We start from the raw sequence: 57,671 nt of genomic DNA on the forward strand, positions 1-57,671 counted from the left end.
CTCGAATTGACCTTCGCGCGGAACGTGTCCGAGATCCGGATCGAAGACCAGGAAGCTATCATCGCCGAAGGAGCGGGCCGTCTGGGTCAGGACCCTGGTAGAGAACAGATCGCCGTGATAGAGACGGATGGCGACTTCCAGCGCCAGGAGAGTCACGAATACAGACAGAAGCAGGGCGACCAGCGCAAACACGAATTTTCGGCCTGGGTTCGAGGCTGCGGCTTGCATCTTGCCGTTGGGTAGCGGTCCGGAAACCCGCGGTCAACTCGTGTTTCTTGGCACGGGATTACAGGCAGTGTTATCACCGTATGCGGCGATGCCTGAGTTCGGAGAGCAATCGGTGGCAAGAGATCCCGTCCGGAGTCGAGAGATCCTGTTCATCTTCGGTGTTGCCTTGCTCCTCCGCTTGATCCGCCTGGATCACACACCCCAGTGGGACGAGCTCTACCACGCCCTGGCCGCCTCGAGCTTGCTCTCGGACGGTACGTTTTCGATAGGTGACGGCGCCTACTACCGAAGCGCCGGATATACCGCAATCGTCGCGGCCTTCATGGCCATAGGCGGCGAGAGTCTGGTGGTCGCACGTCTTCCCGCCGTCCTTTCAGGCGCACTTCTGGTGGCCCTGATCTATGCCTGGGTCACCCGGGAGGCAGGCCGTCGATCGGGCCTTTTTGCGGCCGGACTGCTCTGCACGCTTCCACTGGCGGTCCAACAGTCGCAGTTTGTACGTTTCTACGCGCTACACGCTCTGCTCCTGTCAGCTTGCGCCTGGCTGCTATTCGACAACAGCCTCCGAGCGGCGGAAACGCGCGCCCGGGTTTTCGCCGGCCTGGGCTTCGCACTCATGCTTCTTTTCGCACTCCACCTGCAGATCGCGGCGGTGATCGGTGTGATCGGAATAGGCCTGTGGGTCGTCCTCCAAAACGGCGCGGACTTTTGGGAACGGCTCAAGGCTTCGCGGCATCGCAACCTGCTCGTTTCCGGGGCGGGCGCAGCGCTGGTGGCGGGGCTGGCAGCCGCCTGGGCTTTGGGGATCGTGGAGTGGGGAGTGTTCAACTACCGCTTCGCGCCGGCCTGGGCTCAAAACACGCTCGACGACTACCTGTTCTACCACCGCTGGCTCTTTGACGAGTACCCCATGCTCTGGGTCGGATTTCCAATCGCCGCGCTCGTGGCCCGGCGCAGAGCTCGAGAGCTGACTCTGTTCTGTAGCCTGGTTTTCTGCGTGGCCTTCGTCCTTCACTCATTCGCAGGGCCCAAGTCCAAGCGCTTTCTGCTCTACGCGATGCCCTTCTTCTTCGCGATCTGGGGTGTTGCCATCTCGCACGGGATCGAGCTCGTATTGCACGCAGTTCGCGCGCGCGCCCCATCCGCACGAAAGACCTTCGCGACGGCGATGGCCTGGATCGCCATAAGCGCCACAGCGCTGATCGTCGCGTACGTTAATCCCGCATTCCGCGTGAGTTTCGACATGCTACGCCTATCCGATGCACAGTGGTACGCGCCGCAGTGGTACCGCGGTTATGCGGACTGGGAATCCACCGCCAAAGCGATCGCTCCACTCCAGGACAGCGCATCTGTACTCGTCTCGGGTTCCGCCATCAAGGCGCTGTACTTCATGGGGCGCGCAGACTACGAGATCAGTGCGACCAACCGGGAAGAGACGAAGAACCGCGCGGAATTCGGCCGCGATCTCCGCTCGGGAACGCCCGTGATCAGCACGCCGGAATCCTTGCGCTTGATCATGACGCGACACGAGACTGGCGTGGTCATCATAGAGACGGCGCGCTGGCGCAGGGCCGTCAACGTCTCGGATGAGATCGCCGATACGCTCGAAGCCGAGACCAAACGGGTCGGACTGCCCGAGGAGTGGCGCCTGATGCTATTCAAGTGGGGACCGCTGGAGCCCTTTGAAACCATGCGATAGGCTGGAACTCTTGCCTTCCGCAGAATCACCAACAGCCTCCGCTTCGCCTCCAGGCGACCTGCGCGCGTGGGTACCCACGTCGATCAGTGTCGTCGTGCCCGTTTTCAATGAACAGGGCAACGCGGCGGCTCTGGTCGAGCGCATCACGGCCGCCGTGCGGCCACTCGCCCTGCCCTTTGAAGTCATCGTCGTCGACGACGGCTCCAGCGATGCAACCATCGAGATACTGCGTGGGTTGATTCCCGCGAATCCCGAACTCGTAGTTCTCGCATTGCGGCGCAACTTCGGTCAGACGCTGGCCCTTCAGGCGGGCCTGGATCGGGCCCGCGGCGAAGCCATCGTGACCATGGATGGCGATCTCCAGAACGACCCCGCCGATATTCCGAAGCTGATCGACAGTCTTCGAAACGGTGCCGATGTCGTCAGTGGCTGGCGTCGCGATCGTCAAGACACCCTGGTGCTGCGAAAGATCCCCTCGTGGATCGCAAATCGGCTGATTCGGCTCATCACCGGCGTAAAGGTCCACGACCAGGGATGTGCCCTGAAGGCCTACCGCGGAGAAGTCATTCGAGGTCTCGACCTGTACGCCGACATGCACCGCTTCATCGCGATACTCACCCTTCCGCTGGGCGCTTCGCTCGCCGAGGTCGAAGTACGGCATCACGCGCGCACGGCGGGCGATTCGAAATACGGTATCTCACGCACATTCAAAGTGATTGCCGACCTGTTCACCATCCAGATGATCACTCGTTTTCGCGAGAGCCCTCTTCGCTTTTTTGCCATGCTCGGATTGCCGTTTCTCCTGGCAACTCTGATCGCCGCCACAGTCACGATTCTGGCTGGCAAGGGAAGTGTGATTCTGGCCGGTGTAACGCTCACCGCCGCGATGACTTTCGTGACCTGCCTCTTGCTCGGCCTGCTCGGCGAATCGCTACTCGATGGCCGGGATACCCGAAAATTCCGAACGATCACGGTCCATCGCGAGTGGAGACATTCCAGTTGAACGCCACTTCACCCAAGCAGACGCTTTCCGTGCTGATCGTCGTGCAACACGAAATCGACATGAATCAACTGCACCAGGCGGTCACGAACCGACTGGAAGAGTCCGGCGCGAGCTACGAGCTGGTTTATCTGCTCTCTGCTCCCGAAGACCTGTTGGAAAAGGCGAAAGCGATCTTCGAACGCGAACCAGAACGCGTGCGCGTATTGCAATTCGCACAGGGCGTGAGCGAGTCGGCGATGCTGACGGCCGGAATCGAACGTTCGACCGGAGATATTCTGCTCACACTGCCGGCCGTACTCGAAACCGATCTGGAGGAGCTGACGAACCTGATCAACACGATCGAGGAAGGATCCGATGTCGTGGTTGCCAGTCGCACACCTGGTGATGGATCCGGGCGAGCGCAATCCCGCTTGTTCAACCGCATCATCTCATTCGTTTCGGGCTCTCGTTTCCTGGATGTCGCCAGCGCTACGCGCGGTTTTCGGCGCGAGGTCATCGACGAAATTCCTCTCTATGGCGACTATCATCGCTACTTGCCGCTACTCGCCGACCGGCTCGGCTTCTCTGTCTGCGAGATTCCAGCAACCTCGCGCCAGGGGTTGAAGACACAGACTCTCCACGCGCCGCGCGTCTACTTCCTGCGGGCCCTCGATATTCTCTCGGTCCTGTTCATCAGCCGCTTCACTCGCTATCCGCTGCGTCTGTTCGGCGGTGTCGGCTCGATATTTGCCGCCGCCGGCGCAGCGCTTCTATTCGTCGTCGGAATCCAGCGGATCATGGGAACACCTCTGGCAGATCGCCCGGTCCTGGTGCTCGCCACTCTTCTCGTAGGCCTGGGCGTACAGGCGTTCACGATCGGCCTGCTGGGCGAACTGATCCTGTTCTTCCACGCCCGCAGCGTGCGCGACTATCGGATCCTGGCTGTCTACGGCGCCGAAACGCCCACACTACCGTCGCTCGACGAGACGCCGACCCCCTGATAGCTCGCCAGCCCGGGGCTAGAACAGCGTGTAGATGAAGGGCGCGGCAGCCGATCCGCTCAGGATCACCAGCATGCCGAGCAAGAGCACCGAGAGGATGATCGGGGCGAGCCACCATTTCTTGTTCTGCTTGAGAAAATCCCAGAACTCACTCACCATGCCACCACCGCCACGCGTCGCCGCCTGAACTGCAAAGTCGTCGCGTTCCGTGTCGGTCTTTTCGTCGGACATGGATCTCCTCGCGGTCGCGGCTTCAGAACTGACTGAAGTAGCTCTCTTTGGATCTTTGGGGCCGAGCATCGACCCAGTAAGTCTGCGCTTCGGGGTCCAGGCGCCGTTCAAGCGGATTCTTGCCCAGGATGCGCAAGAGCAGGCCGATGGGTGTGATCACCAGGTAGAACAACGTACCCAGAATCACATACGAGAGCACGAAACCGATTGGGAAGGTAATCAGGGCGAGTCCGACGTAGATCCAGCGATTGCCCTGGGGCCAGATCAAGCCCAACCCGGCTGAAACGAGTGCGAGCAGAGCGAAGATCGCAGCGAGTGGTTGGCGCGCAGCCCCGAGACCGGGGGCGAAGATCAGCCACTCGAACCAGGCGATCACCGCCAGGAAACCGAAGCCCAGCAGCGCTACCCAGCCGAAGCTACGCAGCGTATCTCGATCCGGATTGAAGTTGATGTCGACAAGTGCCATGGGTCTAGTCCAGGGCGAATTCGGACAGGTATGCGTCCACGTCCAGATTCTGTTCCGGTTGGTCCTTCTTCAGCAGCACGAAGTCCTCGATCACCAGTGCATCCATGTGAGTTGACATGAAACAGCGGTACGCATCCTGTGGCGTACACACGATGGGTTCTCCGCGAACGTTGAAACTCGTATTGATGACCACCGGGCTGCCAGTTTTTTCCTTGAACTTGCGGATAATGTCGTAGAAGCGGGGAAAACGGACCGGGTCGATCGTCTGCACACGTGCGGAGTAGTCTACGTGCGTGATCGCCGGAACCACCGAACGAATCTCGCGCAGCTTGTCGAGACCGCGCTCTTTGCCAACATCGGCACCGGTGCGCTTCTCTTCGCGAACGGGCGCCACCAGCAGCATGTAGGGGCTGTCTTCATTGGGCCGCATCTCGAAATATTCGTCCACATCCTCGCGCAGGATCGCAGGCGCGAAGGGTCGAAAGCTCTCGCGGAACTTGATCTTCAGATTCATGACGGATTGCATCTTCGGCGAGCGAGCATCCCCAATGATCGAGCGCGCGCCAAGTGCCCGCGGACCGAACTCCATACGACCTTGCATATGCCCGACCACGTTCTCGTTGGCGATCAACTCCGCCACCGCATCCGCTGCCTTCTCGTCGCTCTCGTAGAACTGGTAGACGGCACCTGCTCCGTCCAGGAAGGTGCGGATCTCCTCTTCACCGAAGCGCGGACCGAGCAGTGAGCCTTGTTGCACATCGAGGGACCGATTGTCACGGGGCTTGTCCAGCAGCTGGTGCCACACGAACATCGCAGCACCCAATGCGCCACCCGCATCCCCGGCCGCCGGTTGGATCCACAGGTTCTCGAATGGAGACTCCCGCAAGATGCGGCCGTTTCCCACACAGTTGAGCGCGACACCGCCGGCCATCGTCAGATTTTCGCAGCCCGTGAGTTCATGCGCGTACTTGGCGATGCGCAGCATGATCTCTTCGGTCACGACCTGGATCGAGGCCGCGATGTCCATTTCGCGTTGCGTGATCTCACTCTCCGCCTGGCGCGCAGGCCCCTCGAAGAGATCTTCCATCTTCTTCGAAGTCATCACATCGTTGTCGCAGTAGCCGAAGTACGACATGTCCATGCGAAACGAGCCGTCTTCCTTCAGATCGATCAGGTTGTCCATGATCAGGTCGCGGTAGATGGGCTCCCCGTAGGGCGCCAGGCCCATGAGCTTGTACTCACCGCTGTTGACGCGAAACCCGGTGAAAAAGGTAAATGCCGAGTAGAGCAATCCCAGTGAATGCGGGAAGTGCAGCTCTTTGAGCATCTCGATGCGGTTTCCGCGACCGACCGCGATGCTCCCCGTGGTCCATTCCCCGACGCCGTCGAGTGTCAGGATCGCGGCTTCTTCGAAAGGCGAAGGAAAGAAGGCGCTGGCGGCATGAGACTCGTGGTGATCCATGAACACGTAACGACCCTTGTAGGCACCTCCGAGACCGCGATCCAGTTCGCGCGGCATGAACAGCTTCTGCTTGAGCCAGATCGGCAGCCCCATCAGAAACAGCTTGAACCCAGAGGGCGCGTAGGAAACGTAGGTCTCGAGCAGACGGTCGAACTTCAGCAGGGGCTTGTCGTAGAAAGTCACGAGATCGAGGTCTGCGTGGCGAATACCCGCCTCGGCCAGGCAATAGTCGATCGCGTTCTGGGGGAAGCGGAAGTCGTGCTTCTTGCGTGTGAAGCGCTCTTCCTGAGCCGCCGCCACGATTCGCCCATCCTGTACGAGACAGGCGGCGCTATCGTGGTAGTAGGCCGAAATACCCAGAATGTTCATCCGTTCGCGCGTCCTTCTGGCGGCTGAGACGGGCTTCCACCTCATCTCCGTCCCAGCGCATCGGCCGTTCGAGCTTCGCATTTGAGTATCGACGCCGCAGTATCAACCGGCAATCGGATTGAAGACGGCTGGTGGCCCAATCGCTTGACTCCCCGAGTATACAAAGCTGCTGGGCAGTCAGTCCCGATCCTCGGACTCCTCGAACAGGCCCAACTGGGAATCCCGGCTCTGATTCTGTTCATCCATCGGAATGACGTACTCCCCCGAGAAGCAGGCATCACAGAAACCGGCCTTCATGGATACCTCGACCCGACGCAAGGCTTCGAGCGAAAGGTAGGCCAGGCTGTCCGCGCCGAGATTCACGCGGATCTCTTCGACCGAATGGTTCGCGGCCACCAGTTCCTCACGGGTCGGAGTGTCGATTCCGTAATAACAGGGTCCGGTGGTGGGCGGAGAAGATACCCGGATGTGCACCTCCGTGGCCCCCGCGGCCCGGAAGAGGGTGACGAGCTTGTAGAGCGTCGTGCCGCGCACGATCGAGTCTTCGACCACGACCAGACGCTTGCCCGCAACCAATTCGCGGATCGGATTGTGCTTGATACGCACGCCGAAAAGACGGATCGATTGTTCCGGCTCGATGAAGGTCCGGCGCACATAGTGATTCCGGATCAGCGCAGTCTCATAGGGAAGCTCCGCTTCCTGCGCGTAGCCGATCGCCGCAGCACAACCCGAGTCGAGTACGGGCACGACCATATCCGCTTCCACCGGCGAGGAGCGGGCAAGTTCGCGTCCCAGTTGCTTGCGCGTCTGGTAGACATTGCTTCCGAAGACCAGGGAGTCAGGCCGAGCGAAGTAGATGTGCTCGAACACGCAGAAACGTTCGGGCTCGCGAGGCAAGGGCTGGATCGAGCGCAGTCGCCCCCGTCGGATGATGACGATTTCGCCCGGTTCCACATCCCGCTCGTATTCGGCACCGATCAGATCAAAGGCGCAGGTCTCGCTTGCGACCACCCAGGCCGAACCGAGTCGCGCCAGCGAGAGCGGTCGAAAGCCATGCGGGTCGCGCACGGCCACGAGCGTGTCATCGATCAGGAAGACGAGCGAATAGGCACCACGAACCCGCGAGAACGTGTCGCTGAGGCGTTCATCCAGAGTTCCGCGGGCTCGTGCGAACAGGTGCACGAAGACTTCGGAGTCCATGGTCGACTGGAAGATCGAGCCATAGTCTTCGAGTTCCGAACGGATCGCATCTGCATTGGTCAGATTGCCGTTGTGGGCGATCGAAACATGATGACGGCCGGAATCGGCCAGAAACGGCTGCGCATCGCGCAGATTACTGGCCCCGGCGGTCGAGTAGCGCACATGCCCGATCGAGTAGCGGCCCGGCAGCTTGCGGAGTTTGTCCGACGTGAAGATGTCGGCCACAAGGCCCATGCCCTTTTGCACGCACATCTGCGCCCCGTCGCGCGATACGATGCCCGCGGACTCCTGGCCGCGGTGCTGCTGTGCATACAGACCCAGATAGGCCAGGTTCGCCGCCTCGGGATGGCCTGAGATACCGACCACGCCGCACTCGTCGTGAAAGCGATCGAGGCTCGGATTGGAGCGATCGTATTCGCTGCTCGGGTCCCGTGGTAAATGCTTCATCCCAGAGCCTCCGGAATCGTTCGAGACCATACGTCGTAGGCGTGCGAAAGCACCAGGTCGATACCAGGTTCGATGCGAATGCGATCGCCTCCCGTCGAACCGATGGCCTCTCCGGGCACACCAATCTCGCGGGCCAGTTGCAGGAGCGCGTCGAGATCGGCTTGCGCACAACTCACCACGACCCGCGAAGCCGATTCACCAAAAAGAAGAGCATCGGGTCGCATTCCGGCGCCCGGGGGCGCCGCCTGCAAGCCAATTCCCGACTGGAGCGCGCATTCGGCGAGCGCAACGGCCAATCCGCCGTTGGAAACATCGTGCGCAGAACGCATCAAGCGCAGTCGCGCCGCGCGTTCCAGGAATTCGTAGAGGCGCTTTTCGCGCGCGAGATCGAGCGCCGGCGGCGTGCCTCGCTCCTGACCGTGCCGCACGGCCAGATATTCCGAAGCCCCCAACTCCTCGAAGGTCTCTCCCAGCAGCACGATCGCGTCGCCTTCGGAAGCGAAACCCGCCTTCACCGCGAGCGACGCATCCTCCATCAGCCCGAGCATGCCAATCGTGGGAGTGGGAGGGATCGCCCCCTCGCCCGCAGTCTCGTTGTAAAAGCTGACGTTGCCCGACACCACGGGCGTATCGAACGCCCGACAGGCGTCACCCAGACCGCGCACGGCCTCGACGAACTGCCACATGGACTCGGGCTTTTCGGGACTGCCGAAGTTGAGGCAGTTGGTCACCGCGTAGGGTTTCGCACCGGTCACCGCCACATTGCGCGCGGCTTCGGCCACGGCGTGCTGCGCACCAGAATAGGGATCGAGTGAGCAATAGCGTGGATTGCAATCGGTACTCAGAGCCAGACCGCGGCCGGTCGCCGGCACGCGCACCACGGCGGCATCCCCTCCGGGACGGATCACGGTTGCCGACTGCAGGATCTGATCGTACTGCTGGTACACCCAGCGGCGCGAGCACAGATTCTCCGAGGCCAGGAGCTGCATCAGCGCCGCGCCCGGATCGGATTCGGGCTGTAGCGCAGACAGGTCGAGCTTCTGTCGCTCATCCAGGTCTGCGGGACGCGCGTAGGGTCGCTCGTAGACGGGCGCGCTGGCGGCCACCGGGTCGATCGGAATATCGGCGACGAGTTCCCGGCGCCAGTGAATCTTCATGCGCCCGTCGCCGGTCACTTTGCCGACGATCGCCGCATCCAGATCCCATTTCTCGAAGATCTCGAGCAGCTCACCTTCGCGCCCGGACTCCGCGACCAGTAGCATGCGTTCCTGCGACTCCGACAGAAGCAGCTCGTAGGGCGTCATGCCCTCTTCCCGCTGAGGAACCAGATCCAGGTCCATCTCGATACCGGTTCCCGCACTCGAAGCCATCTCGAAGCTCGAACAAGTAAGTCCAGCCGCGCCCATGTCCTGGATGCCCACGATCGCACCACTGGCCATCGCTTCCAGGCAGGCTTCGAGCAGGAGCTTCTCGCAGAACGGATCTCCCAGCTGCACGGTCGGCCGCATCGACTCGGTGTCGTCGTCGAACTCGCTGGACGCCAACAAGCTGGCCCCGTGAATGCCATCCCGGCCCGTCTTCGAACCGACGTAGATCACCGGATTGCCCTCGCCGCTCGCCGTCGCCAGGAAGATCGCATCCTGCTTGACCAACCCGAGGTTCATGGCATTGACCAGGATGTTCGACGCGTAGCCCGGGTGGAACGAAACTTCGCCACCGACGGTCGCACAGCCGAAACAGTTGCCGTAGTCGGCGATCCCCGACACCACACCCCGCAGCAGATAACGTTGATGCGGATCGGAAAGCGGCCCGAAGCGGATCGAGTTCAGGTTCGCAATCGGACGCGCACCCATCGTGAACACATCGCGCAAAATGCCGCCGACGCCCGTCGCTGCACCGCCGTGTGGCTCGATGTACGAGGGATGGTTGTGGCTCTCGATCTTGAAGGCGGCCGCCCAACCGTCACCGATATCGACCACACCGGCGTTCTCACCCGGTCCGTGGATCACATGGGGGCCTTCCGTGGGAAGGGTCAACAGGTATTTCTTGCTGGACTTGTAGGAGCAGTGTTCGGCCCACATCACCGAGAAGACACCGAGTTCGGGATACGTTGGAACGCGACCCAGAATCTGCAGGATGTCGTCGTACTCCGCGTCGCTCAGGCCGTGCTCGCGCGCCAGTTGCAGATTGACTTCTGGCTCTGTCATGCCGACCCCGATCGCTTCGAACAGGCGTAGAGGAAGGAGCGCAGGAGCTTCGCACCGTCGGTGCTCCCGAGCAGTGGATCGACCGCGTGCTCCGGATGCGGCATCAGACCGAGCACGTTGCCGCGTTCGTTCACGATACCGGCGATCTGATCGACCGTACCGTTCGGATTCTCGTCGACGTAGCGAAACGCCACCCGTGGCGGTCGATCGGGGTCGGGCACGTAGGCGCCTTCACCGTGCTTGATCGGGATATCGAGCAGTGTGCCAGACTCCAGCTCCGCCCCCATCCAACCGACCTCGTCCGCACGCACGATCACGTCCTTGCAGATGAATACACAGTCGCGGTTTCGCACCAGCCCACCGGGCAGTAATCCCGACTCGCACAGGATCTGGAAACCATTGCACGCTCCGATGACGGGCAGGCCGTCCTCGGCCGCAGCCGCGACGCTCTTCATGATCGGCGAGAAGCGGGCCATCGCACCGGCGCGCAGGTAGTCGCCATACGAGAAACCGCCGGGTATGGCGACACCGTCGAGCCCCTCGGGCAGGGAAGAATCCTTGTGCCAGAGCATGCTGACGCGCGCGCCGAGGCGATCAAACGCGAACGCCATGTCGCGATCGTCATTGGATCCGGGAAACACGACCACCCCGACGTGGGGAGGGCGGGCGCCCGGATCGAACCGTGGCGAAGCCGTGTTGCTCACGTATCTCTCGAAAACGGGGGGCAGTGGGATTCCGGCCAGCTCGCCTCGGCGCTCCTGCCGCTGCGCTCTGCCGTCAGGGATCAGTCCTGGGGAGCCCCCTCAACCCCAGATGGGCGGGAGTGTGCCAATCGGTCCCCACCCGTGTCAACGAGGGCCCACTCGGGAGGCCTGTTTCGGGTCCTTCAGACAGGGCTGCCACCGCAACAGGCTGCTAGCCTCGCGGCAACTGGCTGCTAGCCTGAGTGAATGGAGCTGGAATACGACGAGGTCGTGCGACACCTGCGGGCGGCGCTGGTAGAGACGACGCGCAACACGCGCGGTTTTTCCGTGCGCGCGAGAGGCCGGCCCGAGCTGCTCAGCCCCCAGGCGTGGTTGGAACTGGCGCAGATCGAAGCACTGCTAGCCCATCAGCTCGAACAGACCGTCCAGAGGGAGCTGAAGGAGAACGCCTGGAGCCCCCTGCGACAGATGCAGGCGCTTTTCGGTGGCCTGTTCGACGGCGTGATCGGCGAGCAATCGCTGGTCACCCGTGTCGCGGCCGCGGCGGCCCGGCATCCAGTCGATCAGTGGCGGGCGGGAAACCCGCAGCTCGAACAGAGCCTCTGGCAGCTGTTCAGCAACCGCACGCACTATCTGGCAAACACCACTGCGCTGGCCCTGAACGAGCGCGCGCCCTACCCGCCCATCGTCTGGAACCCCGGCCGGCGTTCCTTCAGCTCGTAGCGTCCGAGCGCCTGCGGAACGTGCGATCCCGAGGTGTGGCCGCAATCAGGCCGTCCAGGTCCTGGGCATGGATCAGATCGACGAAATCAGTCGCGACTTGTCTGGAAGTTCGCACGTCTTGCCGCCTGACGAGTGCGCTAATCGACCTCGATCTCGTACTGCTCGATGACCGGATTCGCGAGAATCTTGTCGCATAACTCGGTAGCCAACGCCCTCGCCTTTTCCGGCGTGGCGGAATCGACGTCGAGTTCGATCAGCTTTCCCGTGCGAATCTCCGCAACCTGGTCGTAACCCAGGTCGCGCACGGTCTTTTGGATCGCGCGGCCTTCCGCATCGAGTACACCGGGCTTCAACTTCACCGATACCTTGACCCTCACGCGTCGCCTCCCTGGCCGGCTTGCGCCAGCACTCGCTCGAAAATCGCATCCACGTTTCGCAACTGGCGGTCCAGGTCGAAGCACTCCTCGAGTTCCTCAGCCGCCAGCGCTTTGGTCACTTTCTCGTCCGCCATCAGACGATCGTATAGATGGCCGCCCTCGTCCCAGGTCGACATCGCGTGCGCCTGGACCAGGCGGTACGCCTCCTGACGTGAGATACCGTGGCGAGCCAGAGCCAGCAGGACGGATCCGGAGAAGATCAACCCGCGCGCCGAATCCATGTTCTGACGCATGCGTTCGGGAAAGACCTTCAAGCTTCCCGTGAGATCGGCGGCACGTTGCAACATGAAGTGAACGGCCAGCGTCGCGTCGGGACAGATGATGCGCTCGACCGAACTATTGGAGATGTCCCGCTCATGCCAGAGCACGGAATTCTCCAGAGCCGAAGAGGCGTAGCCACGCACGACCCGAGCGAGTCCGGTGAGCGTTTCGAAACGCCACGGATTGCGCTTGTGCGGCATGGCCGAACTGCCCTTCTGCTCGGTGCCGAAGAATTCCTGGACTTCGCCGACGTCGCTGCGCGCCAGATGGCGAACCTCGACGGCGAGCGCCTCCATGCAGGTCGCCATCTGCGCCAGTGCGCACATCGCTTCGCTGTGCCGATCTCGCGACACGATCTGTGTCGAGATCGATGCCGCGGTCATGCCGAGTTTCTCCAGCACCTCGGTCTCGATCTCGGGATCGAGGTGGGCGAAGGTGCCGACGGCGCCCGATAGCTTGCCAACGGCGATCTGATCGCGGGCGCGCTTCAGGCGTTCGCGACATCGCACCGCTTCATCGAAAGCCTTGAGCAGCTTGAGTCCGAAGGTCGTGGGCTCTGCGAAGATTCCATGTGTGCGGCCCACGCAGGCCGTCTTGCGGTGTTCGAGCGCGCGTTCTCGCAGCGCGCCGACGAAACGATCGCATTCGCTCAGGATCAGATCGAACGCATCCCGCATCTGCAACGCGAGGCACGTATCGAGCACGTCCGACGAAGTCAGGCCCAGATGCACATAACGTGAAGCCGGCCCCACGACTTCGGCCAGTGCGTCCAGATAGGCGTTCACATCGTGATGCACCTTCGCTTCGATTTCGGCGACTCGTTCGGGATCGACCTTTGCCCGGGCTTCGATCGTCTCAAAGGCCTCGCGGGGAATCTCGCCGCGCGCACTCAACGCCCGGCAGACCTCTACTTCGATGCGACTCCAGAGCTCATAGCGATGATCGTCAGACCAGATCGCGAGCATCTCGGGGCGGCTGTAGCGGGGGATCAAGATGTTCTCCTCGTTCGACTGGGCTAGAGGGCCGGATACAAAGAGTAGTAGTAACCGAGCAACAGGTAATACATGACGGGAATTGCGACCAAAGCGGAGTCGATCCGGTCCAGGACACCGCCGACGCCGGGCAACAGACCACCGGCATCCTTGAGGTCTGCGTCTCGTTTGAGCACGGACTCGACCAGGTCGCCGATGATCGAAACAGCCGCAATCGCGACACCGAAGAGCCCGGCCGCGATATAGCTGAAGTCCGCGGCCAGAGCTTCGTCGATGAAGGTATCGAAAATGAACTTACAGGCGAGGCCCGCGGCGACGCCACCGAGGAGGATTCCGCCGATCGCCCCCTCGATCGTCTTGTTCGGGCTGATCTCCGGCGCCAGTTTGTGACGACCGAACTTGCGACCCACGAAGTAGGCCGCCGTGTCCGAACCGACCGCCGCCGTCAGACAGAAGACCATGAAAAAGAAGCCGATGCGCGGGTCGAACTCCAGACCCGAACGCAGGGAGAGATCGTCGGCAATGAAGCGCACCGAGACGGCATACGAAAGCAACCAGCCCACGTAGAACACGCCAAAGAACGTGGCCGAAACACTCGCAATCGCCTCGTGGACCTCGGCCTTGGTCAGCTGCATGATCATGACCGTCAGAAAGATCGCGGTCATGAAGCTGATGGCCATGAACTCGTTGCCGAAGTAGACGATCACCGGCAACGCGGCCGCCGAGATCAGGCCAGGCAGGCGGTGCGGAGTCGCCCCCTTCGCACTGATGAAGCCGTAGAACTCGTTGATGCCCAGTACCGAGAAGGCGATGACGACGGCAAGGTAAGGCAGTCCGCCCGTGTAGCAGACCCAGAGCACCGGAGGAATCAGCATGATCGCCGTGAAGATCCGCTTCGTTAGATTGCTGGGGCTCCAGCGCGGCTTCTCCGCCTCGAGTTGGGTCGGGGGAAGCGGGTGGGGAGCCGATTCGGCGTAGGAACGACCGATCGGAGGATCGCTGGACTGATGATCAGCGTTATCCAAGACGAGCTATCTCCCCGTGTGCCCGAAGCCCCCGTCGCCGCGCTGGGTGTCGCCGAGGTCCTCCACGGCGTCAACTTCCACCCACTCCGGCCGCACTACTGGAGCAACGACGAGCTGAGCGATGCGATCTCCTCGACGGAGCACGAAATCCCTCTCCCCGAAGTTCTGCAAGATTACACTGATCTCGCCCCGATAGTCCGAATCGATCGTCCCGGGTGCGTTGAGCATGCTGACGCCGTGCTTCGAGGCCAGGCCGCTACGGGGCCGCACCTGAGCCTCAAAGCCCTCGGGAAGCGCGATCGCGATGCCCGAGGGGACCGTCGCCCGTTGCCCGGGTGCCAGAGTCTGTTCGCCCGGGATCGCGGCGCGCAGGTCCGCGCCCGCGCTGCCGGACGTGGCCAGCTCCGGAAGAGCCAGATCCTTGTCCTCGAGCCCTCTGACGCGCGCGATGCGTATGGGAACGGCGGTCATGACGGCAACTCATAGCCCAGAGGCGAAAATCGCGTCGCGGATAACGGCCCGATCGCGGCCACCGCCAGCGGCTCGGAAAAAAGCTCTGCCGCCATGGCTCGGACCTGCTCGAGGTCGACGCTTTCGATCTGCTGAAGGTCGTGTTCGAGTTCCAGATTCGTCTCCCCGTAGAGCACCTGCTCCGCCAGATAGCTCATGCGAGCGCTAGTGGACTCGTGCCCCAGCAGTACGCTGCCCCGCAAGTGCTGCTTGGCTGCTTCGAGTTCTTCACGCGTGAGATCGCCATCGCGCACCGTCGCCAGCACCTGCCCGATCACTTCGAGCGCTTCGTCGAGCTGCCTGGGGGCAACGGCTACGTCTACATTGAAGCTCCCAGCGTCGGTATAGCTGATCAGCGAGGAAAAAACTGAGTACGCGAGCCCGCGCCGATCTCTCACCTCGCGGAACAGCCGGGATGAATAGCCGTCGCCGACGATGACCGAAAGCAATTCGGCGGCCGCCCAGCGCGGGTCGCGACCGGAGATGCCGCGCGCCGACAGGCAGATGTGTACCTGTTCGAGTTCGCGTTCGATCACGCGACTGCTGACCCCGGGCGCGGGGTTGCTGCTCCGCGGCATCGTCTCACCGGTCGGCACCGCGTCGAGTCGCGAACGAACCAGTTCGACCAGCGCGTCGTGATCGAGCTTTCCGGCGGCGGCCACGACCATCTCCTGGGCGACCAGGTGCTTTCGGTAGTGGCTGCGAATCTCCGCCAGGTCGAGTCGCGCGACCGCGTTCACGGAGCCGACGATCGGCAAAGCCAGCGGGTGATCTCCGAAATAGGCGTCGTCGATCAACTCACCGACCTGATCCTCGGGCGAGTCCTCGACGGATCGGATCTCCGAGAGAATCACCCTGCGCTCGCGCTCGACTTCCGACTCGATGCCCTCAGGCAGCCCGTCTGTGGCCAACTCGGCCATGAACGAGATCGCACGTGGCAACTGCTCGGCGAGCACACGCGCGTGCAGGCAGATCGTCTCTTTGCTGGTGTAGGCGTTGCTCGCACCGCCGAGAGCATCGATCTCGCGATTGATCTCGTCGGCGGTGCGTGTCGGCGTACCCTTGAACACCAGGTGCTCGATGAAGTGCGAGATACCGTTGTTCTCGCGTGTCTCGAAGCGTGAGCCTGTCGGGAAGTAGAGCCCGAAGGAAACGGACTCTACTCCCGTCATTGACTCACTGACGACGATCGCGCCGGACTCCAGATCCGTCCGTTTCGGACCCACCTCGGTCCTCCGCACTGGTGTTGTTTCGCTCAGTAGCGACCGAACTCAGTCCTTTGCCTTTTCAAGCTCTTCTTCCAACGCGGCTCGACGGGACAGGCGGATCTTTCCGCTCGGGTCCACGTCGATGCACTTGACCATGACCTCGTCACCTTCGACGCAGATGTCTTCCACCTTCGCGACACGGTGATCGGCCAGCTCGGAAATATGCAGCAAGCCGTCGGTGCCCGGGAAGATCTCGACGAAAGCCCCGAAATCGGTCACCCGCTTCACCTTGCCGACATAGAGCTTTCCGACATCGGCTTCCTGAGTGATCTCTTCGACCATACCCTGGCAAGCAGAAAGTGCCGTGGAGTTTGGCGCGAAGATCGTGCAACGACCGGAGTCGTCGACATCGACTTTGGCGCCTGTGGTCTCCTGGATGCCGCGGATCACCTTGCCACCCGGTCCGATCAGATCTCGGATTCGGTCCGGCTTGATCCAGAGCACGCTCATGCGCGGTGCGTTCTCCGAAAGCTCCTCGCGCGCCTTGAAACCGGGCAATTCCTGGGCGGTCTCCTCGGCCATGCGCTTCAGGATGTGCAGTCGTCCCACACGCGCCTGCTCGAGTGCCGTTTCCAGGACGGCCCAGTCCAGACCCTCGATCTTGAGGTCCATCTGGATGGCCGTGACGCCTTCGGTGGTACCCGCCACCTTGAAGTCCATGTCCCCCAGGTGGTCCTCGTCGCCGAGGATATCGGACAGCACCGCATTGCGCGTACCGTCGGTGATCAGACCCATCGCGATGCCCGCGCAGGGTGCCTTGATCGGCACGCCCGCTTCCATCAACGCGAGCGTCGCGCCGCAGATCGACGCCATCGACGAAGAGCCGTTGGACTCGGTAATTTCAGAGACCAGTCGGATCGTGAAGGGCGCGTCTTCGGGCTCGGGCATGATCGCCTTGACCGCGCGCTGTGCAAGTGCACCGTGGCCCTGTTCGCGCCGATTCGGTGCGCGCAAGGGCCGCACTTCACCGACACTGAACGGCAGGAAGTTGTAGTGCAGGTAGAAGCCCCGGTAGTGGGTATCGACCAGACCTTCGATCATCTGTTCGTCCCTCGATCCACCGAGGGTGACGGTAACGTAGGCCTGCGTTTCACCGCGTGTGAACAGTGACGTGCCGTGGGGTCCGGGGAAGACCGAGACCTCGCAGGCAATCGGCCGGATGTCAGTCGTCGAGCGCCCGTCGATGCGGGGCTCGCCACTCAGAATGGCCTCGCGCATCGCCGAACCGCGCAGGTCGTGAAGAATGTTCTTCACGTTCGAAGAGAGCTTGCGCCCCTTGCTGGACGCATCTTCGAACTCGGCAAGCGTGCTGGCCTGAAGGGGAGCGTTGCGGTACTCGGTGACGAACTTCTCCGTTACCTCTGCGTCGATCTCGTCGAACGCCGCGTAGCGGGCCTTCTTCTCGCGAATCTGTGAAGCTTCCTTGATGCGATCCTGGGCGATGTCGCTGATCTTCGCGATCAGCGCTTCGTCCTTTTCGGGAGCCGGATACTCGCGCTTGGTCTTGCCGGCCTTCTTGACCAGCTCCTGCTGCATCTCGATCACGATCTTGATCTGCTCGTGACCGAAGCGCAGTGCTTCGAGCAGGTCGGCTTCGGGTACCACGGAGGCCCCGCCTTCGACCATGACCAGCGCATCGTCGCTACCGGCGACGATGATATTGATATCGGCCGCAGCCGTTTCTTCGTGTGTGCCGTTCACGATCAGCTTTCCGTCGACGCGCAATACGCGCACCGCGGCAATCGGAGCGGGGAACGGGATGCTCGAAAGGCTCACTGCGGCCGATGCGCCGACGAAGCCGAGGACGTCGGCCTCGAACTCAGGATCGGCAGAGATCACCTGACAGGTGACCTGTGTCTCGTCGCGGTAGCCATCCGGGAATAGGGGTCGCAGCGCGCGGTCGATGAAGCGGGAGGTGAGCACCTCCTTCTCCGTCATGCCTCGCTCGCGCTTGAAGAAGCCTCCGGGAATCCTGCCCGCGGAGTAGATCTTCTCCAGGAAATCGACGGTCAGCGGGAAGAAGTCGATTCCTTCTCGCGGTTTCGCCGAGTTGACGGTGACCATGACCGCGGCCTTGCCGCATCTGACGATCACCGAACCGTTGCTTTGCTTGGCGATACGACCTGTTTCGATCGAGATCGTCTTGCCGTCTACTGTACACTGAACTGTTTCAATTGCCATTCACTCACTCCTCGTCATCGCTTGCGGTACACGATCGGTGCCCGCAGCATAAATGCGATTATTCGGTACGAGATGTGGGTGGGGGCTGAAACTTGGATGCAGAATGAGCGATGGGCACATCGTGTGTGCGCATCGCTCATCCCACATCTCGCATCCTGGTACTGATACCGGGGCCGGACTTGGCCGACCCCTCAGCCCTTTCGTTCTAGGTTCTTAGCGCCGGATTCCCAATCGTTCGATCAGGGGCGCATAGCGATCCGCGTGGGTCTTCTTCAGATAGTCGAGCAACGCTCGACGCTGACTTACCAACAGCAAGAGTCCTCTTCGCGAATGGTGGTCCTTTTTGTGGAACTCCAGATGCGAAGTGAGCTGTCGGATTCGCTCGGTCAGCAATGCGATCTGCACCTCGCTCGAACCCGTGTCACCGGGTTTGTGCTGGTACTCTTTGACGATCTCTTCTTTGCGCGCCGAATCGAGCAAATAGGGCCTCCTGGAAGTCGGGTGTATAGCAGAGGCCCAGAGGCCCTGCAAATGGATTCATTACGGGTTTCGGCGACTTAGCGAGCCGAGCGCCGTGGCGGTCTCGGGCTATTCCCCGTCCTCGAGAAACACCCGTAGGGTACGTAGTTCTGGAATGCCGCGTTGGGCCTGAAGCAGCGCAATCAGCTTTCCGGCCCGGACCAGTTGCAGATTCCCCTCGGGCGGGGCCCCTTTCACCTCGTGACGTCCCAGCTGGATGCCATTCCGGACCCGACGACTGACCCGAGCGTCTGCCTCGAAACTAGGCAGCCCCGTCGCTTCCGCCAGGGAAATCAGCCGGGTATGGCCGGACTCGTCCAGTTCATCCAGCGGCAGGGACTGTTCGATACGAAAGGGACCGCTGCGCGTGCGCACGAGTTCCCACAGATGCCCCCCGACCTTGACGAGTTTCCCGAGATCGTTGGCCAAAGCCCGCAGATAGGTTCCCGCGCTGCAATCCACATCGATCGAGGCAAACGGCGGTTCGTAGTCGAGCAGTTCCAGGCGAGAGATGGTCACGGTTCGGGGCTCCAGGGTCACCTGCTCACCGCGGCGCACGCGCCGATAGGCAGCCTGCCCGCCCGTTTTGATCGCTGAGTAGGGCGGAGGAGTCTGTTGAATCTCGCCGATGAATGTCTCGAGCGCCTTCCTGAGGTCCTCTTCGGAGGGCCAGGGCCCTTCGCACTCCCTCAGCACCTCTCCCTCGCGATCGTAGGTAGTGGTATCGATGCCCAGGCGGACTCGCCCGCGATAGCTCTTTTCTCCATGAGTGAGCAACTGGGAAAGCTTGGTCGCTTCGCCAAGCGCGATCGGCAGCACGCCTGTCGCCAGCGGGTCCAATGTCCCCAGATGACCTACGCGGCGCTGTTTGGCCCAGCGACGCACGCGCTGGACCACGTCGTGCGAAGTCATGCCGGAAGGCTTGTCGATCACAAGAAAACCGTGAATCAAAGCGGATCCTCGCGCTCCACAGAGGAGCTGTCGGAAGTCGTTGAATCGGAACGGGCACCCGTGGCATCGCCTTCGGGCCGCACCTCGCGGAAGATCGATTCCAGCCTGGCGGCATTTTCGAGTGTCTCATCGAGCTTGAAGATCAATTCGGGGACGCGCCGCAGGCTGATTTCATCTGCGAGACAGCGCCGGATGAATGTCTTGGCTGAATCGAGTGCGGCCCTGGCCTCCTCGGGTTCGCCCAGCGTTCGGTAGTAGACCCGCGCCACACCCACATCGGGCGACGGCTTGACCTCGCTGATCGACACGTGCTCCAGCCGCGGATCGGATACCCGCTGCTGGAGGATCGAACTCAGGCGAACACGCAGTTCCTGCGCGATTCTTTCGCGGGAATGCTTCAAGCTGCGCTCCTGTCGATCACTCGTTTCCCCAATCGGGATTCGCTGCCAGAGCAGCCTCGTCGAGTTCCTCTACTTCGTCCAGACGCACCACGACGATGTCGTCGGACACGGTCTCGGCCAGGGCCAGGCTCTCTACGTAGCTTGTGACTTGCTCCATCTTGTTTCGCAGATGCCTCGGATCGACGCCAACCATCACGCAGCCGATGCAGACGCTGTGTCGATCATCGGGATCGCCGACCTCCGCAGCCGAGACGTTGAAGCGTTGACTGATCCGATCTTTGACCGCCTTGGCAACGCGCCGGCGCGCCTTGATCGTGTCTGCTTCGGGCAGCTCGAGTTCGATCAGCGCTGCCGCGATCAACATGCTCGCCTCCCGGACCTCGAAGCTTCAGGCCTCGATCCCTCAGAGGGTATCCGCAGTCTCCTCAACATCGAACGACTCGAGCAGGTCACCGACCTTGACGTCGTTGTAGTTTTCGACGCACATCGCGCACTCCAGCCCGTTGTTGACTTCGCGAACATCGTCCTTGAAACGCTTGAGCGAACTCAGACGGCCCGTGTAGATCGAAACACCGTCGCGCACGACCCGGACTCGGGCACTGCGGCGAATCGTCCCCTCGGGAACGAAACAACCCGCGACCGTCCCGACACCTGGAATGACGAAGAGCTTTCGCACCTCGGCGTGGCCGTGCAGCTTCTCAGTGCGCTTGGGCGGCAGCAGGCCGGTCATCAAGGCCTGCGCCTCGTCGAGCATCTCGTAGACGATGTCCGAAGTGCGGATCTCGACACCGTCCCTCTCGGCCGCCTTGCGGGCCGCCGGTTCCGGACGCACGTGGAAGCCCATGATCACGGCCCGCGAGGCAGTGGCGAGCATCACGTCGCTCTCGGTGATACCACCGACACCGGAATGCAGGACCGTCAGCTTGACGCGATCGGTCGACAGCTTCTGCAGAGCATCCTTGATTGCCTCGGCAGTACCGCGCACGTCGGCTTTCACAACGACGTTCAGTTCCTTGTTGCCTGTCTCGCCGAGCGCGGCGAAGATATCGTCGGGGTCCAGTTCGCCCGGGCTGGAAGCGTCCGCCGCTGCCGCGCGCTTGTCATCCGCCAATCGAAGCTCGGCGATCGACTTGGCCTCGCGCTCGTTCTTCACGACCACGACTTCCCGCCCCGCTTCGGGAACGCCCGACAGTCCGATGATCTGTACGGGCTGTGAGGGTCCGGCCTGCTTGAGCCTCGTACCGCTCTCGTCAGTGAGTGAGCGAACGCGCCCGTAGATCTGGCCGACCAGCACGGCATCGCCCTGCTTCAGCGTCCCCTGCTGCACCAGCACGGTCGCGACGGGTCCGAGCCCCTTGTCGAGTTTCGCCTCGAGCACCACAGCCTGGGCGTTGCCTTTGACCCGTGCCGTGAGTTCGAGCAATTCGGCCTGCAGGCCGAGCATTTCGAGCAGTTTTTCGAGGCCTTCGCCCGTAATTGCCGAAACGGGAATACAGATGGTCTCGCCGCCGAAATCTTCGGCAACCAGTTCGTGCTCCAGCAGCGCCTGCATGACTCGCTGGGGGTTGGCGTCGGGTTTGTCGCACTTGTTGATCGCGACGATGATCGGCACCTCTGCCGCCTTGGCGTGATCGATGGCTTCGATCGTCTGAGGCATGACGCCGTCATCTGCGGCAACCACGAGCACGACGATATCCGTCGCCTGGGCGCCGCGTGAGCGCATCTGCGTGAATGCGGCGTGACCCGGCGTGTCGATAAAGGTTGCGATTCCCGTACCGGTCTTCGCCTGGTAGGCACCGATGTGCTGGGTAATTCCGCCCGCCTCGCCCTCGACCACCTTGGTCTTGCGAATTGCGTCGAGCAAGGAGGTCTTGCCGTGATCTACATGGCCCATGACCGTGACGACAGGCGGACGCGGTGCCTTTTCCTCTTCGGGCGCGACATCTTCCGCGTCCGCAGCCGCGACGGCCTTCTCCAGTTCAGTCTCCACGCGATTCACTGCGAAGCCCGCCTCCTCCGCGAGCAACGTGGCGGTCTCAAGATCGATGATGTCATCGCGTTCCAACTCTGCGTCGAGCGCACGCGCCTTTCGCAGAAGGTCGCGAATCTTCATGCCCATCTGACGAGAAAGCTCGGGAAGGCCGATCGACGCGCCAACGCGCACGATCATCTTCGGCTTGCCCGGCATTACCGGGGCCTTCTTGCCGCCCTTGACCTTCTTGCGGCGCGGCTGCATGCGCGACTGGGCTTCGACGATCATGCGTCTCTTCTCGAGATGCGCCTGGACATTGCCGCGCGCCATGCGTGCGACCGTCTCCTGCTCCTTCAGGTTGTGCCCCTCGATCACCTTGCGGCGCACACCTCCAGCACTGCCGCGGCTTCCCGGGCGGTTGTCAGCACCCGGTGCCGCGACACCACCCGACGGCGTTGCGACGCTGGCCGGTGCGCCACCTCGAGCCTGCGCGGGTGCCGGAGCACTCGGAGTCTGCGCAGGTCTGGGCTGAGGCACTCCTTCTGCGAGCAGCGGATCCGCGACGATTCGCGCGGGTTCACTCAAGCTCCTCACGCGCCGCTCGGGCTTCTTCTCCGGAGCCCGCTTCTCGGTGGTCGCCGCTGCCGGCTCGCTGACGACCGGCGCTTCAGGCTCCGGGGCCACGGGTGTTTCGACCGGCTCTGCGACGAGTTCCGAAGCCGCGGGTGTTTCAACCGGCTCGGGCTGCTCGACCACCGGTTCGCTCGCAACCAGCGGTTCAGCCGAAACTTCGGGTTCGCTCACGGCTTCGGGTTCGCTCGGAGCCTCCGGTTCACTCGGAACCTCGGGCGCAGGCGGTTCCGGCGCTTTCGCAACCACTTTGCGACGGCGACGGATGATCTTGTTTCCGACGCGCTTCTCGACCGTTTCGACGCCGCTGGACGCGACACCGAAAAGCTTCTTCAACTTCTCGACCTGCTCAGGATCGAGCCCGACCATCGCGCTGCGAAGTTCGATTCCAATTTCGTTCGCGCGCTTGATCAGCTCGTTCTTGTCGACGCCGAGCTCGTCCGCGAGCTTGTAGGCTCTGACCGTGGCCATTGCGATGTGCCTCTCCGTCCTACGGACTATGAGTCCGTAGAGTCTCCGTCTTCTGCGACCGGGGCGCTGGTTTCGACAGGCGCAACGCCTTGCCCCCCGGTTTCATTGCCAGCAGCCGCCGCGGCGGCTGCCGCTTCGGCCTCGACCCGCTCACGCTCGAGCTTCTCTTCGAGAAGCTTCGCAGCATGCGCCTTGACTGCGGCGGCGCCCTCTTCGCTCACGCCCGGAATCGCCGTCAGGAGTTCCAGGTCAGCTCCGATGAGTTCGACCAGGCTTGCGACACCGTGGTCCATCAGAAGCTTCGCTTCGTACTCTCCTGCTCCTTCGACGACCGATAGCGCACTCGTCAGTTCGTCCTGAACCTCGAGCATGTACTCTTCGCTCTTGATGTCGATCTTCCAGCGCGTCAATTGGACGGCCAGTCGGACGTTCTGCCCCTTCTTGCCTATGGCCAGCGAAAGCTGGTCGTCGGGAACGATCACATCCATCGACTTGTTTTCGTCGTCGACCATGATGCGCACGACCTGAGCAGGTGCGAGGGCCGAGACCACGTACTTCACCGGGTCGGTGTTGAACGGCACGATGTCGATCTTCTCGCCGCGCAATTCCTGAACGACCGCCTGTACGCGACTTCCGCGCATGCCAACACAGGCACCCACCGGATCCACGTCGCGATCGCGCGAAACCACCGCGATTTTCGCCCGCGCTCCTGGCTCGCGAGCCGCGGCTTCGATGTGCACGATGCCCTCGTAGATCTCGGGCACCTCCTGCTCGAACAACTGGATCAAGAACTCCGTGCGAGCCCGCGACAATATGATCTGCGGTCCCTTGGCGTCTTCGAGCACGTCCATTGCGTAGGCACGGATGCGCTCGTTGATGCGAAACATCTCGCGCGGCACCTGTTCCTTGCGGTACACGATGCCCTCGGCCCGACCCAGGTCGACGATCAGATTGCCTTTCTCGATGCGGCGTACGACTCCGTGGAGAATCTCGCCCTTCCGGTCCTTGTACTCGTCGTAGACCATCTGGCGCTCGGCGCTGCGAACCTCCTGGATGATGACCTGCTTGGCGGTCTGGGCCGCGATGCGGCCAAACTCCGCGGTATCGAGCTTCACCCCGAGCTGGTCGTCAACCTCGGCGTCGGCGTCCTGCTCCTGGGCCTCGGCCAGGCCGATCTCGGAATCGTTGCTCGGCTCACCCGCGACGACCGTCTTGAACTCGAAGAGTTCGACCTCGCCCGTGTCGTTGTTGAACTGGGCTTCGATCTCACGCTCGGCGCCGAGCTTGCGGCGCGCGGCCGTAATCATCGCCTTCTCGAGCGTCTCCACGACGACCGAACGACTGATGCCTTTGTCTTTTCCGACCTGATCGATGATGCGATTGAGATCCAGCTCCATGCTTTACCTCTTCGATTTCAAGGGGTCGGACGGATAGAACGCCTTTGCCCTTTGAATGAGCGGAAACGGAATCCGGATTTCCTCCGAAGGCATCCGCACGTGAACCTGACCCGCCTCAAAAGCCACCAGTTCCCCTTTGAACTTGCGGCGGCCCAAGATCTGCTCGCGTGTCTCGAGTGCGATCCGGCGGCCGACGACCCGCTCGAAGTCCTTCTCTCGACCCAGGGTCTTGTCCACACCGGGCGAGCTGACCTCAAGTGTATGGGCTTCTGGCAACAGATCTTCGACCTCGAGAATCTGGCCGACCTCGCGGGAAACCCCGGCACACTGATCCGCCGTGATCTTTCCGTCGCCTTCAGGAGTGTCCAACACGATGCGGACCAGGGTCTTGCCCCCGGCCTGGCGGATCCCAGCGTCGATCAGTTCGAGCCCGTGGTCCAGAACCACCGGCTCCACGATTCGCAGTAAATCTGCTGGAATGTCGTTGTACATCATGTAGTTACGCGGGATTCCCAGATTGTTTCCCCGGCTGATTTCCTCGCCTTCCAGAGCCTTCCGAGACACAAAAAAAAAGCGGACGCGGTGCCCACTCTTTCAAAAGGTCCCGGTACTGGAGAGCGGAACACAGATATCAAATACCGGCCGCCCGGGCAACTGTAGGTACTTGATTCTGGAGGGGAAGTCCGTCGTCAGGGCCGCGCTGGCGGCGGTAACTCCAGGGCCCCGATCAACTCACGCACCGCAGCCACGCCCTGTTCCTGGCAGTACGCGCTAATCCCGTCGCGAATCTCGAGGGCCGCGCCGGGGTTCGTGTAGCTGATCGTGCCCACCTGGACAGCACTCGCGCCACACAAAATAAACGCGATCGCGTCTTCGGCACTGGAGATGCCTCCGATTCCGCAGATCGGGAGTCCGACCGCCTGCGACACCTGATAGACCATGCGCAGCGCGATCGGCAGGATCGCGGGCCCCGAGAGTCCGCCTAGAATGTTTCTCAGTACGGGCTTGCGCGAGCGAACATCGACCATGAGCCCCTGCACGGCGTTGATCAACGCCACGCCGTCGGCACCTTCGGCTTCACAGACCCGTGCCATTTCGGCGATCGAGGTGACATTGGGTGAGAGCTTGATGATCAGCGGCCCCCGGGTGGCACCGCGACAACTGCGGACCAGAGACGCGAGCACTTTCGGGTCCTGCCCGAACTCGATCCCACCGGCCTTCACATGGGGACAGCTGGCGTTGATTTCGATGGCGGCCACGCCTTTGGCGCCGTCCAGCCGCCGGCAGACTTCGGCGTAGCGATCGATTTCAGTCTCGAAGGCGCTCGCGATCACCGCGATTCCATCGGGCAGCGCCGGAAGCTTCTCGTTCAGGAACGCTTCGACACCCACGTTTTCCAGGCTGATCGCATTGAGCATCCCGGCCGGTGTCTCGGTGATGCGCGTCGGCTTGTTCCCGAATCGCGGTTCGAGCGTGAGTGACTTCGCGACCAGACCACCGAGTTCGCGCAGGTCGAGGAAGGGCTCGAACTCACTACCGTACCCGCAGGTTCCGCTGGCCAGCAGGACCGGATTCGCGAGACTCACTCCGGCGAACTCGGTTTTCAGATCGGGCGACTCGATCACGTCGAGACCTCCCAGGACACGTCTTCGGCCGAAAAAACCGGCCCGTCTTTGCACACGTAGCGAAAGCCGTTGCGCGTCTCGACGACGCAACCCAGGCAGATGCCGAAGCCACAAGCCATATTCGCTTCGAGCGACACGCGACATGAAGCGCCCGCCTTTTGGGCGATCTCGGCCACGCGCTGCATCATCGCGGTTGGCCCGCACGCGTAGACGACCTCGCCCGGTTCGGGCTGCAGTAACTCCGTCACGTACCCGCGTGTGCCCAGCGAACCGTCCTCGGTGGCAATCCTCAGGTCGATCGAGAGCTTCTCAAAATCGTCGAGGCCCAGAATATCGGCCTGGCTCCGGCCGCCCAGCAGAACCGTGGGAGCCGGCGTGGTATCGCGAGCCAACTCGAACAGCGAGGCAATGCCGCTGCCTCCGCCGACCAGGATCGAACTGCCCCTGGGCGCGGGAAAGCCGTTCCCCAACGGACCGGTCACGCGCAGGCTTGCACCGGCGGGGAGCTCGGCGAGAGCGCGCGTTCCGCGACCCACGATCTTGATACGGAACTCCACCACGTCGCCGTCGGCGCGATAGATCGCCATCGGCCGCGGAAGAAGAGGGTCGCGATGCGGCCCGTCCGGGTCGAGCTTCAACATCGCAAACTGACCGGGACGATGACGAGGCCAACCCGGCACCTGGACGACGACCGAAGATGCATCCACTGAAACGACGCGCCCCGTCGAACTGACGGGAACGACGTTGCGTTCGGGGGATGGAGTCACGAGGGTTCTCGCTCCTTGTCGACGTCTACCTTCAGGCTGCGAAGTTTGCGCGACAAGCTCTCGCGTGCAAGGCCCACGACTTCGGCTGTGCGCGAGATGTTCCAATCATTCTCCCCAAGTGCGCGAATCAGATACTCGCGTTCGAAGCTCGCGCGCGCCTCGGCCAGAGGCGCGGACGTCTTGGAAGCCGCGAGTTTTGCCTCTTCGGGTGGGGTCGTGATGTGTTCGGGGAGATGCTCTTCGTCGATCGTGTTCCCCGGCGTCATCAACACCAGGCGCTCGACGATGTTCTGCAGTTCGCGGACATTGCCGGGCCATGGGTATTCCGACAGCTTCTCGATCGCCGCCTCGGAGATTTCGATGGAGTGTTTTCCGGACTCGCCGGCATACCGCTTGAGAAATACGGCGACCAGACCAGAAATATCCTCGTAGCGCTCGCGCAATGGCGGCACGCGAAATGGAATCACATTGAGTCGGTAGTACAGGTCTTCACGGAAACGCCCCTCGGACATCTCCACTTCCAGGTCCTTGTTCGTGGCTGCAATCACTCTCACATTGACTTCGATCGTCTCGGTTCCACCGACGCGCTCGAAGTGGTGCTCCTGCAGGATGCGCAGAATCTTCGCCTGCGTCATCAGGCTCATGTCGCCGATTTCGTCGAGAAACAGCGTTCCTCCATCGGCCAACTCAAAGCGCCCACGCTTCATGGCAATCGCGCCGGTAAACGCGCCCTTCTCGTGACCAAAAAGTTCGCTCTCGATCAACTCCTCTGGGATCGCCGCGCAGTTCACTGCGATGAAGGGTCGATCCAGTCGTTTGGATCGCAGGTGCACTCCCCGCGCGACGAGTTCCTTTCCGGTGCCGTTCTCGCCGGTGATCAACACCCAGCCTTCCGTCGGCGCAGCCGTTGCGATCTGTTCCTTGAGATTCCGCATGACCTCGGAATTACCGACGATCTCGTTTTCGCCCATCAGTTCGTCGCGCAGGGCTCGGTTCTCACGCGAAAGACGAGCGCGTTCCAATCCGTGTTCGACGGATAGCAGGAGTTTTTCGTAGGTGAGTGGCTTCTCCAGGAAGTCGTAGGCCCCAAGTTTCGTCGCGCGAACCGCGGTCTCGATCGTGCCGTGTCCCGACATCATCACGACCGGCAATTCGGGGCGTTTCTGGCTCAGTTCTTCGAGCAGTTCGAGCCCGTCGCGCCCGGGCATGGCGACGTCGAGCAGGACCAGATCGGGCGAAGCAGATTCGATGCGCTCGAGCGCCGCGCTCGCATCGTGTGCCTCGACGGGTCGATACCCTTCGTCACTGAGGATGGCCGCAACGGTCCGGCGAATGGCTTCCTCGTCATCGACGATCAGGATCGTGGTAAGCATCGCCGCTCAGGCCCTCACTGGAAGATCTACGATAAAGCGGGAACCGCGGGGCCGGTTGGCTCGCACCCGGATATGGCCGGAATGATCCGAAACGATTCGGCTGACGATCGCGAGCCCGAGACCCGAGCCCTCCCGCTTGGTTGAGTAATACGGTTCGAATAGACGCGCACGATCTTCGACCGCGACACCGGTACCGGTGTCGGCGACCTCCAGTTGGGCCGTGCCGACCGCGCGATCGTAGCGGGTCAAGAAACTGATCCTTCGTGGACCATCACCGGCCTCTTCGATCGAAGCCATGCTGTTGTCGACCAGATTCAACACGACGCGCTTGATCTGTTCACCATCGAGATCGAGCAATGGCAGACTCGGCTCGAGTTCCGTTTCGAACTGGATGGTAACGTTGCCGCGATACATGCTCACGACATCGGTCAGCAGCTTGTTCAGGTCGGTCGGTACGGGATCCGTTGCGGGCAACTGTGCAAAGCTGGAGAACTCCGCAAGCAGGTTCTTCATTGCGTCTACTTCGCTTGTGATCGCACCTGTGCATTCTTCCAGCAACTGACGCGATTCATCGTCGGCAAGTCGACCCGTCAGCTTGCGGCGCAGACGCTGTGCGGAGAGCTGGATCGGTGTGAGCGGGTTCTTGATCTCGTGCGCGATTCGACGCGCCACCTCGCGCCAGGCCGCCATACGCTGGACGCGCAGGATCTGCGTCACGTCATCGATGACTACGACAAAACCCGCAGCCTCGCCTTCGACATCCTCGATCCGCGACGCGGTCCAGTTCAATGTTCGGATCTCGTCGGCGATCGTGAGTTGCACCTGGCGGCGAAGAGTTTGCTGCGCTCCCGTGGACAGCCGGTGCAACAGCCCGTAGAGCGTCTCGAGCGCGTGTCCTTGGAGCATCTCACCGACCTTTCGTCCGACCCAACCGGCCGGTTTGACTCCCAGCAGGCGCAGTGCCGATGGATTGATCGTTTGGATGATGTGGTCGCGATCAAGGGACAGGACACCGGCCGCAACGCTGCGCAGGATGACCTCCATCTGGGCACCCCGACGCTCGAGGTCTTGATGGCTGGCGGAAAGATCGGTGGCCATCCTGTTGAAGGCACTGACCAGACGGCCGATCTCGTCATCGCCCCGTTGCTCGATCCGCACTTCGAGGTTTCCCGCTGAGACCTCGGCAGTCGCACCCGCGAGGCGTTGGATGGGCTCGGTCACTTGCTTGGCCAGTCGGAAACCGATCCAGGAAGAGAACAACACGCTCGACAGGGTAATCATCGCAAGCAGCATCAGCATGCTGCCCTGAAACGTGCCCTCACTGGGCTGAAGACGTCGATAAGCTTCCATTCCGGACCGCACAGCGGCCACCTGCTCGCCGATCCCGCGCGGCAGGAAGCGGTTGACGACGACGACGCCCACGATCTCGGATTCGTTGAAGGTCGAGTGGATGGGAACGGCGCCGCGCACGAGTTCCCCCGAACCAGCGCGGTGAATCACCCCCTGCTCCGCTCCCGCCAGCGCCGCCCGGATCAACTCCGATCCGCTGGATTCGAACGCCACGATCGCGACCTCGGGGTCGGTGGCCGAAGCCAGTTCTTCGAACTGCGCGCTGAACACCTCGACCAGATCCAGATGGTATTCGCCCTGCTTGCCCGACACGAACTGGCTCAATCGCTCGAGCGCATTTTCGCGCAGGAGCCTCTTCTGTTCGATCTGGCTCGCAATGCGGCGGGCGAAGAACAGCGCTTCGTCCTTCTGATTCTGGTAGTACGTGTCCGCCACTTCTACGGACTTGGACAGAGTCTGTGAGAGTTCGAGTTCGAACCAGACGTTGACCGCACGTGTCACCAGAAGCGCGGAAAGGACAAACAGCGCCGTCGACGACAGCGTCGCCGCAAACACGAAGGTGACGACGAACTTGGTATTGAGCCGCGATCCGAAAATTCCCCGACGGCGATCCACGACCAGCTTGATGACATTGCGGGCCAGCAGAAAGACCAGGAGCCCAATCAGGATCACACTGACATGGACCAGCGCCAGGAAGACCGCATCACTCCCGATCGGAAGCGAACGAGACGAGAACACCAGTTCCCGTTCGACCGCGATCAGGACGATCAGGATCAGCCCAACCAGCGCCGCCAGGCCCCAGTCGCGGCGTCTACGGCGCACCTCCGCCGCGGCGAGCGGACGCCGGGGCAATCGGGACTCGGAAGACGCGTCGGAACCCGCCTCCAAACCCGGGAGGGTCGGCCTCTCCAGGTCCGGCCGTTCTTCTGGTGTACTAGACGTATCCAAAGCCTGAGAGACGCTACCGCATGCTCGCCAACCCTTTCAAGCTACCAAGGACGCGTCTTTCCTGCATAAGAGGCCGATAACCTGCCGTATTGGTGCGCCTTTGAGGTCAAGCAAGCGCAGGCTTCCGCCGAAGAGCGTGACGTGGATTCGAACCATCCGCCCACATCAGACACACCTGACATGAAAAGGCTGCTGGAGAGCTTTTCCGTCGATCCGGCGGATACGGCTGCCTTTCAGACTCTGGAAGAGCGGCTGTTCCTGGACAGCTCCTGGAGCCAGCTTGCCGGAGTCTACGAGTGCCGGGTTTCCGTGTTGTCTCCAGAAGACCCTCAGAGGGTGGATGTCCTGCTGCGCCTGGCGGGAGTCCTGCACGAAAAGCTGAGCGACGATCCTGGCGCGCAACGGTATTACCAGGAAGTCCTGGCAGTGGATCCCGAACACGTCGAGGCGTTGGGAGCGCTGCGCCGCCTCCACGCCGAACACGGGGAACTCACGCAGGCCGTGCAGATCTCCGAGATCGAAGAATCTCTTTCGCTGCCGCCAAAGCAGCGCGCCCGGGTGCTGACCGAGATCGGTGAGCTCTGGCTGAAGATGGGGGATTGCGCAGAAGCACAGCGGCGCTTCGATCAGGCGCTGCGTCTTGATCCAGTGTGTGACCGCGCCCAGGCAGGCTGCGCTGCGCTCGCGGAGGCCGAGGGTCGCCTCGACGAGGCCATCCTCCTGAACGAGAGGCGACTCGAAGGCCTATCGGGGCCAATTCGCTACAAGGTGATGGAGCACCTGGCCACACTCCTGCCGGACAGCGAAAGCGATCGCATCCGAACGCTCTTGCGCGAAGTCGTGCGCGTAAGCCCCGAGCGGCGCAAGGCGATCGAACGCTTGCTCGACATCGAACAAGCCGATGCCAACTGGGATCGCGTAGACGAACTGCAGCGCCGACTTTTCACGATCGTGCACGACCCGGTCGAGAAGCTGTTCCTGGCCCAGGAAGCAGGACTTCAACAACTCGAGCAGGCCGGCAATATGGACGCGGCCAAGCACTGGGTCGAGTGTGCCAACGAGATCGGCCCCAACGACGTTGGCGTACAGAAACTCCGCGCACGAATCCTGCGCAAGGCCGGAAACACCGACGGCGTGATCGACGCGCTCGAGAAACTTCTCGAAGCCAACGGTGCTTCGCCGATGACGATGCTGGAGGTCGCTGTACTGCACGAGCGCAGCGGCGACCCCGAGCGAGCCGTCGACTGGCTGGAGCGCCTGCTCGACTGCGAACCGAATGATGACGAGGCACTCGCGGTCATGGACCGCTGTCTCGAGCGACTCGGACGCCACACCGAACGCGCGGACGTGCTGGCTCGGCGCGCGAATCAGACCGAGAACGCAAGCGACGCTGCAGCCATGTTCATGCGTCTGGGGGAACTGCGTGCGCAGACCCTCAACGATCCGCAGGCGGCTGAATCAGCCTATAAATCGGCTCTCGAACGCCTGCCGAGCGACAAGCATGCGATCAGTGCCCTCAGCGAAATGCTGCGCAAGAGCGAACGCTTCGAAGAGCTGGCCACCCTGGTCGAAAACCTGGCCTGTATCCCCGAGAGCGGCAATTGCTCGGAACTCTGGTGCGAACTGGGTGCGATCCGTATCGAACACCTCGATGACGTGGGCGGTGCGCGCAGCGCGTTTCTGGCAGCTCTCGATCTCGACCCTGAATGTCCGACGGCCTTGCGGGGATTGCGGCAGATCGCGGAGCGTTCGTCGGACCCGACTTCTCTGGTCGAAGCCTGCGAGCGGGAACTCAGCCTGGACCCGCCGACTCCGCGCAAGATCGAACTGCTGCGCGAAATGTGCGGCGCGCTGCGCAGTGCGGGAGACCTCCCCGGCGCGTTGCGAACGGCTCGTCGCTGGATCGATGTCGAGGCAGCCCCCGATCCGTTGATTGCCCTTTGCGAAGTCGCACGCGAGATGGGCGACGTCGAGACCGAACGCTCGAACCTTCAAGGTCTCGAATCCTTGCTGGGAAATGCACCGAAGCGGCGCGCGTTGGTCCTGACTCGGCTTGGAGACCTGACGCTCGAACAGCCTGATCCTGATGCGCTTGAAACTGCGGCGGACTGGTATCGCGAGTCCCTGAGCCTGGCGGCGAATCCGGCGCTGCGCTCTCGCCTGATCGACCTCTTGCGTCGAACCCGCCAGCTTCCCGAACTGGTCCGCGAACTCCGCGAGCAACTGCACGACGTAGAAGAGCCGGAGCAACTGGAAATTCGCGTCGAACTCGCGCGCGCGCTGGCCGAGACCGGTGATCTTTCGGCTGCGGTCGATGAGCTTCGCCCCGTTTTCGCAAACGATCCCTCCGATACCGATCCCGCAGACCTGCTCGAAAGTCTGCTGGCCGAGCAGGACCGGATGGACGAACTGGTCGAAATGCTGGCCTTGCGACTCGAGCACGAGCGCGCCATACCCCTTCGACGCGAACTCGCACACCGTCAGGCAGGTCTACTGCTCGATGGTATGGGCCGTTCTGCAGACGCAGTTGCGGTACTGCGCGATCTCGCAGACCCGAGCCGCGCGGGCCAGCTGGAAGATCTCTTTTCCCGCGCACTGGAAGCTGGCGGAACCTCGGACGAGCACGAAACCTGGCTTTCGATGCGCGAGTCGCACGTCGATGGTCCGGAACGCGCCAGCCTGCTGCTCCGCCTGGCTTCACTCCAGGAGGGAAGCGGCCAGGTCACAGAAGCTCTGGGAACGCTGCGCCGCGCCCGCCGCTACGCGGATACGGCGCAGGCTAGTGCGATCAAGAGCGCCGTACTCGCTCTACTGCGCACGCACGGCTCTCCGCGGGAACAGCTGGAATTTCTGGATCAGATCCTGGAAGACAGTGAAACACCCGCTGAACGAGCGGCTTTTCGGATCGAACGCGCGCGCCTCTGGGCCGAAAGCCTGGGCGAGCCAGAGAAGGCAATCGAAGATCTCGAACAAGCCACCCGCGAAGCACCGCTTGGGCTGGAAGATCTACGCCTGGTCGCCACGCTGTACTCGCGCACCGACAATCCGGTGCAGCATCTGGAAGCGTTGCAGACCCTCGCCAAGCGCACCGAAGACGCCGCGGAGCGTCGCGCAACTCAACTCGAGATCGCTGAGATCTTCATCAGCGGACCGAGTCAGTTGCGAAGCACTGCAGAAGCGACGCATCTACTCGAGGGACTTCTGGAAGCGGATTCCTCGGATCGCGAAGCCCATGACCTGATCGCGTCGGTCTACGAGGCGGAGGGACGAACGGCAGATCTCTGCCATAGACTGGCCTCACGGCTCGAACAGGACGGCCTGTTCGACGACGAGCGAATGAGCATTGCCCTGCGCCTGGGTCGTATGCAGCTGAACATGGGCCAGGCGCAAGTCGCCTGTTCCACCTTGCGCATCGCGCGCGAAGGCTCTCCGAACTCGGCCATCGACGAGTTGCTGCTCTCCGCACTGGACGCGGCGGACGATCTTCCGGGGCGCATCGCCCTGTGCGAAGAACTGGCGATGCAGGCCAGCGGTGCTGAAAGTCTGCGCTGGTTGCGACGTTGGCTCAACGCCATGGAAGCGGCTGGCGAACCGACGCAGGCGCGGCTTGCAGTCGTCGAGCGGATTCTGGAGCAGACGCCCGACGATCCCGAACTCAATGAAGCTCGCTTGCCGATGCTTCGCGAATTGGCGAGTCACGAGACACTCGCCGAGGTACTCGAGAGTTCTCTGCGTCGCCCCGAGGCACTGACACCGGCGCGCCGCCGCCTGCACGTGTTGGAGACGTTGCAGTTGCTCGAGGGTCCGCTCGCCGAACCCGAACGAGCGTTGCAGTTGATCGAGCGTGAAGTCGACGGTGATGCGGGACTCGCGATGCGGGGTGCACGACTGGCCCGCAAGCTCGACGATCCGACGCGAGAAGCTGCCCTGCTGCACCCGCTGGCGGGAAGTCATGTCGAAAATCCGGCACCCGATGCCGTGCGCAGACTGGCCCTGGCCCTTTGGCGCGCAGGCGAGGCGGTCGAAGCCGAGCCTCTTCTCTGGGATGCGTTGGTCGACTACCCGAGCAATCGGGAACTGCTCGCAGCGTTGGAAACGGTGGTGCGTCGTCGCGACGACCCGCTCAGCCTCTTACGCCTGCTCGACGCTCGGTTCCCGCTCGAGTCGGGAACAGATCGGCTGACGATCGCTCGCGAAGGCTTCGAAGCGGCCGAAGGTGCCCGCCGACCTCAGGATTCGCTTCGCTGGATCCGGCGCCTGCAAGCCCTCGATCAGCTCAATCCATCGGTTCTGCAACGCTGGCTCGGACTCGAACTGGAAGTCGGCGATCGACCCGGCACGCTCGGCGCGTTGCGCGCACTTTCCGAGGCCACAGACGACCCCGCCGAACTGGCGGATCTGCTGGCACAGGAAGGCTCATTGCACCTGGAACGCGGCCAGTTGGCACTCGCGCGCGACGAGTATCGCGAGGCGCTTGCCACATCGCCGAAACCCAGAGCAGAGTGGCTCGAGACGCTCAACACCATCATGGACCGACTGGGCGAAACGGCCGAGCGCGTCGATGTACTGCGCGATCTATCCCAGCATCCGGACCTCGACGCCGAAGCGCGAGTCGCCTACCAGAAGCAGCGAATAGAACTACTGGGTTCGCATCCGGACTTGCGCGAGGAAGCGGCGCTCGAACTGCGCGTACTGATCGACTCGGATCCGGGTTCCAATCGCGACGACCAGGTCGACCTGATGCGCGACCTGCTCGAACTCTACGAGCAGTTGGGACGCCTCAGCGAGTGGTGCACCCTGGCCGAGCGCCTCGCGCCCTTCTTGCCCGGCGACGAAGCGCGACGTCTCGAGCGACGCATCGCCGAGCACTTGACCCATCCGCTATGCGCGACCGACGAAGCTATCGCCGCCTGGGAGCGAGTGCTCGAGCGCGATCCAAACGATGCAGACGCCCTTTCGGCACTCGAGCAATTGCTTTCGGGACCCGGAAACGAAGCTCGTCGCGTACCGGTTCTCGAGCGACTCGCCACAGCGGGAGGACCGCCGAGAGAGCAGGTCATGCTCGAGGTCGCCGACCTGCGCTGGCACGCTCTGGGCGACGCACGGGCCGCACTTTCAGCCGTCGATGGCGCGCTCTCCATCAATCCCGATATTCCCGCTGCACAGTTGTTGCGTTCCGAACTCTGTGAGCGTCTCGATCGCCCGGAGGAAGAAGAAGCCGCGCTGCGAGCCGTACTCGAGAGCGGACGGCAACTGCCCAACGCCGCCGATTCATGGCTACGCATCGCGGAATTGGCGGCCGCCAAGCCGAATAACAAGGACGCAGCTATCGAAGCGCTGGAGCGTGGCCTGCAACTCGACCCGAGTGCCGGCTTCGCCCGTCGGGGCCGCGGGATCCTCGAGAGAGTGGGTGCCTGGCAACGCGCCGCTGACCTGCTGCGCATCGAGATCGCCGAGATCCCGGAGAAGGACTGCGCGCGCCTTCTACGGCGCCTGGCACGCATCGAGTGGGATGAACTCGAGAATGCGCGGGAAGCCTGCGAAGCACTCGAAGCACTGGCGGAAGTCGATCTTCCGACTGCGGACGACTACGACCGCTGGTCGGACGCGCTGGCGGTCTGCTTCCGCTGGAACGACGCAATCAGCAAGCGACGGCTCGCTCTGGAGTCCATGGCTGACCTGGCGACCGCTCAGGGCTGGTTCGACCTTGCCCAGCAGACGCTCGAGCATATGGATGATGCGACGCGCGCGCTCGACGCGTGCGATCGTGCACTGCAGTGTGATCCGACTTTCAACGAAGCGTTGTCTCTGCGCGCCCAACTGCACGCACGGCTCGACGCTCCCGCGATGGAACTCGAAGACACCCTGCGACTCGCCGAACACGTCGACAATGACGCCGAAGCGGCGGATGCCTACACGAAGGCCGCACGACTCTCACGCGGCCGGCTCGGCGACGATGCGCGCGCGTGGGCCCTGTACCGCAAGGCCCTGAAGAGAGATCCGCAATGGACGCAGGCTCTCCTGGGTGCGGGTGAGATCGCTCTGGAGCGAGGAGAGTGGAACGAAGCCGAGCGCATGTTCGGATTGGCCTGCTCGTTACTCCCAGGAACCGAGGAAGCACCTCAACTCGGCCGCGCAGCCCGTCTTGCTGCGACTGCAGCGCTCGAACAACAACGCAATGCGGAAGCGTATCGCCACCTGGAACTCGCGCTCGATGAATCACCCGACGACGTCGAGGCACTCGACGCGATGGCCGACCTGAGCCTTCGCCTTGGCGCGCCGGAGCGAGCACGTGATTGCCTCGACTCCCGGCTCGCGAACATGGACCTCAGTCCCGAGGAGCGCGCTGAGCGCCTGCTCAAACTCGCGCAGGCCTGCGAAGGCTCGAAGCAACTCGATCGAGCTGCGGCCGCCCTCGAAGAAGCGGTCGCGTTGCATCCCGACGATGAGGTCTCGCGCGCCCGCGCAGTGGACCTGCTGGAACGCATCGGAGAATCCGACCGAGCCGTGGTCCAGCTCGACGGCTGGATGCGCGCTGCTCCGGAAGACTTCAACGGACGTCTCGCTCTGCGCGCGGCACAGCTCGAGTTGTCCGGTGGCAATCGGCGGGAAGCGCGAAACCGTCTCGAACACCTCGTCCTCGAACCCGGCGCACCTGCCGAAGCGTGGGTTGAACTCGCTCGCCTTACCCTCGACGACGACGGAGCCTCAGCCGCACTCGAAGTAACCGAACGCGGGCTCGAAACACTCCCGGAAAGCGAGCGAGGCACGCTCCTCTGGCTCGACACGCAGTCATTGGAGTCCCTGGGTCGCATCCCCGAAGCCGCGCGTCGCGCCTGCGAGACGCTGCACGCGGACCCGGCCAACGTGGCAGCCGCACAACTCCTGGCGGCGCATCTGGGCAAGGTCGGAGACTGGGCCGGTCCGGTGAAACAACTCGAACGCACACTCGACGTCGCTCACCCGACCCGCCCGGTGGAATCAGAACTCTGGGAAGCCATCGGCCGGGCCTACGCGGGACCACTCGAAGACCTCGAACGGGCGCAGTTGTGTTACCGCCGCTCACTGGAGTGCAACCCCTTGCGCGCGAGCGCGCGCGAAGCTCTCGCCGATACGACCGCCTTCGATCCGGCCGCCCATCGCGAGTCGATCCGCCTGCACAGAGACCTGCTCGAAGAGTACCCGGCGCGCCTGGGCAGCTGGCGCTCGATAGAACACATGGGACAGCACTGGCGGCGCGACCGAGCCCAGCAGACCTGCATCGCGGTCTTGCGCGCACTCGGTTCGCACGTCGACAACTGGGATCCCGACCGGCCACTCAGCGTGATGGCCGAGACCGGACCGAGTTCCGATCCGGGAGTGTCGGGCGCCACGGAGCTATTGCTCGCCCTCGAAGAAGTTTCAGCGCTCCCGAAGGTTTCAGGAACGCCCTCTCTCACTGGGCTGCCGGTCTGGGCGCGCAAGGAGATCGCGAAGATCATTGGCGCGGCCTGGGATCTACCCGACGACACGCTGCGCGGCATCTGGGTCAAACCCGATGACGAGAGCAACGACGAACTTCCGCGCCGGGCACGCCGGCGTCTGAAGCGCGCACTCAGTTCGATCGACGCAGACGCAGTTCGTCGACTCGATCCGATGATCTGGCGAGAGCAGATCGTGGCTCAAGCCGCGGCCTCTGCGCTGCAGAGTGGCAGCGTCGCATTGGGCGACATACTGCCCGACCTGATCGAACTCTGGCCCGAGACCGCGCACCTGGACCTGCGTCACGGCGGAAGCATGTCGGCGACCATCCAGTCCTGCCCGCCGGCGCGCAGCCTGCTCCTGCGCATCGGCGAAGCCGCGATCGCAGGACTCGGACTCTAGCCGGTCGCGAAAGATCCCCGGGCCGAGGCACGCGTGTGGATTTCGTTCGGCCTCGAGGCACTCTAGCCGCCCAGTAGTGCATCTACTGCTCGTTTCAGGAACGAAGAACGCACACGAAAGACATCGTCCAGGGACGGGAGTGGCGTTTTCGCTGCCGGCCCGCCCGCATCTCTCGCCACTGTGCGCAAAGAGACGAGCATTTGATTGGAGCGGACGGGACCCTTTTCTTGTCGGCGACGTTTGAACGCCGACGGGGGAAAGGTCCCGCCCGCCCGCCCGAACCAGTGGGATCGGGGCTAGCGGGTACGAGCCGAGCTTATGCGCGCGTGTCGCTCAGGAGCGAACAAGTGCCGGGCGACTGAGTCCGCGGGGTGCGGCCTCTCGCTCCGGTGTGGCTGGGCCGGGGACCTCGACGGTCCAACAGCTCGGGTTGGCGCGAATCTCTGCGACCAGCGCCTGGTGCAACGCATGACCGCTGCGCATGGCCTTGACGTGTCCCTGAAGGGGCAGCCCCAAAAGGGCCAGATCGCCGACCAGGTCGAGAATCTTGTGACGGACGAACTCGTCCTTGAAGCGCAAGCCGTCGGCGTTGAGTACGCGGGCCTCGTCGAGGACGATGGCGTTCTGCAAGCTTCCACCGAGCGCCAGGCCCGCGGCCTGGAGTTGCTGAACGTCTCTGAGAAAACCAAAAGTGCGCGCCGGTGCGATCGCGCGCGAGTAGACTTCACGGGTGATCTTCATGGCCTGCAGGGACTGCTGACCGATGGCCGGATGCGGATAGTCGATCGAAACAGTGGTCTTGAACTCACGCGAGGGAATGACCCGCACCCAGCGGTTTCCATCCCTCACTTCGATCGGCTTGCGGATGACCAGGCTGCGACGCATGCGTCGCAACGGACGCAGGCCGGCTTGCTGAATCAGGTAGACCCATGGCGCGGCGCTGCCATCCATGATCGGCAACTCGGGCCCGGCGACCTCGACGGTGCAATTGTCGACGCCCATGCCGCGCAGAGCTGAAATCAGGTGCTCGATGGTCGAAAGACGGACATCGTCGTTGCCCAGAGTGGTGGCCAGTCGGGTATCGACGACCCACTCGGCCCGCGCAGGAAACCGCACCTGCCGGCCCTGGTCGGTCCGTGAGAAAAGAATTCCGGTTCCGGCAGCTGCCGGCCGGAGCACCACGTCGACGGGCTTCCCGGTATGCAGACCGATGCCGGTGCATTGAACCCGTGTCCCGAGCGTGTGCTCGACGTTTTTGAACAAACTCTGCCCTCCACAACCTGATCTGATGCAGCTGTTACCCCCCACTCGGGCAACCCACGGCAGGTTAGGACTGAGCAACCTGCGTGCCAACTGCGCGAAGCGGGCGTCAATAACGCTAGCCTCGGATAAACTGATCGGATTCGGTGACTTGGATCACAATTCTGCGCTGGCGCTACATTCCGCTAGCGTCACATTCCCGCTTCGAAGAGCGAACGGCAGTGACGTTCGCATTACGGCGTGATGCCAAGCTCACGATTTCGCTGCATCGCGAAGCGCTTCGAAGCCGCTGGCTACGGGTGAAAAATCACCCGCATCGTCCTACTTCCCGGTGAGGCGGTCGACCTCTTCCACCAGTTCACCGGCGGATTGGTAGCGCGCGGCCGGATCCTTCTCCAGACACTTCAAGATCAGGTCCGCAAGCGAGCGCGGGAGATCGGGCTTGACGCTCACCGGGTCCGGCGGAGCCGTGTGTACGTGGTGGTAGGGCACGTTTCCCTTCTGGAAGGGAAGTTGACCGGTCGCTAGTTCGAACAGCGTCACGCCCAACGAATAGATGTCGGTGCGATGATCGACGTTCTGCCCCAGGGTCTGCTCCGGCGACATATAGAACGGTGTACCGGAGATGAGTGTGGTGGTGTTGCGAACCTCTTCGATCAACTTCGCGAGGCCGAAGTCCATGATCTTGACCTGCTTGTCGGCCGCCCACATGGTATTCGCAGTCTTGATGTCGCGATGCACGACGCGCTTGGTGTGTGCATACGAGAGGGCGGAAGCCATCTGCCTCAAGATGTAGATGACTCCGCCGGGAGCGACTTCTCCGCGATGCCGCAGGATCTCTTTGAGAGTCGTGCCCTGCACATACTCCATGGCGATGTAAAAACCGCGCTCGGAATCTCCGGCGTCGTAGACGGTGACGATGTTAGGGTGGTTCAGTTGCGCGGCGGCCTTGGCCTCACGCAGGAAATTCCGCAGCGCGTTCGGGTTGCCGCGCAATCCCTCGGGCAAGACCTTGAAGGCGATCTCCCGCTCCAGCACGGAGTCACGTGCCAGATAGACAACACCCATTCCGCCGCGACCGAGTTCTCGCTCGATCTCGTAGCGATTTTCCGTGGGGGCCATCTGCGGGATTCCTGTCCCGTTTGTCTGAGGGCCGGTGGACGGGTTCTGGCGCTGGTTCTCGGCGTTCTCCTTCCACTCGGCAAGCAGCGCCGACGCATCCCGGTAGTGGTAGTCGAAGCTGAGGATCCCTTCGAAGATTTCGATGGCGCCAGAAAAGTCGCCCTTGCGCGCCTTCGCACGACCTAGCTCATAATTGGCTTCGACGGTCGTGCGCGTGATGGCCGTCTCGCCCGCGGCTTCCTCGAATTTCTTGACCGAAAGGCTGTGCATGCCCTTTTCTTCGAATACCCGACCGAGAAGCGAGCAGGCTTCGGAGTAGTTGCCGTCATCCGGTTCGACCTGCTGGAGCAGACGAATCGCTTCATCGGGCTTGCCTTGATCGGCCCAGACCTTGCCTGCTTCGAAGAGTTTCTCGGCCTTCTCCAGCAACTCGGCGCGGCGCTCGTGGTCCCCACTCTCGGAAAAACAATCGGCCGCCTGATCGAACTGACCACCGGCTTCAAAGGCCTCGGCTGCGCGCGTCGCACAGCCGGCCGCGCGAAACACCTCGGCGGCAGCTGAGTAGTCTTCTGCGAGCCAGTACTGCTCGCCGGACTCTTCGAAGCGCTCGACCTTTCGAAACAGGTCCCCTGCGGCACCGTGTTCCCCGGCATTGACCAGGTGCTCCGCGGCCTCTGCGTCGTTTCCCTTGTCGCGCATGTATTCGCCGAGACAGCGAGCTGCACCCGTCGAGTCACCACTGCGTTCGAGTGCCTTGGCGGCGAGATCGCCGCGCCCCACCCTCAAGAAGAGTTCCGCGGAGCGCTCGTATTCACCGCGCTGGAAAGCAACCTTGGCCGCGTGCCCGTACGCTCCCGCGCGAAAGAGAATGCTCTCGGCCTCTTCGAAACGCTCGAGTTTGAACAGCAGTTCGCCCGCCTTGCGCGCGATACCCCGCAGATCCTTGGTTTTTGCGTCGTTCTGCTGGAGGGCACCACCGCCTTCTTCCGTGAAGGCGGCGACCAGTTCATCGGCCGCTTCTGGCTCGCATCCCGATTTGAGAAACGCCTGCGCAGCGTGGCGATGAAAACCGATCTCGCTGTAGCACTGTCCGGCTTCGCGGAAGCATTCCGCGCGCTCGAACATCTCGCCCGCAACGGAGCGCTTGTCTGCGGACAGATAGCACTCGGCCGCTTCCTTGAAACGCTCGAGCTGCGCATAGATCGCACCCGCAGCTTCGTGACGTTCCGCCTGGCCGTAGAGATCGGCCGCCTCTTCGAAGCGGTTCTGCCCGTGGCGGACCTCCGCAGCGCGGCTCAGCAGTTCTCCTCGGATGAAGACCTCGGTGGCGTCATCCTTCAGATTCTGATCGAGTAGAAATTCCGCGGCCGCCTCCGGCCCCGCTTCGGCTTCGAGCGCTTGCGCGGCTTTCAGGAGCTTTTTTCGGTCCTTTTTCGGCAGAGTCTCGATCGCGTCTTCGATCGTCTCGAGAGCGGCCGATTCGGCGTCGTCCTTCGCCCCCTTCCGATCCGCTGAGCGCCCGGTGCCTCTCTTACGGGGCCAGACGGCCAGGCCCAGGCTCAGAATACCGAAGGCGAGGACGGCAGCGTGAATCGGACGGGGAGCCAGGCTTTCAGCGATCTCCACGAAGCGAACTGCATTGCCCTTGAATGCGTCGATTTCGGTGGATTTCATGCCGCGCTCGATGGCCGTCTGACTGAGTTCCTCCGGCCACTCGCGCTTGAGCTTGGTCGCCCATTCAGGTCCGTTCGAGTGAAAGACCAGACCTGTCCCTCCCGCTAGGAACAGGGGGACGGCAATCAGGAACGCGAGGATTCGCATGGCGGTTCGCACGTGGATTTCATCGTCCGAAACAGTCGCCACGTTGAGCGAATCGGACGCTTGAGATCGTCTCGCGCTGTCAGTTTCCAGGGGCCAGCAAAAGCCGGAAGGCGAGGCCGATCACCGCGAGCGTCAAGACCGGACGGATGAGACGTTCACCGACACGTGCGCCAAACCGAGACCCAGCGTACCCACCGAGTCCCGAACCGACCGCGAGCACTGCACCGTAAACCCAGCGCACTTTATCGGCCCAAGCGAACTGCACGAGTGCAATCGCCGTGAGAGCCGCGACCAGCACGACCTTGACGCTATTGGCGCGCACCAGGTCGAGACCCCCGGCGGCGGCCAGCGCCAGCAACAGTGGAATGCCGATCCCCGCCTGGATTGCACCGCCGTACAACCCGATCCCGAAGTACAGCAGTTGGCGCAGCCAGAATGGCAAACCGGCCCCTGAAGTCGGGCCCGACTCCCTGGGTTTGGGATTCCAGAGAATGATCGGCAGGGCCGCGAGCATGATCAGGCCAAACGCCCGACCGAACTCGCGATCGGGTACGTGGGATGCGACGTACGCGCCGATCCAGGAACCGAGCAGAGCCGCCGGTAGTACGCGCACGGCGGTTCCCATTTCGCGCACACCTTCCTGACGAAAGCCGGCGACCGCCGAGACGCTTTGCACGAACACGGCGAGTCGGTTGGTAGCGTTGGCCACCGTCGGTGGCAGACCGACCATCACCAGCAGCGGCACGGTGAGAAAAGAGCCTCCTCCCGCCAGCGTGTTGATGAATCCCGCGACCAGCCCGCCTGCGATCAACAGCACGACGTGCTCGATCGGGGGCAGGCTCAGAGCAGCCGGCCCTGGCGCGTGGCGGGATTTCCGGGCGTGCCCGGGGATATGCCGAAGTGCTCGAACGCCCGCACCGTCGCCACACGCCCGCGCGGCGTGCGGTCGAGGAATCCCTCCTGGATCAGAAACGGCTCGTAGATATCTTCGATCGTGCCTTTGTCCTCGCCGATCGCCGCAGCCAGTGTGTCGATACCGACCGGACCACCCGCGTACTTCTCGATCAGCGCCAGGAGCAGCTCGCGATCCATGCGATCGAAGCCCGCTTCATCCACCTCGAGTTGATCGAGCGCATGGCGCGCGATCGCGAGCGTGATCTTTCCCTCGCCCTCGACTTCCGCATAGTCGCGCACGCGCCGCAGCAAGCGGTTCGACAGACGCGGCGTACCGCGCGAACGGCTCGCAATCTCGAGGGCACCTTCGGGAGCGGTGGGCACGTCGAGAATGCGCGCGCTGCGTTCGATGATACGCACGAGATCCGCGGGAGGGTAATACGCCAGCCGCGAAATCACGCCGAAGCGGTCGCGCAGCGGCGACGTCAACAGACCCGCGCGCGTGGTCGCACCGATCAGAGTGAAGTGCGGCAGATCGATCTTGACCGTCTGCGCGGAAGGTCCCTGCCCGATGATCAGATCGAGTTTGTAGTCCTCCATCGCGGGATACAGGATCTCCTCGATCGCCGGGTGGAGTCGATGGATCTCGTCGATGAACAGCACACCACCCGGTTCCAGATTGGTCAGGATGGCAGCCAGGTCACCGGCCCGTTCGATCACAGGCCCCGCCGTCACCCGCAGCGGCGCATCCATCTCGCGAGCAATCACGTGGGCGAGAGCGGTCTTGCCCAGGCCGGGTGGGCCGTAGAAGAGCGTATGGTCCAGGGACTGGCGGCGATCTCGCGCCGCCTGGATGAACACGCGCAGGTTCGAGACCAGGCGTTCCTGACCTACGAACTCCTCGAGGCTGGCGGGACGAAGCTGCTCCTCGACACCGTGTTCCAGGTCATCGGGTTCGGGTTCGAGAACTTCATCCCGCTGCGACACGCAGAGCCTCCTTGATCAGGACTTCGAGCGGCGGAGCTTCGGGAAGCGTCTCGAGCGCCGCGCGCACCGCCCGCTCCGCCTGGTTACGAGCGTAGCCCAGATTCAGCAGCGCGGAGAGACACGCCTGCTGAGCGTCGGGAGGAGCGTCGTCCCGAACAGGTGGCTCCTCCAGCTTGCCGAGCGAATCGCGCAGGTCGACGATAATCCGCTCGGCGGTCTTTTTCCCGACGCCGGGAATCGCGACCAGAGTGGCCAGCTCAGCGCCGCGGATCGCGCGCAAGAGCTGATCGACGGGCAGGCCCCCGAGGATCCCGAGCGCGAGCCGAGGCCCCACTCCGCTGATCCCGAGCAGCAGTCGAAATACCCCGCGTTCCGAATCGCTCAGGAACCCGAAGAGCTGGAAGGCATCTTCGCGCACGTGCGTGTGGATGCGCAGGCGCACCAGCTTGCCCGGATCGGGTAACTCGAAGAACGTCGACAGGGGAACCCGCACCTCGTATCCGACGCCGTTCACGTCGATCACGACTTCCTCGAGTGTTTTCTCGGCCAGAACCCCCTCCAGGCGAGTGATCATCGTTCCAATCTCCCTTGCTCGAGGGCTCGCGCCGCCGCACGAGCCGTTCCGCGGCGCGCGCCGTGACAGATCGCCACCGCCAACGCGTCGGCTTCATCACTTCCCGGAACGCGGTCCAGTGCCAGCAGGCGCACGATCATCCCCTGAACCTGGGACTTTTCTGCGCGACCGTAACCGGCCACCGCCATCTTCACTTCCGTGGGCGCGTACTCCGCGGTATCGAGGCCCGCGGCTCCGCAGGCCGCCAGGGCGACACCCCGAGCTTGCCCGAGCAGAAGTGCCGAACGCGGATTGCGAGCGAGAAAGACGGATTCGAGGGCTGCGGTTTCCGGGCTGTGCTCCGCGATCACGGCCGAGAGCTTCTCGTACAACTCGGCCAGGCGCTCAGGCATACTGCCGCCGCGCGGCCGGATCACTCCGCTGCCGATCCTGCGCAGCTTCGATCCCTCGCGTTGCACGACGCCGTAACCCATCGCCCGAGAGCCGGGATCAATCCCCAAGATGCGCAAAGTCCCCCCTTGGACGTGCGGTCTCCGTCAGCTGGCTTTCATCGCCTCGAGCAGGACATCTTCGGGAATGTCGAAGTTGGAGTAAACCTGTTTCACGTCTTCGTGTTCATCGAGTAGCTCGTACAGCTTCAGCATCGACTCGGATTCCTTGCCCGAGAGGCTGACCGAGGTCTGCGGCAGCATCTCGATCTCGGCGCTGGCCGGCTTGAAACCGGCCTTGTCGAGAGCCTCTTTTACGGTGTGAAAATCCTCGGGCGCGCTCTGGACGGTCACCGTTTCATCTTCTTCCAGCACGTCCTTGGCGTCGGCCTCGATCGCGGCTTCGACCAGGGCTTCTGCGTCCAGACCCTCGCGATCGAATTCCAGGATACCCAGGCGATCGAAGAGGAAGGCCACGCAACCGCTGGACCCCAGATTGCCGCCGTACTTGCTGAAGGCGTGACGCACCTCGCTGACCGTGCGATTGCGATTATCCGTCAGCGTGTCGACGATCACCGCGACCCCGGCCGGGCCATAGCCTTCGTAGCGGATCTCCTCGAGGGTACCGCCTTCCAGTTCGCCCGTACCTTTCTTGATCGCGCGTTCGATGTTGTCCTTGGGCATGTTCAGGCCCCGGGCTTTGTCCACCGAAAGCCGCAAGCGCGGGTTCGAGTCGGGATCGCCCCCGCCGAGTTTTGCCGCGATGCTGATCTCGCGAATCAACTGGGTGAAGACCTTGCCGCGCTTGGCGTCAGCAACCCCCTTTTTTCGCTTGATCGTGGACCATTTGGAGTGACCGGACATATCGACTCTGAACCTCGCAGAAAGACGGTGAAAGACTCGGGAGAGCAGGTCCCGCCCTGGCCTCCTGGAAAAAGCCCCGGGGAGGACACTCTCAGAGCGGTCTCCGGAACCCAAATCTGAGGGTAGCTTAGCAGTCCGTCGAAAATGCCACTCTCCTCCGCGGGGCCTCGGGCGGTGGTGTCGCCCGCTGAGCAAGTCAGAAGCCAAACTCCAAAGAAAAGACGCGGATTCGGGCCCGAACTGGCGCTGGAGACTTAAACCCGTCGTGATCTGCTGCCGATGCTACTGGCGAGGACAGAACCTCGTCGCGGAGTCGCGTTTGGGCAACGAAACCGTCATTGGAATAGACCTGGGCACCAGCAACTCGTGCGTGGCGAGCATCATCGACGGGAACCCGGTGGTTCTCGCCAATGAGTTTGACGAGCACACGACTGCGTCCGTGGTCGCCTTCAAAGAAGACGGCTCGGTCAACGTCGGCAACCAGGCCAAGGCGCAGGTCATTCTGGATCCGAAAAACACCGTTTCGTCGGCCAAGCGCCTGATCGGGCGTTACAGCTTCAGCGAGGAAGTGCGCAAGGCCAAGGCGATCTGTCGCTATGAAATCGTCGAAGGCGAAAACCACTCGGTCCGGGTTCGCATTTGCGGCGAGGAACGCAGCATTCCCGAATTCTCGGCCCATGTCCTCAGCGAGATGAAGAGGGTGGCCGAGAAGAGACTCGGCAAGGCAATCACCGGCGCGGTCATTACCGTGCCGGCCTATTTCAACGACAACCAGCGCCAGGCCACCAAGGACGCGGGCAGGATCGCCAATCTCGAAATCCTGCGAATTCTGAACGAGCCGACGGCGGCCGCGCTGGCCTATGGCTACGGCAAGAATCTGAAACAGAAGGTTCTGGTCTACGACCTCGGTGGCGGAACCTTCGACGTATCGGTCCTCGAGATCGAAGACGATGTCTATGAGGTTCTTTCGACCTGCGGCGATACCTATCTGGGCGGCGACGACTTCGACGATCGCTTGATCGATGTGCTGGCGGACGAGGTCAAACAGAACCACGGCGTCAATGTGCGAACCGATCCGATGGCTTTCGAGAAGCTCAAGGTCGCAGCCGAGAGCGGAAAGATCGCGCTGTCCGAGGCCGATTCGACGCAGATCAGCATTCCCGAACTGGCCCAGGTCGCAGGCGAAACGATTGGTCTGGAGTACACGCTCACCCGCAGGGAATTCGAAAAACTCTGCCAGGACCTGATTCACCGCACATTCAAGGTCTGCGACGAGGCGCTCCAGCAGGCGAGTCTCACGACGCGCGACCTCGATGGAGTGATCATGGTCGGTGGCTCGACGCGCTTGCCGATCATTCGCAAATCGGTCTCCCAGTACTTTCAGAGAGAACCCGAAGTCGACGTCAATCCCGATGAGGTCGTGGCCGTCGGAGCGGCCATCCACGCAGAGTCCCTGGTGTCGAATTCAAGCGAGACCTACCTGCTCGACGTCACACCGCTCACGCTGCGACTCGGGATTGTCGGAGGAGTGACCGAGCCGATCATCGAGCGCAACAGCCCGGTTCCCATCGACCACACCCGGGTCTTCACCACGGTACAGGATCACCAGGAAGCGATCGCCGTAAGGATCTTCCAGGGCGAGGAGCGCGAGATCGAAGCCAATACCCTGCTCGGCGAATTCGAGTTCTCGGGCTTCACACCGGGTCCGCGCGGCCAGGTGCAGATCGAAGTTCAGTTTGCGATCGATACCGAGGGCATCGTCAAGGTGTCGGCACGCGATCCAAAGACCGGAGTCGAGGCTTCGACGACGGTCTCGATGTCGAGCGGTCTCTCGGATGAGGAACTGCAGCAGATCATGGAGCGGAACAGCTCCATGGCGGCCGGCGTTCCGGAAGCCATCGCGGATGACGAAACCCTGCTACCCCTACCGCCTCCCCAATCCGCCGACGAAGAGGAATTCCTGGCTCTTCCTGAGGTCGAAACCAGTGCGACCCACGACGCGGCCGACGGCGAACTCTTCGGTGCGGTGGGCGAACTTTCCGAAGCCCCTCCCGAAGAAATGCAGGGCACACAACAAAGCGTCATCGACCTCTCGGGAAGCCTCCCGAACGAAGACCTGACCGAACCCGAAGACGTGCCGATGCTCGGAAGCGATGACGTGATGGAACTCGAGACCAGTCAGCCGCTGAACCCGGGGGCCGAGCCGATCGACCTCGGCGGAAGCCTGCCGGCAGAGGACGGGTTCGACGCTTCCCAGATCTCCGACGATCAGGTCGAAGAACAACTCAGTGAGTTGTTCGAAGCCGACGACCTGATGGACGCAGAACTCCTCGGGGACCCCGAGGACGGCTGATCCGGCTAGTTGACCCAAGCGCCACGATGAACATCGCCGAGATCAAAGCGCTGGTGCGGATGCTCGATCGCATCGACTACTACCGACTACTCAAAGTCGGCGCAGATTCCCAGCTCAGCGAGATCAAGCCGGCCTATCGAACGGCGCGACGCCGCTTCCATCCGGACGACTATCTGTCGGAAGGAGAAGAGGTCCGAAACGCCGTGGATCTGATTTCGCGACGCATCACCGAGGCCTACATGGTGCTGCGCGACCGCGGACAGCGCGCGGCCTACGATCGCACGCTCGAACGCGGCGGGACCCGTTTCACCGCGGAATCCGCAGAGGACGCGAAGACCAGGGCGGGCGAACACCGCGGCCTGACTGCGAAAGGCCGGCGCTTTTCGGCGCTTTGCGATGAGGACGAGCGCCGGGGCGACCTCGCCAAGGCCCAGTTGAACCTCAAGATGGCGCTCACGTTCGAGCCCAAGAACGAGGCCTTCAAGAAGCGCCTCGGCCTGCTCCAGGAGCGCATGAAGAAGTAGGCCCCGGGGCCGGACTTCGTGCGGGAATACCCCGGAGCGCACGCGACTTCGTGCGGGAATACCCCGGAGCGCACGCGACTTCGTGCGTGCGCTGAATTGACCACGGGGGGCCGGTCGGGGCAGAATCGTCTCGAGATTGACTGCGGCATCAACCCCGCAGGGCAGCATCTGGCGGCGGCCTGCACCGGTTGTGTCGGCTCGTCGACGGTTGCGATCCATGAGAGGAAGTCATGAGTGAGGAAGCTGCGGCCTCGAAGCCGCTCCCGATCGTCCCCTTCCTGAAGATCCCCGATAGCGGCGATCCCTATCTCGAAGGCTCGGAATGCAAAAAGTGCAAGGCGGTTTTCCTGGGCTCGCGCTCGGTCTGCTCGAGTTGCGGGGCACGAGATCAGCTTGCAGTGAAGAAACTGTCGAATCGCGGTGAGCTGTACGTATTCTCGATCACCTACCGATCGTTTCCGGGCATCGAGACGCCCTATGTTTCGGCGGTCGTCGACCTCGACGGCGGTGGCACGGTGAAGGGCAACCTGATCGACATCGAGCCGGACCCCGAGAAGATCAAGATGGGAATGCCCGTCGAGTTGATCTACGAGATCGCGCCCCGCAAGGACCGCGAGGGCAATGAATACCTGACCTATTACTTCAAGCCGGCAAACGCCTAAGGGGGAATGAAAATGGGCAACGACGTCTACGTCCTCGGCATTGACATGATCAAGTTCGGCAAGTTTCCGGAGCGCAGCGTTCCGGACCTCGGCGCGGAAGCAGCTCTGCTCGCGCTCGATGATGCCGGCGTAACCATCAACGACTGCCAGGCGCTCTATTGCGGCAACCTGATGCAGGCCAGTGCCATGGTCGGCCAGCGGCTACTGCAGGAGATCGGGCAGACGGGCATCGCGGTCGTGAACTGCGCGAACGCGTGCGCCACCGGGGCCACCGCGTTCAGAGAAGGCTGGACCGCGATCAAGGCCGGCCTCTACGACATGGTGCTCTGCGTCGGCGTCGAGCAGATGGCTGGCGCCGGTCTTCTGGGCGGTGGCGGAGGCGGAAAAGGCATTCCGACCGAAGGCCTTCTGGGCTCGGGAACCATGCCCGCGGTATTCGCCGAAGCCGGAATGGAGCACTCCCGCAAGTACGGTACGACCTTCGAGCAGTTCGCGAAGGTTTCGGTGAAGAACCATCACCACTCCACGATGAATCCAAAGGCGCGTTACCAGATCGAGACGCCGCTCGAGGATGTGATGGGCGCGGAGATGATCTCCTACCCGAACACCAAGCTCATGTGCTCGGTCAACGTCGATGGCGCCGCTGCGGCAGTGATCTGCTCCGAGAAGAAGGCCCGGGAGCTGGGAATGAAGCGCGCGGTCAAGGTCCGAGCTTCGGTCCTGACCAGCGATCGCTGGACCCAGCGCGACCTCACCATGCCCGATGTGAATACCTGCACGCGGGACGCGGCAGCACAGGCCTACGAGATGGCCGGGGTTGGCGCGGACGAGCTGAACCTGATCGAGCTCCACGATTGCTTCGCCACCGCCGAAATCCTGCACTACGAGAACCTGGGAATCTGCAAGGACGGAGAAGCCGGTCGCATGATCGACGAAGGCCATGTGGCACTCGGCGGACGCATCCCGGTGAACGCTTCAGGCGGCCTGCTCTCGAAGGGGCATCCACTGGGCGCGACTGGCATCGCCAATATCTACGAAGTCTCGACACACCTGAGGGGTGAGGCGGAGAAGCGCCAGGTCCCGAACGCCCGACTCGGTCTCACACACGTGATCGGTCTGGGGTCGGCCTGCGCGATTCACATCCTCGAAGCGCCCTCTTCCTGACTTTCTTCGAGCGCCTGCGCGAGAGCTTCCCAGGGAAGCTGAGCGCAGCGCCGACGAGAAGGTAGATCCGCGACGCGCGCGAAAGCGCGCAGTCGCGGATCCAGGTCTTCGCCGGCGCTCTCGCCCGTCACCAGACGGGTCAGGGCGCCGGCCAGTTTGTCGACCTCGTCGGCCCCAAGACCCCGAACCATCTCGGTCATCACGCTACCGGCCGCCACCGCAATGCTGCAGCCACGCGTGCGCGCGCTCACCTCTTCGATCCGCTCGCCGTCCAGTCGCACGTCGACTCGCACCTGATCTCCACAGGTCGGATTGAGCACCAGGAAACTGGCGGAAGGCGACGCGAGTGCCTCGCAATTGCGCGGGTGTCGGTAGTGATCGAGCACCACCTCGCGATACAGGGCTTCGACCGCGTCGCGCTCAGACATGGAACTCAGCGGGAACGCCTCCCGGAAGTGGCCGTCTCCTCGTTTGCCTGGACGGGTTCGGGAGCGATGGCTGCACCCTTCACCTCAACCAGGGGTCGGCCGCTCGAGCGTCCGCCTCGGCGCTTTTGAGACAGCTCGGCAACGATCGACAGCGCGATCTCCTCGGGCGTCGCTGCGCCCAGGTCCAGGCCAGCGGGGGCCGAAACCCTGCGCAGTACTTCGTTCGCGAACCCGTCTTCCCGCAAGCGCTCGAACAGCAGCGCGCTTCGTTTGCGACTCGCGACCAGACCCACATACGAGGGCTGTTGCCGCAACACGCGTCGCAGCGCCTCGTAGTCGCTCCTGTGCTGCGTAGCGATCACGACGTAGGCTCCGTCGCACTCCAGCTTGGCGTACTCGAGATCTTCGACGACGCGCTCGTCCGCCCTCGGAAACTCGGTTTCGTTCGCCAGCGGATCGTTGACGCAGACGAAGAAACCCAGTTCGCTGCCCAGGCTGGCCACCAACTCTGCGATTCGGCCGTGGCCCAGGACCACGAGATTCGGAGGCGGAATCATCGGCTCGATGAAGACCTCCATGAACCCGCCGCAGGGCATACCCACGCCCAGGACTTCGTCGTTGAGATCGATGCGGATCACGCGAGGACGTTCATCTGTCAGGACCTGGAGGGCCGCGTCGCGCACTTCGGTCTCCGCGCAGCCACCCCCGACCCAGCCGAAGATCCTCGCACCGCGAGCGTCGATGATCGCCTTGGAACCCGGTTGCGCCGACGCGCTGCCGTCGACCGAGATCACACTGGCCACCGCAATCCGCTCCCCCGCACCCAAACGGGTGTGGAGCACGTCGAGAAACTCACGAACCGACGGCGCCGCCATGGCTTGGCCCTCCTGGTAGGCAGTCTACGCAGCGGCCGGGGTCCTGCCAAACTGCGGGTGAGAGCGGCCAGGTGGGACAAGAGCGCCGACCGATTGACACGCGTGGAGAGGCGTCCCTACCATCCGCCGGTCCCTGCCCCACCCCGAGGAATCCATGCCCAGTCAGTACGACGATCAGCAGACCCAGGGGCGGAAGTTCGGCCTGCCCGGTTTTACGGCCCTGGTGGCGGGACTCGCAATCGTCTTGACCTGGGGAAGCTTCGCCGGGATCGGACCATCGATCGCCGCGGCTCAAACCCGCACCGAACCGCTCCTGCCCCGCTTCGAAGGACCTCGCATCGACGCTCCCGGCCACGCGAGCACGGACCTCCTGCGGAACCGGCGCGCTCTCGTGTACGTCTTCGGCTCGGCCGACCGGGACGCGGATCGGGTGGCCAAACTGCTCGCCGGCCTGTCCGAAGAGGCGATCGCTGCAAACGTCACACTTCTGGGGGTTACGCGAGACTCCGACCCGATGATGGCGCGCCTCTTCGCGAAGTCGCACGGTTTCGAATTCCCGATCATCGTGGACGTGGGCGCGAACGTGTCGCGCAAGCTGGGTCTTCAGCCGGGAAATTCCTCGTTGCTGATCGTCGACCCCGAGGGCTACATCGTGGGCGGATTCACCGGCATGCAGGAAACGGATCCGCGCATCGTCGAGTACTACGACAACCAGATCCGCGAGGCACTCTTCCTGCCGCAGCGGGGTGATTCGGTGGCGCCCACCCTCGGAGTTCTTCCTCAGGCCCCCGCGTTCCAGGTCCGCAGAATGGACGGCGAGATGCTGAGTTCGGCCGACCTGAAAAACAAGGTCGTGGTCTTGACCTTCTTCTTGCCGACCTGCCCGCACTGCCACGAAATGCTGAAGTTCCTGAAGACGCTGCTCAAGCGGGTCGACCACGAGGATCTGGTTCTGGTTCCGATCAGCATCAGCCCCAAGAAATACGTGATCGAAGACATGGCCAAGGAGTTCGGCATCGAGTATGCGCTGTACACGGATCCGGGCGACAAAGTGCAGAAGGACTACGCACATCGGCACTCGGTCCCCGACACACTGGTCATCAATCGCGAAGGCCGCATCGTAGGCCGGCGCACCGGTTCGCAGCCTCGCCAGCAGGCTCAGATCATGATGGAAGTGCGCGGAGCGCTGGGGATCGACAACCCGATTCTCTTGGACCGGACGGGCTACAGCGGTGCGGATACCTGCCTCGCCTGCCACTCCTCTCAGCACGAAACCTGGTCGCTCACCAACCACGCCTACGCGTTCGAGACCCTGGCCGAACACGCGGAAGATCGAAATCCCGAGTGCCTGCCCTGCCACACCGTGGGCTGGGACAAGAAGGGCGGCTACTCGCTCGAGAAACGCCCCGATCACCTGCGGGGTGTGCAGTGCGAGAACTGTCACGGTCGGGGCGGACCGCACCAGTCACCCGATTTCATCAAGGATGACTTTCAGGAAGTCTGCGAAGGCTGCCACACGCAAGAACACTCCCTGCGATTCATTTTCGCCGAACGCCTGCCACTGGTATCGCATGAAGAGAATCTGCAGTTCGCCAGCCTGTCGCTCGAAGAGCGCCAGAAACTGATCACACGCCGCGATCAGCGCACACGGGCGCTCTTCGACAAGGGCGAGTTCGTGGGCTCGGCTTCCTGCCAGGAGTGTCATGCCAGCGAACATGAGATCTGGAGCAAGTCGGGGCACGCGCGCGCTTTCGACACGCTGCGCGGCAAATCGGAACACGCGAACGCCGACTGCCAGAAGTGCCACACCACCGGCTTCGGCGAAACCGGCGGTTGGCCCACGGGCGGAGACGCGCAGGCCGAGGTGGGCTGCGAGAGTTGTCACGGCCCCGGCGGCCAGCACGTCCAGGAAGGCTCCGTGAAGACCGGCAGCATCCTGGGGCTGACCGATAAGTGCGACAGTTGCGTGATCATGCAGATCTGCGGTTCCTGCCACGACGACGCCAACGATCCGCGCTTCGAATTCGAACTGGACGACAAGATCGATCGCATCCGACACGGGTTCCGTGACAAGACGGCGTCGAAGTGAGCGAGGAACGCACAAAGATTTTGCGCCAGATCCGCGAGTCGCTCGAGGAACTGGGGGCCGAGGGAGTGGACTTCGTCGCGGCCGGAGCGAAGCAACCGGCCAGCGAATCGCCTCCTGCGCAGCCCGCAAAACAGGAACCCAGCTCATTCGTGCCGCGCGTCGCCGCCCTCGCGGATTCGGGACCGCATTCCGAACTGGGAGAAGAAGCCGCTTCGCGACTCGCGGCCGTGCGTCAGGAACTCGGCGAGTGTACGCGTTGCAAGCTGTGCGATACGCGCAAGACGATCGTGTTCGGTGAAGGCAGTCCGGAAGCCCCCGTCGTGTTCGTGGGCGAAGGCCCTGGGGACGAGGAAGATCGCTCGGGCCGGCCGTTCGTCGGTCGCTCGGGTGAACTGCTCACCAAGATGATCGAGTCCGTCGGCTGGAAACGCGAAGAGATCTACATCTGCAATATCGTGAAATGCCGGCCGCCCAAGAACCGCAATCCCGAGCGCGATGAGATCGAGGCCTGCCAGGCCTTCCTGGAAAAACAGATCCTCGCGATCCGACCGGTCGCGCTCATCACTCTGGGCAAACCCGCCATCTCGACCCTGCTGGGACGCGAGGTCCCGATCACGCGCGAGCGCGGCATCTGGCAGGAGTGGAACGGAATTCGCCTGATGCCGACTTTCCACCCCGCCTATGTCCTGCGCAGCTACACACAGAAGAACCGGCAGGCCGTCTGGGACGATCTGCAGGCGGTGCGGGCTCTTGTGGACGAAACGCGTCCTTCTTAGCTCGATCGCCTGCAAAGCCGCCCTGCTCTGCGCGCTCCTCTCTGCGGACGCTCGCGCGGAAACCGGGACGCTCGAAGCCACCGCGCCCGGAGAAATTCGAGTGGGACTCGGCGTCGCCCTTTTGCCCACTCCACTTGAAGCGCCCCTGGCCGGTTACGGCGGTTTGCGAGATCGCCTCGCCGAGGGCGTAATCGACGCACCCGAGGTGCGCGCGCTGATTGTCGCGGACCGCGAGCGCGCCGTGGGAGCGCTGGTCGCGTTCGATCTGGTGATCGTCCGACCCGCACTGCGCCAGGCGCTGGAACGCGAAGCCTCCGCGCGCGGAATCGACACGCTACTAGTGACCGCTACACACACCCACTCCGGACCGGGCGGGAATATGCCCGGCTTCCTCGCGCAACTCGTGACGGCGGGAAGCCACGATCCAGAAGCTGGGGAAAAGCTGGTGACCGCCGGCGTACGCGCGCTGGAGCGCGGACTCGCGGACCTGGGACGCGCTCGTGTCGCGAGCGGCGTGGCCAGACTCGATCTGGCGCGCAACCGCCGATTCGAGGCGGGCGGAAACGAGACCGCCCTGCCCCTGCTGCGCATCGACTTCGAAGATCGAGATCCGATCGCGCTCTTCGCGTACGGAGCCCATCCGACGGTGCTCTCCCCCGCCAACCAGCGCTATTCGGCCGACTACCCCGGAGCGGCTCGCGCCCGTCTGGCCGAACTCGGCTGGCGCTCGGTTTTCGTCGCCGGACCGCTCGGTGATCAGGAACCCGTGAGCTTGTCCGGCGAACCCTGGCCGAGGGATCTCGCCGAACAGGAACGACAGATGCGCGAGATCGGATCGCGCCTCGGCGAGGCCGTCCACGCCGGGGTCGCGGCGCTGCAACCCGGGGACTCGACGGCACTCTCGACGGTGACCCTCTGGTTCGACCTGCCCGAGATCCGACTGCGCCGCTTCTGCCCGCTCTGGTGGCTCGGCCCGACCGTATCTTCGAGCGTGGACTCGTTCCTGTCCCGACGCGTTGCGATTCGCCTCCTGCGCATCGGCGACGCATTGCTCGTGGGCCTTCCCGCCGAACCGGTCCACGCACTCGGTGCCGCCATCCGCGGGCGAGCGCCGAGGGGCCTGCACCCGTTCGTGCTCGCGCATACCGGCGACTGGATCGGCTATAGCGTGGATTCCGAGAGCTACGCCCGCGGGGGTTACGAAGCCTGCCTGTCGTTTCACGGACCGAAGTTCGGAGATCGGCTGGTCGACGAGGCGGATGCGGCGATGCAATTGCTACCCTCCCAGCCAGGAGGCAGCGAGTGACGTCCGCGCCCACAGACCTGCCGGTATTGTGCGGGATCATCCTTCACCCGGCGGCACATACCCTTTCGCCCGTTCTGCACGCGGCCGCCTACCGCGAGCTGGGATTGAGCGCCCACTACCACGCATTCGACGTGCCGCCGGACTCCGTGCGCGATGCCCTTGCGGGTATGCGCGCTCTCGGTCTGCGCCAGCTTTCCGTCTCGATCCCGCACAAGGAGACCGTGCTGGAACTGGCCGATCGCGCCTCCGAGGAGGCGCGCCGAATCGGGGCTGCCAACACACTGACGCGCGTGGGAGACGAGATCGTCGCCGACAACACCGACTGGATCGGCGTGCGCAAGACGCTGGAACCTCTCGCCGACTGGAAGGACAAGCGCGCGACGGTCCTGGGGGCGGGCGGCGCAGCTCGGGCAGTCGTCTTCGCACTGCGCTCGCTCGAAATGCACGTGACCGTGGTGAACCGCAGCGCTGAGCGCGCCGAGCGCGTCGCACGCGAACTCGGAGCCGAAGTCGGCACCCTCGAAGACCCGTTCGATCTGCTGGTGAACACCACCCCGCTGGGCATGTCGCCGGACCTCGACTCGACGCCCGCGGCTCGCGAGGTCTTGCGCCCGGACTCCACGGTTTTCGACACGGTTTATCGCCCGCTCGAAACGAGACTTCTGCGCGAAGCGGCGTCCGTCGGCTGTCGCGTTCAGGACGGACTCGACATGCTGATACACCAGGCGGTCGAGCAGGTGCGACTCTGGTGCGGGCGCGCTCCCGATGCGGAAAACCTGCGAGCGGCGGCTCTCGACGTACTGAAAGCCTGACTCAGCCGCGGGTCCAGAGTTCGACCGGCCGCAGGATCGATCCCGGATCGAAGGGCAATTCCACTGCGCTTC

46 protein-coding genes (1 of these 46 running past the window's edge) are annotated in these 57,671 nt (G+C 63.0%); 13 read left to right on the top strand and 33 right to left on the bottom strand.

What is annotated here, in order from left to right; genetic code table 11:
- Window positions 1-192 (bottom strand): hypothetical protein (locus GY725_24115; GenBank protein ID MCP4007280.1); only part of this gene is annotated, 192 nt, incomplete at its 3' end.
- Window positions 193-340: 148 nt separating this feature from the next.
- Between GY725_24115 and GY725_24120 the strand changes: the two genes are divergently transcribed.
- The 3 genes from GY725_24120 to GY725_24130 are packed head-to-tail and all read left to right on the top strand — an operon-like array spanning window position 341 to window position 3,910.
- Window positions 341-1,927 carry a hypothetical protein gene (locus GY725_24120; GenBank protein ID MCP4007281.1) on the top strand — a complete coding sequence of 529 codons (1,587 nt, stop codon included), beginning with the start codon at window positions 341-343 and terminating at the stop codon, window positions 1,925-1,927.
- A 58-nt stretch (window positions 1,928-1,985) separates the two neighbouring features.
- Window positions 1,986-2,930: a glycosyltransferase family 2 protein gene (locus GY725_24125; GenBank protein ID MCP4007282.1), complete on the top strand. Its 945-nt coding sequence runs from the start codon at window positions 1,986-1,988 to the stop codon at window positions 2,928-2,930.
- Window positions 2,927-3,910, top strand: a complete 984-nt coding sequence (locus GY725_24130; GenBank protein ID MCP4007283.1) for a glycosyltransferase — start codon at window positions 2,927-2,929, stop codon at window positions 3,908-3,910. The genes GY725_24125 and GY725_24130 overlap by 4 nt, the downstream gene beginning before the upstream one ends.
- A 253-nt stretch (window positions 3,911-4,163) precedes the next feature.
- Here GY725_24130 and GY725_24135 read toward each other — a convergent pair whose 3' ends face one another.
- The 5 genes from GY725_24135 to purQ form a co-directional block, all read right to left on the bottom strand.
- Window positions 4,164-4,607 (bottom strand): hypothetical protein, encoded by a 444-nt coding sequence (locus tag GY725_24135; protein MCP4007284.1) that lies wholly within the window; start codon window positions 4,605-4,607, stop codon window positions 4,164-4,166.
- Between the two features lie 4 nt (window positions 4,608-4,611).
- Window positions 4,612-6,438 (bottom strand): carbamoyltransferase, encoded by a 1,827-nt coding sequence (locus GY725_24140; protein MCP4007285.1) that lies wholly within the window; start codon window positions 6,436-6,438, stop codon window positions 4,612-4,614.
- A gap of 177 nt (window positions 6,439-6,615) precedes the next feature.
- Complete coding sequence (locus tag GY725_24145) at window positions 6,616-8,085, bottom strand: amidophosphoribosyltransferase (protein MCP4007286.1); 1,470 nt, start codon at window positions 8,083-8,085, stop codon at window positions 6,616-6,618.
- A complete protein-coding gene (gene purL / locus GY725_24150; protein ID MCP4007287.1) occupies window positions 8,082-10,292 on the bottom strand; it encodes a phosphoribosylformylglycinamidine synthase subunit PurL in 2,211 nt (736 codons plus the stop codon). Before purL ends, GY725_24145 begins: the two co-directional genes overlap by 4 nt.
- Window positions 10,289-10,939, bottom strand: coding sequence for a phosphoribosylformylglycinamidine synthase subunit PurQ (purQ, locus tag GY725_24155; GenBank protein ID MCP4007288.1), 651 nt, complete (start codon window positions 10,937-10,939; stop codon window positions 10,289-10,291). Before purQ ends, purL begins: the two co-directional genes overlap by 4 nt.
- 303 nt (window positions 10,940-11,242) lie before the next feature.
- On the opposite strand from purQ, the gene GY725_24160 reads away from it, so the two are divergent.
- Entirely contained in the window at window positions 11,243-11,719 is a 477-nt protein-coding gene (locus GY725_24160; GenBank protein ID MCP4007289.1) for a hypothetical protein, read from the top strand.
- Between the two features lie 137 nt (window positions 11,720-11,856).
- On the opposite strand, the gene purS is transcribed toward GY725_24160, so the two are convergent.
- The 17 genes from purS to GY725_24245 form a co-directional block, all read right to left on the bottom strand.
- Window positions 11,857-12,096, bottom strand: a complete 240-nt coding sequence (purS, locus tag GY725_24165) for a phosphoribosylformylglycinamidine synthase subunit PurS (protein MCP4007290.1) — start codon at window positions 12,094-12,096, stop codon at window positions 11,857-11,859.
- Window positions 12,093-13,409: an adenylosuccinate lyase gene (locus GY725_24170; GenBank protein MCP4007291.1), complete on the bottom strand. Its 1,317-nt coding sequence runs from the start codon at window positions 13,407-13,409 to the stop codon at window positions 12,093-12,095. The genes purS and GY725_24170 overlap by 4 nt, the downstream gene beginning before the upstream one ends.
- A 23-nt stretch (window positions 13,410-13,432) precedes the next feature.
- Complete coding sequence (locus GY725_24175; protein ID MCP4007292.1) at window positions 13,433-14,434, bottom strand: phosphatidate cytidylyltransferase; 1,002 nt, start codon at window positions 14,432-14,434, stop codon at window positions 13,433-13,435.
- A 6-nt stretch (window positions 14,435-14,440) separates the two neighbouring features.
- Window positions 14,441-14,905: a dUTP diphosphatase gene (gene dut / locus GY725_24180; GenBank protein MCP4007293.1), complete on the bottom strand. Its 465-nt coding sequence runs from the start codon at window positions 14,903-14,905 to the stop codon at window positions 14,441-14,443.
- Window positions 14,902-16,170, bottom strand: coding sequence for an insulinase family protein (locus tag GY725_24185; GenBank protein ID MCP4007294.1), 1,269 nt, complete (start codon window positions 16,168-16,170; stop codon window positions 14,902-14,904). The genes dut and GY725_24185 overlap by 4 nt, the downstream gene beginning before the upstream one ends.
- 45 nt (window positions 16,171-16,215) lie before the next feature.
- A complete protein-coding gene (gene pnp / locus GY725_24190) occupies window positions 16,216-18,393 on the bottom strand; it encodes a polyribonucleotide nucleotidyltransferase (protein ID MCP4007295.1) in 2,178 nt (725 codons plus the stop codon).
- Window positions 18,394-18,606: 213 nt separating this feature from the next.
- On the bottom strand, window positions 18,607-18,873 hold the full coding sequence (gene rpsO, locus GY725_24195; GenBank protein MCP4007296.1) for a 30S ribosomal protein S15: 267 nt from the start codon (window positions 18,871-18,873) through the stop codon (window positions 18,607-18,609).
- 108 nt (window positions 18,874-18,981) lie between these two features.
- Window positions 18,982-19,863, bottom strand: coding sequence for a tRNA pseudouridine(55) synthase TruB (truB, locus tag GY725_24200; GenBank protein MCP4007297.1), 882 nt, complete (start codon window positions 19,861-19,863; stop codon window positions 18,982-18,984).
- Window positions 19,860-20,264, bottom strand: a complete 405-nt coding sequence (gene rbfA, locus GY725_24205) for a 30S ribosome-binding factor RbfA (GenBank protein MCP4007298.1) — start codon at window positions 20,262-20,264, stop codon at window positions 19,860-19,862. The genes truB and rbfA overlap by 4 nt, the downstream gene beginning before the upstream one ends.
- Before the next feature lie 16 nt (window positions 20,265-20,280).
- Window positions 20,281-20,628 (bottom strand): DUF503 domain-containing protein, encoded by a 348-nt coding sequence (locus GY725_24210; GenBank protein ID MCP4007299.1) that lies wholly within the window; start codon window positions 20,626-20,628, stop codon window positions 20,281-20,283.
- A 39-nt stretch (window positions 20,629-20,667) separates the two neighbouring features.
- Window positions 20,668-23,337, bottom strand: a complete 2,670-nt coding sequence (gene infB / locus GY725_24215; GenBank protein MCP4007300.1) for a translation initiation factor IF-2 — start codon at window positions 23,335-23,337, stop codon at window positions 20,668-20,670.
- A gap of 26 nt (window positions 23,338-23,363) precedes the next feature.
- Window positions 23,364-24,734 carry a transcription termination/antitermination protein NusA gene (nusA, locus tag GY725_24220; GenBank protein MCP4007301.1) on the bottom strand — a complete coding sequence of 457 codons (1,371 nt, stop codon included), beginning with the start codon at window positions 24,732-24,734 and terminating at the stop codon, window positions 23,364-23,366.
- A gap of 3 nt (window positions 24,735-24,737) precedes the next feature.
- Window positions 24,738-25,298 carry a ribosome maturation factor RimP gene (locus tag GY725_24225; GenBank protein MCP4007302.1) on the bottom strand — a complete coding sequence of 187 codons (561 nt, stop codon included), beginning with the start codon at window positions 25,296-25,298 and terminating at the stop codon, window positions 24,738-24,740.
- A gap of 125 nt (window positions 25,299-25,423) precedes the next feature.
- Window positions 25,424-26,356, bottom strand: coding sequence for a dihydroorotate dehydrogenase (locus GY725_24230; GenBank protein ID MCP4007303.1), 933 nt, complete (start codon window positions 26,354-26,356; stop codon window positions 25,424-25,426).
- Window positions 26,356-27,126, bottom strand: a complete 771-nt coding sequence (locus GY725_24235; GenBank protein MCP4007304.1) for a dihydroorotate dehydrogenase electron transfer subunit — start codon at window positions 27,124-27,126, stop codon at window positions 26,356-26,358. Before GY725_24235 ends, GY725_24230 begins: the two co-directional genes overlap by 1 nt.
- Window positions 27,123-28,499, bottom strand: coding sequence for a sigma-54-dependent Fis family transcriptional regulator (locus tag GY725_24240; protein ID MCP4007305.1), 1,377 nt, complete (start codon window positions 28,497-28,499; stop codon window positions 27,123-27,125). Before GY725_24240 ends, GY725_24235 begins: the two co-directional genes overlap by 4 nt.
- 6 nt (window positions 28,500-28,505) lie before the next feature.
- On the bottom strand, window positions 28,506-30,701 hold the full coding sequence (locus GY725_24245; protein ID MCP4007306.1) for a HAMP domain-containing protein: 2,196 nt from the start codon (window positions 30,699-30,701) through the stop codon (window positions 28,506-28,508).
- 276 nt (window positions 30,702-30,977) lie between these two features.
- Here GY725_24245 and GY725_24250 point away from each other — a divergent pair, with 276 nt between their 5' ends.
- Window positions 30,978-38,660 (top strand): tetratricopeptide repeat protein, encoded by a 7,683-nt coding sequence (locus tag GY725_24250; protein MCP4007307.1) that lies wholly within the window; start codon window positions 30,978-30,980, stop codon window positions 38,658-38,660.
- Between the two features lie 333 nt (window positions 38,661-38,993).
- Here the strand turns inward: GY725_24250 and GY725_24255 are convergent, their stop codons facing one another.
- The 7 genes from GY725_24255 to GY725_24285 form a co-directional block, all read right to left on the bottom strand.
- On the bottom strand, window positions 38,994-39,923 hold the full coding sequence (locus GY725_24255) for a UDP-3-O-acyl-N-acetylglucosamine deacetylase (GenBank protein MCP4007308.1): 930 nt from the start codon (window positions 39,921-39,923) through the stop codon (window positions 38,994-38,996).
- Between the two features lie 318 nt (window positions 39,924-40,241).
- Window positions 40,242-42,905, bottom strand: coding sequence for a protein kinase (locus GY725_24260; protein ID MCP4007309.1), 2,664 nt, complete (start codon window positions 42,903-42,905; stop codon window positions 40,242-40,244).
- Between the two features lie 37 nt (window positions 42,906-42,942).
- A complete protein-coding gene (locus tag GY725_24265) occupies window positions 42,943-43,680 on the bottom strand; it encodes a sulfite exporter TauE/SafE family protein (protein MCP4007310.1) in 738 nt (245 codons plus the stop codon).
- A 23-nt stretch (window positions 43,681-43,703) separates the two neighbouring features.
- Complete coding sequence (gene ruvB / locus GY725_24270) at window positions 43,704-44,744, bottom strand: Holliday junction branch migration DNA helicase RuvB (protein MCP4007311.1); 1,041 nt, start codon at window positions 44,742-44,744, stop codon at window positions 43,704-43,706.
- Window positions 44,728-45,318: a Holliday junction branch migration protein RuvA gene (gene ruvA, locus GY725_24275; protein MCP4007312.1), complete on the bottom strand. Its 591-nt coding sequence runs from the start codon at window positions 45,316-45,318 to the stop codon at window positions 44,728-44,730. The genes ruvB and ruvA overlap by 17 nt, the downstream gene beginning before the upstream one ends.
- Window positions 45,315-45,827, bottom strand: a complete 513-nt coding sequence (ruvC, locus tag GY725_24280) for a crossover junction endodeoxyribonuclease RuvC (protein MCP4007313.1) — start codon at window positions 45,825-45,827, stop codon at window positions 45,315-45,317. The genes ruvA and ruvC overlap by 4 nt, the downstream gene beginning before the upstream one ends.
- A gap of 27 nt (window positions 45,828-45,854) precedes the next feature.
- Window positions 45,855-46,610 (bottom strand): YebC/PmpR family DNA-binding transcriptional regulator, encoded by a 756-nt coding sequence (locus tag GY725_24285; protein ID MCP4007314.1) that lies wholly within the window; start codon window positions 46,608-46,610, stop codon window positions 45,855-45,857.
- A gap of 319 nt (window positions 46,611-46,929) precedes the next feature.
- On the opposite strand from GY725_24285, the gene GY725_24290 reads away from it, so the two are divergent.
- The 4 genes from GY725_24290 to GY725_24305 all read left to right on the top strand — a co-directional run bounded on the left by GY725_24290 (window position 46,930) and on the right by GY725_24305 (window position 51,313).
- Window positions 46,930-48,963, top strand: coding sequence for an Hsp70 family protein (locus tag GY725_24290; GenBank protein ID MCP4007315.1), 2,034 nt, complete (start codon window positions 46,930-46,932; stop codon window positions 48,961-48,963).
- A gap of 26 nt (window positions 48,964-48,989) precedes the next feature.
- On the top strand, window positions 48,990-49,487 hold the full coding sequence (locus tag GY725_24295) for a DnaJ domain-containing protein (GenBank protein ID MCP4007316.1): 498 nt from the start codon (window positions 48,990-48,992) through the stop codon (window positions 49,485-49,487).
- 230 nt (window positions 49,488-49,717) lie between these two features.
- On the top strand, window positions 49,718-50,149 hold the full coding sequence (locus tag GY725_24300) for a Zn-ribbon domain-containing OB-fold protein (GenBank protein ID MCP4007317.1): 432 nt from the start codon (window positions 49,718-49,720) through the stop codon (window positions 50,147-50,149).
- 6 nt (window positions 50,150-50,155) lie between these two features.
- Window positions 50,156-51,313 carry a thiolase family protein gene (locus GY725_24305; GenBank protein ID MCP4007318.1) on the top strand — a complete coding sequence of 386 codons (1,158 nt, stop codon included), beginning with the start codon at window positions 50,156-50,158 and terminating at the stop codon, window positions 51,311-51,313.
- Here the strand turns inward: GY725_24305 and GY725_24310 are convergent.
- Together GY725_24310 and GY725_24315 are read right to left on the bottom strand one after the other, a co-directional pair.
- Complete coding sequence (locus GY725_24310; GenBank protein ID MCP4007319.1) at window positions 51,286-51,741, bottom strand: SUF system NifU family Fe-S cluster assembly protein; 456 nt, start codon at window positions 51,739-51,741, stop codon at window positions 51,286-51,288. The two genes, GY725_24305 and GY725_24310, sit on opposite strands and share 28 nt — an antisense overlap.
- A 5-nt stretch (window positions 51,742-51,746) precedes the next feature.
- Complete coding sequence (locus tag GY725_24315) at window positions 51,747-52,616, bottom strand: XdhC family protein (GenBank protein MCP4007320.1); 870 nt, start codon at window positions 52,614-52,616, stop codon at window positions 51,747-51,749.
- A gap of 154 nt (window positions 52,617-52,770) precedes the next feature.
- Between GY725_24315 and GY725_24320 the strand changes: the two genes are divergently transcribed.
- The 4 genes from GY725_24320 to GY725_24335 all read left to right on the top strand — a co-directional run bounded on the left by GY725_24320 (window position 52,771) and on the right by GY725_24335 (window position 57,599).
- The gene (locus GY725_24320; GenBank protein MCP4007321.1) at window positions 52,771-54,705 is read left to right on the top strand and encodes a redoxin domain-containing protein; all 1,935 of its coding nucleotides are present in this window, start codon (window positions 52,771-52,773) and stop codon (window positions 54,703-54,705) included.
- Window positions 54,702-55,481, top strand: coding sequence for a uracil-DNA glycosylase (locus tag GY725_24325; GenBank protein ID MCP4007322.1), 780 nt, complete (start codon window positions 54,702-54,704; stop codon window positions 55,479-55,481). The genes GY725_24320 and GY725_24325 overlap by 4 nt, the downstream gene beginning before the upstream one ends.
- 100 nt (window positions 55,482-55,581) lie before the next feature.
- Entirely contained in the window at window positions 55,582-56,787 is a 1,206-nt protein-coding gene (locus GY725_24330; protein MCP4007323.1) for a hypothetical protein, read from the top strand.
- Window positions 56,784-57,599 (top strand): shikimate dehydrogenase, encoded by an 816-nt coding sequence (locus tag GY725_24335; GenBank protein ID MCP4007324.1) that lies wholly within the window; start codon window positions 56,784-56,786, stop codon window positions 57,597-57,599. Before GY725_24330 ends, GY725_24335 begins: the two co-directional genes overlap by 4 nt.
- Before the next feature lies 1 nt (window position 57,600).
- Here GY725_24335 and GY725_24340 read toward each other — a convergent pair whose 3' ends face one another.
- Window positions 57,601-57,671, bottom strand: partial view of a Gfo/Idh/MocA family oxidoreductase gene (locus GY725_24340; GenBank protein MCP4007325.1) — the 3' portion only. The gene runs 997 nt beyond the window's last position; 71 of the gene's 1,068 nt are visible here — the last part of the coding sequence; its start codon lies off the right edge, out of view; it ends in the stop codon at window positions 57,601-57,603.

The organism is bacterium (assembly GCA_024226335.1).
Lineage (GTDB): Bacteria > Myxococcota_A > UBA9160 > SZUA-336 > SZUA-336 > JAAELY01.

Coding starts and splice junctions, on each gene's coding strand:
- GY725_24135 (MCP4007284.1), bottom strand. CDS start 4,607: ATGGCACTTGTCGACATCAACTTCAATCCGGATCGAGATACGCTGCGT.
- GY725_24140 (MCP4007285.1), bottom strand. CDS start 6,438: ATGAACATTCTGGGTATTTCGGCCTACTACCACGATAGCGCCGCCTGT.
- GY725_24145 (MCP4007286.1), bottom strand. CDS start 8,085: ATGAAGCATTTACCACGGGACCCGAGCAGCGAATACGATCGCTCCAAT.
- purL (MCP4007287.1), bottom strand. CDS start 10,292: ATGACAGAGCCAGAAGTCAATCTGCAACTGGCGCGCGAGCACGGCCTG.
- GY725_24160 (MCP4007289.1), top strand. CDS start 11,243: ATGGAGCTGGAATACGACGAGGTCGTGCGACACCTGCGGGCGGCGCTG.
- dut (MCP4007293.1), bottom strand. CDS start 14,905: ATGACCGCCGTTCCCATACGCATCGCGCGCGTCAGAGGGCTCGAGGAC.
- pnp (MCP4007295.1), bottom strand. CDS start 18,393: ATGGCAATTGAAACAGTTCAGTGTACAGTAGACGGCAAGACGATCTCG.
- GY725_24210 (MCP4007299.1), bottom strand. CDS start 20,628: ATGTTGATCGCGGCAGCGCTGATCGAACTCGAGCTGCCCGAAGCAGAC.
- infB (MCP4007300.1), bottom strand. CDS start 23,337: ATGGCCACGGTCAGAGCCTACAAGCTCGCGGACGAGCTCGGCGTCGAC.
- nusA (MCP4007301.1), bottom strand. CDS start 24,734: ATGGAGCTGGATCTCAATCGCATCATCGATCAGGTCGGAAAAGACAAA.
- GY725_24240 (MCP4007305.1), bottom strand. CDS start 28,499: ATGCTTACCACGATCCTGATCGTCGATGACGAGGAAGCCATTCGCCGG.
- GY725_24250 (MCP4007307.1), top strand. CDS start 30,978: ATGAAAAGGCTGCTGGAGAGCTTTTCCGTCGATCCGGCGGATACGGCT.
- ruvA (MCP4007312.1), bottom strand. CDS start 45,318: ATGATCACTCGCCTGGAGGGGGTTCTGGCCGAGAAAACACTCGAGGAA.
- GY725_24285 (MCP4007314.1), bottom strand. CDS start 46,610: ATGTCCGGTCACTCCAAATGGTCCACGATCAAGCGAAAAAAGGGGGTT.
- GY725_24295 (MCP4007316.1), top strand. CDS start 48,990: ATGAACATCGCCGAGATCAAAGCGCTGGTGCGGATGCTCGATCGCATC.
- GY725_24300 (MCP4007317.1), top strand. CDS start 49,718: ATGAGTGAGGAAGCTGCGGCCTCGAAGCCGCTCCCGATCGTCCCCTTC.
- GY725_24305 (MCP4007318.1), top strand. CDS start 50,156: ATGAAAATGGGCAACGACGTCTACGTCCTCGGCATTGACATGATCAAG.
- GY725_24310 (MCP4007319.1), bottom strand. CDS start 51,741: ATGTCTGAGCGCGACGCGGTCGAAGCCCTGTATCGCGAGGTGGTGCTC.
- GY725_24315 (MCP4007320.1), bottom strand. CDS start 52,616: ATGGCGGCGCCGTCGGTTCGTGAGTTTCTCGACGTGCTCCACACCCGT.
- GY725_24320 (MCP4007321.1), top strand. CDS start 52,771: ATGCCCAGTCAGTACGACGATCAGCAGACCCAGGGGCGGAAGTTCGGC.